This is a genomic window from Streptomyces sp. WM6386, assembly GCF_000972385.1.
Taxonomy (GTDB): domain Bacteria; phylum Actinomycetota; class Actinomycetes; order Streptomycetales; family Streptomycetaceae; genus Streptomyces.
Window position 1 is genome coordinate 1 of sequence record NZ_JXTE01000003.1, and the last position, 56,804, is coordinate 56,804.

Genomic DNA, 56,804 nt, shown 5'->3' on the forward strand with positions numbered 1-56,804 from the left:
AATCACGGGGTAGTCGGCCGCCAGGCCGCGCTGGTTGAGCTCCTCCAGGTTCTCCTTCATGATCACCGTGGACTTCACCAACAGCCCGGACATGCCGATGACGTCGGCGCGGTGCTCCGTGGCGGCTTCCAGGATGGCGGAGACCGGCTGCTTGATGCCCAGGTTGACCACGTTGTAGCCGTTGTTGGACAGAATGATGTCGACGAGGTTCTTGCCGATGTCGTGCACGTCGCCGCGGACGGTGGCCAGCACGATCGTGCCCTTGCCGTCGTCGTCCGTCTTCTCCATGTGCGGTTCGAGATAGGCGACGGCGGTCTTCATGACCTCGGCGGACTGAAGGACGAACGGCAGCTGCATCTGGCCCGAGCCGAACAGCTCACCGACGACCTTCATGCCGTCCAGGAGAATCTCGTTGACGATGTCCAGGGCCGGACGGGACTGGAGGGCCTCGTCGAGGTCGGCCTCCAGGCCGTTCTTCTCGCCGTCGATGATGCGGCGCTTGAGGCGCTCCTCCAGCGGGAGGGCCGCCAGTTCCTCGGCCTTGCCCGCCTTCAACGACTTCGCGTCGGCCTTGCCCGCCTTCAACGACTTCGCGGTGGCACCCTCGAACAGGGCCATCAGCTTCTGCAGCGGGTCATAACCCTCGGCACGCCGGTCGTAGACGAGGTCGAGGGCGGTCTGCACCTCTTCCTCGCTGAACCGGGCGATCGGCAGAATCTTCGAGGCGTGCACGATCGCCGAGTCCAGGCCGGCCTTCGTGCACTCGTCCAGGAAGACCGAGTTGAGCAGGATCCGGGCGGCGGGGTTGAGACCGAAGGAGATGTTCGACAGACCGAGAGTGGTCTGCACATCCGGATGGCGGCGCTTGAGCTCGCGGATCGCCTCGATGGTGGCGATGCCGTCCTTACGGGACTCCTCCTGACCGGTGCAGATGGTGAAGGTCAGGGTGTCGATGAGGATGTCCGACTCGTGGATCCCCCAGTTCCCGGTCAGATCGTCGATGAGCCGCTCGGCGATGGCGACCTTGTGCTCCGGGGTGCGGGCCTGCCCCTCCTCGTCGATGGTCAGCGCGATCAACGCGGCACCGTGCTCCTGCGCCAGCTTGGTGACCTTCGCGAACCGGGACTCGGGACCGTCACCGTCCTCGTAGTTGACCGAGTTGATGACCGCACGCCCGCCGATCTTCTCCAGGCCGGCCTTGATGACGGGGACTTCGGTGGAGTCCAGCACGATCGGCAGGGTGGACGCGGTCGCGAACCGGCCGGCCAGCTCCTCCATGTCGGCGACGCCGTCGCGGCCGACATAGTCCACGCACAGGTCCAGCATGTGCGCGCCCTCGCGGATCTGGTCCCGGGCCATCTCCACACAGTCGTCCCAGCGGCCCTCCAGCATGGCCTCACGGAACTTCTTCGACCCGTTCGCGTTCGTGCGCTCACCGATCGCCATGTACGACGTGTCCTGCCGGAACGGCACCGTCTGATACAGGGACGCGGCGCCCGGCTCGGGGCGCGGGTTGCGCTCGGTGGGCGCGAGGTCGCGCACCCGCTCGACGACCTGGCGCAGATGCTCGGGAGTGGTGCCGCAGCAGCCGCCGATGAGGGACAGGCCGTAGTCGCGGACGAAGTTCTCCTGCGCGTCGGCCAGTTCGGGCGCGGTGAGGGGGTAGTGGGCGCCGTCCTTCGTGAGGACCGGGAGGCCGGCGTTCGGCATACAGGACAGCTGGATGCGGGAGTGGCGGGCCAGATAGCGCAGGTGCTCGCTCATCTCGGCGGGCCCGGTCGCACAGTTCAGGCCGATCATGTCGATGCCGAGCGGCTCCAGCGCGGTCAGCGCGGCACCGATCTCCGAACCGAGCAGCATCGTGCCGGTCGTCTCCACCGTCACCGACACGATCAGGGGGACGTCGTATCCGGCCGTCTCCATGGCCCGGCGGGCGGCGATGACGGAGGCCTTGGTCTGGAGGAGGTCCTGGGTGGTCTCCACCAGGAGCGCGTCGGCGCCGCCGGCGAGCAGGCCCTCGGCGTTCTGCTGGTACGCGTCACGGATGGCGCCGAAGGTGGTGTGGCCGAGGGTGGGCAGCTTGGTGCCGGGGCCGACCGAGCCGAGGACCCAGCGCCGGCGGCCGTCGCGGGCGGCGTACTCGTCGGCCGTCTCGCGGGCGATCCGGGCGCCGGCCTCGGACAGTTCGTGGACGCGTTCGGGGATGTCGTACTCGCCGAGAGCGGTCAGGTTGGCGCCGAAGGTGTTGGTCTCGACGCAGTCGACGCCCGCGTCGAAGTACTCGGCGTGCACCGAGCGCACGATGTCGGGGCGGGTGACGTTGAGGACTGGAGCATGGTGCCCATCGCCCCGTCGGCGACCACCACACGGGTGGCGAGCGCCTCGCGGAGCGCGGACGCACGGGTCCGGCTGTCGGCGGAAGGGGTCGGTGGCAACGAGGCCATGAAGGGGCTCCCTGTGGGTGCGACGGCTGTCGGCTTTGCGTCCTGCCGCGGGGCTTCCCACAGCGGGCGCACGCCGTCAGGGTAGCCGGGACCCGACCCGAACGGTCAGAGCGTCCACGGGACGGACGAGGATGACGGGCTGGTCATTCCCGGGATACGAGTGACGCGAGCGTGCATCACGAGTGACCTAAAGGTGTCGTACGACCATTGGCGGTTGGTCGGCATGGACTAGTAGTGTTCGACATTGCCGAACAGCGGCAGCGACGTCGCGGGTCGACGGCGAAGGGGACGGAGGCAGAACGGCGATGGCACGGAACATCCAGTCGCTCGAACGGGCGGCCGCGATGCTGCGCCTGCTCGCGGGCGGCGAGCGGCGGCTCGGCCTCTCGGACATCGCCTCGGCCCTGGGCCTCGCCAAGGGCACCGCGCACGGCATCCTGCGCACCCTCCAGCTGGAGGGGTTCGTCGAGCAGGACGAGGCGTCCGGGCGGTACCAGCTGGGCGCCGAGCTGCTGCGCCTGGGCACCACCTATCTCGACGTGCACGAGCTGCGGGCGCGCGCCCTGGTGTGGACCGACGATCTGGCCCGCTCCAGCGGCGAGAGCGTCTATCTGGGCGTCCTGCACCAGCAGGGCGTGCTGATCGTGCACCACGTCTTCCGGCCCGACGACAGCCGGCAGGTGCTGGAGATCGGGGCCATGCAGCCGCTGCACTCCACGGCGCTGGGCAAGGTGCTGTCGGCGTACGACCCGGTGGCGCACAGCGAGGCCATCGAGGCGGACCGCAAGGCGTTCACCGATCGCACGGTGTCCGAGCTGGACGCCTTCGAGAACATCCTCGACATCACACGCGCGCGTGGCTACTCCGCGGACGTGGAGGAGACCTGGGAGGGCGTGGCCGGTGTGGCCGCCCCCATCCACGACCGGCGGCGGATGCCGGTGGGTGCGGTCGGCATCACGGGGGCCGTGGAGCGGCTGTGCCGGGACGGTGAGCTGCGTACCGAGCTGATCGCGGCGGTACGGGACTGCGCCCGCGCGGTGTCGCGGGACCTGGGCGCCGGGCGCTTCTAGAAGTCGGTAAGAGCACACCGGGACGCCCTGACGGCGTTCCGGTCTTCGCCGTACCCTGAAGCGGACATATCGGGCGAGGCCCTATAGCAGCCTCATATGAAGATCGATAGCTCACAGCAATCAATAACGATCGTGCTTTCGATAACAGAACCCTTGACGCACATGTAACGCCGGAGCGAGACTCCCGTCCATCGGTCGGCATTGTCGAACACCTACCGGCAATACGCGCTAGAGTGTGACAACGCCAAGGGCCGGCACAGCTCTCACCCGAGAGCAGCTCGAACCTCCGGAGGGACCCGGGGTTCGGTCCCCTGGACGAAGGACAAAGGAGTCGCGGGTGTCCAGCTCCGACATCTTCATCGGCGAGACCATCGGTACCGCCATACTCATCCTGCTCGGCGGCGGCGTCTGTGCGGCCGTCACGCTGAAGGCCTCCAAGGCCCGCAACGCCGGCTGGCTCGCCATCACCTTCGGGTGGGGTTTCGCCGTGCTGACAGCCGTCTACACCTCCGCACCGCTCTCCGGCGCGCACCTGAACCCGGCCGTGACCCTGGCGCTCGCGCTCAAGAAGAACGGCATCTCCTGGAGTGACGTCCCGATCTACTGGGGTGGACAGCTGCTCGGCGCCATGATCGGCGCGGCCCTGGTCTGGATCGCCTACTACGGCCAGTTCCTCGCGCACCTGACCGACAAGGAGATCGTCGGCGGTCCGGGCGCGCAGGCCACCAAGACCAAGGCCGTCGAGGCCCAGGAGGCGGCCGCCGGCCCGGTTCTGGGCATCTTCTCCACCGGTCCGGAGATCCGGGTCGCCTGGCAGAACGTCGCCACGGAGGTCATCGGCACCATCGTGCTGGTGCTCGCCATCCTCACGCAGGGTCTCAACGACGGTGGTAACGGCCTGGGCACCCTGGGCGCACTCATCACCGCACTGGTCGTCGTCTCCATCGGTCTGTCGCTCGGTGGCCCGACCGGTTACGCGGTCAACCCGTTCCGTGACCTCGGTCCGCGTATCGTGCACGCCCTCCTGCCCCTGCCCAACAAGGGTGGCTCCGACTGGGGCTACGCCTGGGTCCCGGTCGTCGGTCCCCTGATCGGCGCCGCGATCGCTGCGGGCATCTACAACGTCGCTTTCGCTTAGAAGCAGCCGTAGCAAGCAGTCGTAGACAGTCCCCCTTACTTACGGAACCAGGAGCACACCGTGACCGACGCGCACACCGCCGGCCCCTTCATCGCCGCCATCGACCAGGGCACCACCTCCAGCCGCTGCATCGTCTTCGACCGCGACGGACGTATCGTCTCCGTCGACCAGAAGGAGCACGAGCAGATCTTCCCGAAGCCGGGCTGGGTCGAGCACAACGCCAACGAGATCTGGACCAACGTCCAGGAGGTCGTCGCCGGGGCCATCCAGAAGGCCGGCATCACCCGCGACGACATCAAGGCCATCGGCATCACCAACCAGCGTGAGACCACGCTGCTCTGGGACAAGAACACCGGTGAGCCCGTCCACAACGCCATCGTCTGGCAGGACACCCGCACCGACGCGCTCTGCAAGGAGCTCGGCCGCAACGTCGGCCAGGACCGCTTCCGCCGCGAGACGGGCCTCCCCCTCGCCTCGTACTTCGCCGGCCCGAAGGCCCGCTGGCTCCTCGACAACGTCGAGGGTCTGCGCGAGCGCGCCGAAGCCGGAGACATCCTCTTCGGCACCATGGACAGCTGGGTCATCTGGAACCTGACCGGTGGTGTCAACGGCGGCAAGCACTACACCGACGTCACCAACGCCTCCCGCACCATGCTGATGAACCTCCACACGCTGGAGTGGGACGAGAAGATCGCCGAGTCCATCGGCGTGCCGCTGTCGATCCTCCCGGAGATCCGCTCCTCCGCCGAGGTCTACGGCGAGGTCACCGGCGGCAAGCTGGGCGAGCTGCTCGGCGGCATCCCGGTCGCCTCGGCGCTCGGTGACCAGCAGGCGGCCCTGTTCGGCCAGACCTGTTTCGCCGAGGGCGAGGCCAAGTCGACGTACGGCACCGGCACCTTCCTGCTGATGAACACCGGCGACAAGCCGGTCAACTCGTACAACGGCCTGCTCACCACGGTCGGCTACCGGATCGGCGACCAGAAGGCGGTCTACGCCCTCGAGGGCTCGATCGCCGTCACCGGTTCGCTGGTGCAGTGGATGCGCGACCAGATGGGCCTGATCTCCACCGCCGCCGAGATCGAGACGCTCGCGCTCTCGGTCGAGGACAACGGCGGCGCCTACTTCGTGCCGGCCTTCTCCGGTCTGTTCGCCCCGTACTGGCGCTCCGACGCCCGCGGTGTGATCGCCGGCCTGACCCGGTACGTCACCAAGGCGCACCTCGCGCGCGCCGTCCTGGAGGCCACGGCCTGGCAGACCCGTGAGATCACCGACGCCATGACCAAGGACTCCGGTGTCGAGCTCGCGGCCGTCAAGGTCGACGGCGGTATGACCTCCAACAACCTGCTGATGCAGACCCTCGCCGACTTCGTGGACGCCCCCGTGGTCCGCCCGATGGTCGCCGAGACCACCTGCCTCGGCGCCGCCTACGCCGCCGGTCTCGCCGTCGGCTTCTGGACCAGCACCGACGACCTGCGCGCCAACTGGCGCCGGGCCGCCGAGTGGACCCCCAACATGGCCGCAGAGAAGCGCGACCGTGAGTACAAGAGCTGGCTCAAGGCCGTCGAGCGGACGATGGGCTGGCTTGAGGACGAAGAGAGCTGACGAGAGCCACTCGTAGGCTCAGCACGCTCTGATGAGGAGTAAGAACCCGAAATGACCAGTCAGACCACCCTGCAGTCCGTGCCTGCCCTCGGTACGCGCCCGGCCTCCGGCTCCAACCCGAGCCGCGCCGAGACCCGGGAGCAGCTCTCCAAGGCGTCGTACGACCTTCTCGTGATCGGCGGCGGCATCCTGGGCATCTCCACTGCCTGGCACGCCGCGCAGTCCGGCCTGCGGGTGGCCCTGGTCGACGCCGGCGACTTCGCCGGTGCCACCTCTTCCGCCTCCTCCAAGCTTCTCCACGGCGGTCTGCGCTACCTGCAGACCGGCGCGGTGAAGCTGGTTGCGGAGAACCACTTCGAGCGCCGTGCGGTCTCCCGTCAGGTGGCTCCCCACCTGGCGAACCCGCTCACGTTCTACCTCCCGGTGTACAAGGGCGGGCCGCACGGCGCCGCGAAGCTCGGGGCGGGCGTCTTCGCCTACTCCGCGCTCTCCGCGTTCGGTGACGGCGTCGGCCACCTCCTCTCGCCGGCCAAGGCGGCGCAGGACGTGCCCGAGCTGCGCACCGACAACCTCAAGGCCGTGGCCGTGTACGGCGACGACCAGATGAACGACGCGCGCATGGCGCTGATGACGGTCCGCGCGGCCGTCGAGGCGGGCGCGGTCGTGCTCAACCACGCCGAGGTGACCGGCCTGAGGTTCACCAAGGGCCGGGTCACGGGCGCCGAGCTGCGCGACCGCCAGTCCGGCGACGAGTTCGGCGTCAGCGCCCGGCTCGTCCTCAACGCGACCGGCCCGTGGGTCGACCACCTGCGCAAGCTGGAGGACCCGAACGCGGCCCCGTCGATCCGTCTGTCGAAGGGCGCGCACCTGGTCCTGAAGCGGACGGCGCCGTGGAAGGCCGCGCTGGCCACCCCGATCGACAAGTACCGCATCACCTTCGCCCTCCCCTGGGAGGACATGCTGCTGCTCGGCACCACGGACGAGGAGTTCGAGGGCGACCCGGCGGACGTCTCGGTCACCGAGAAGGACACGGCCCAGATACTCGACGAGGCCGCGTTCTCCATCCGGGACCAGCAGCTCGACCGTGACCTGATCACGTACGCCTTCGCGGGTCTGCGGGTGCTGCCCGGTGGCCCCGGCAGCACGGCGAAGGCCAAGCGGGAGACCGTGGTGACCGAGGGCAAGGGCGGCATGCTGTCCGTCGCGGGCGGCAAGTGGACGACCTTCCGGCACATCGGCCGTACGGTCATGCAGAAGCTGGAGGCGCTGCCGGGTCACCCGCTGGGCGACGACTTCGAGCCGATCTCCTCGCTGCCGAAGAAGCTGCCGCTGCCGGGTGTCGCCAACCCGCGGGCGGTCGCGCACCGGCTGCTGGTCGACAACCCGGCCCCGGGTCCGCGCATGGCGGCGGACACGGCGAAGCACCTGGCCACGCACTACGGTTCGCTGGCCTTCGACATCGCCCGGCTGGCGAACGACAACCCGGAGCTGGCGCAGCGTGTCCACCCGGACGCCCCGGAGATCTGGGCGCAGGTCGTCTACGCCCGGGACAACGAGTGGGCCGAGACGACGGACGACGTCCTGCGCCGCCGTACGACGCTGACGATCCGCGGCCTGGCCACGGACGACGTCCGCGCCAGGGTCCAGGACCTGCTCGACAAGAAGTAGCCCTCGGGCCGGCCCCTCCCCGACCTGGCCGGCACCACCGAGAAACGGCCCCTCTCCCCTATGGGGGCCGGCACGCGAAAGGGGCGGCTCCGCGCCGACGGAGCCGCCCCTTTCGTGTGCCCGCGTTGTCAGTGGCGGGTGTTCTCATGGAGGCATGAACATGGATCAGGCCGCACCTGAGGATCTCGACGCGCTCCGGAAGGCGTTCGGCGTGGACGACGAGGGTGCGTCGGCGCTCGGGTGGGAGGCGGTGTACGCCTTCGAGGCGGAGCACGGGATCGTCCTGCCGGAGCCGTACCGGACGTTCGTGGCGGAAATATCGGACGGGTCGTTCCAGGGGCCGCCGGAGTACGGGCTGGTGGGGCTTGCCGAGCTGCCGTCCGACTGGGGCGGCGACGGGGCGGAGCGGAGCCTGGCCGAGCCGTTTCCGCTGACGGAGCCGTGGCTCTGGGAGGAGGACGAGGGGCCCTACGAGGACCCGGAAGCCGTCACCGATCAGGTCTTCAACCACGGTTCTGTCGTGCTCGGGACGGACGGGTGCGCGATGAACTGGCACCTTGTCGTCACCGGCCCGCACCGAGGGCACATCTGGCACGTCACGGACGTCGGCGCCATGCCCTTCGGCGCGGAGTTCGGCTTCACGACCTCCGCGCCCGGCTTCGCGGGCTGGGTGGGGCACTGGGCTGCCGGCAAGGAGTGGTTCGACGCCGAGTCAGCCGAGTGAGGTCACGACGTCGCGCACGGCCTGCGGTGACGTCAGCTCCTCGCGCCGCACGACGAGTTCGCGGCCAAGGAGCAGTGCCCGGCGGGACGCCGGTACCGGGTCCGCGAGAGTCGTCAGGTCGGTCAGGTGGGCGAAGCCGATGATGCGTCGGATGATCTCCGTGCCGGCATAGCCCACGGAGTCGGTCCAGACCCGGCGCAGGAAGCGGTCCAGATAGGCGTCGTCGAAGAAGGTGTCGACGCGGGTCGGCCACAGCCGGCGGAACTCCGTCTCGAACGCCTGCCAGGACAGGCGGAGTTGGTCGGGGTGGTCCGACAGCGTGCCCAGCGCGCGGGCGCGTTCCTCCGACACCAGCGCGTTGGCCCAGTACAGGCCGAGGTCGTAGCCGATCGGGCCGACGAAGGAGAACTCGGGGTCGAAGACCCGCACGACGGGGCCGCCTTCGCGTTCTCCGACCATGATGCTGCCGGTGTGCAGGTCGCCGTGGAGCAGGGCCTGGGCGCTGGTCATGAAGGTGTGGCGGAGGTCGGCGACCTCCGTGCGCAGCCCGGTGTCGGCGCGGAACTGCCTCGCCAGGTCGTCCAGGCCCTCGTGCCAGTGGTTGTGCTCGTGCTCGATGTACGGCTCCGACAGGACCACGTCTTCCGTGATCTTGCAGAGCTCGGGGCTGACCGAGGCCGCGATCAGCGCCTTGCGGTCGGCCGACGCCATGCCGAAGTCACTGGTCGCGAAGGAGAACTGGGCGACGAACTCGCCGGTCCTCGCCGAGGTGTGCGGACCGTAGGAGGCGCCCTCGTTCAGCAGGGTCCGCAGCACCTCCAGGTCCGACATGTCCTCCATGACGAGGGCGTAGTTCTCGGGGTCGTAGCCGTGGACCGCCGGGATCTTGTCCGGGGCGACGCGCGCGACCTGCTCGTAGGCCCGTGCCTCGGCGTCGGCGCGGTCCGGGTTCATCGGCCAGGAGGGGCCGGCGACACGGACCCAGGGCAGGGCCTGCTTGAGGGCGAGGCTGCGGGTGCCGTCGGCGTTCGACGCCAGGAACACCCTGTTCATGTTGCCGTCCGAGACCTCGCGGACCTGCGGATCGGCCGCCTCGTCCCAGTGGCCCCGCTCGCGCAGGTACGCGGGGATGTCGTCGGTCTCCAGGATGCGGTAGCCCATGGTCGGTGAACTCCCCTATGCGGTGCGGCGCTTGGACAGGGTGAAGCTGAAGACGAGGGCGAGGATGAGGACCGCGCCCTCGACGACGTCCTGCGTGTAGTACGGCAGACCCTTGATGGTCAGGCCGGTCGTGATGATGCCGATCAGCACCGCGCCGAGGGCCGTGCCCCAGACGTTCGGGCGGCCGCGGCCGAGGACCGAGGTGCCGACCAGTGCGACCGCCACCGCCTCCAGCAGCTGGGACGTTCCGGCGCTCACATCGCCCTGGCCGATGCGGGACGCCAGGATCAGGCCGCCGATGGAGGCGAGGACGCCGGAGATGACGTAGGCGAGGGAGCGGTACGCGCCGACGCGGATGCCGGCCAGGCGGGAGGCCTCGGGGTTGGCGCCGATGGCGTACAGGACGCGGCCCCAGCGGGTGCGGGCGAGGAAGACCCAGGCGGCGATCGTCAGGCCGCCGAAGACGAGGACCGAGATGGGGATGCCGAGGACCGTGCCCCGGTCGATCTTCAGGAAGCCGTCCGTGAACTTGCCGGGTGCCGTGGAGCCGTCGTCCAGGGTCATGCCCGGGGTGATCGACTGGCCGTCGACCAGGATGAGCTTGGTGCCCTGGATGACGAACATCGTGCCGAGCGTGGCCAGCATGTCGGGGATCTTCAGCACCACGATGAGGAGCGCGTTCAGCAGGCCGGCCACCGCGCCCGCCGCGATCACCGCGATGATCGCGACCGTGCCGACCTGGTTGTGGACGACCATCGTCTGCGCGGCGACGGAGACGCCCAGTCCGGCGACCGCGCCGACGGACATGTCCATTCCGCCGACGGCCATGGTGAGGGTGACGCCGAGGCCGAGGATGGCGGCGACGGAGACGTACCGCAGGGTGTCGAGGAGGGTGGCCGACTCGCGGAAGGAACCCTCGCTCAGCGCGAAGTACAGGAAGAGCGCGACCGTCACGAAGATGAAGCCGTACTTGATGACGGCGTTCTGGACGCGCACGGCGGTGGTGGTGGCGGGCGGGATCGCCGCCTTCACCGGGACCTCGGTGCTCTGCTGGGTGGTCATGGGGGGACTGCTTCCTTCGGCGGCCGGTGTCAGCAACGGCTAGACGGACACGGCGATGGTCTGGATCACGCGGTCGCGTTCCGCGTCTTCGCCGTACGCGTCGAGATGGATCTCGCCGGACGCGAGTACGACGACCCGGTCGGCGATCTCGAGGATCTCGTCGACGTCGGCGGACAGGACGAGGACGGCGGCGCCCTCGGCGGCGAGGGAGCGGGCGCGGCGGCCGATGTCGCGCCGGGCGCCGATGTCCACGCCTCGGAACGGCTCGTCCAGGATGAGGACACGGGGCGTGTGTGCCAGCCAGCGGCCGACGACGACCTTCTGCTGGTTGCCGCCGGACAGCTCCTCGACGGTGCTGTGTTCGTCGCGGGCGACGACGCCGAGGGCCTCGATGGTGGCGCGGCCCAGGGCGTCCTCCTTCCCGCGCTGGACGAGCCCCGCCCTCGACAGGGACTTAAGGAACGGCAGCGAGACGTTCTGCGCCAGCGACCAGCCGGGCACGAGGGCGTCGGCGTGCCGGTCCTCGGGGACCAGGTGGAGGCCGGCCCGGATCGCGTCGGCGGGCCGGCGGGGCGCGAAGTTCTTGCCGTCGAGCTCGACGGAGCCGGCGGCGAAGGGTTCGGCGCCGAACAGACCGCGGGCCAGCTCGGTCTTGCCCGCGCCCAGCAGGCCCACGACACCGGTGACTTCGCCGGCGCGGATGTCCAGATCGAGGGGCGTGCGGCCCGCGAAGAGCCGTACCCCCCGAAGGGACAGTACGGCATCGCCGGACGCCCCCTCCCGCACCGGGCGGGCCGTGGTCGTCTCCTGGGCCTGGGCGAGCATCGCCCGCAGGGCCGCGTCCCAGTCGAAGGGCTTGACCTGGTCCTCGGTGAGATGTCCGTCCCGCAGGACGACCAGTCGGTCGGCCAGCGCGTCGATCTCGCCCAGGCGGTGGGAGACGTAGAGCACCGCGATGCCGTCGTCGCGCATCTTCTCGACCAGTGCGAACAGGCGCTCCGCCTCGGCGGCGGACAGGGCGGAGGTCGGCTCGTCGAGGATGAGCAGGCGGGGGCGGGTGGCCAGGGCGCGGGCGAGGATGAGCAACTGGCGGTCGGAGATGCCGAGTTCGGTGACGTCCCGCTTGAGAAGGCTGTCGCTCCAGTCCAGGCCGAGGCCGGCCTGGATCTCGCGGGCGCGGGCGAGCAGCCTGCCCCCGTTCAGGAACGGGTTGCCCCGGCTCTGTGCCAGCTCCTCGAAGACCAGGTTCTCGGCGACCGTGAGGCCGGGCACGATGCCCTCGCTGATGCGCTGGTGCACGGTCTGGATGCCCAACTGGCGTGCGGCCAGCGGCGACTGGAGAGCTACGGATTCCCCTGCGACCCGCACCTCGCCGCCGTGGTCGGTGTGCACGCCGGACAGGATCTTGATCAGCGTGGACTTGCCGGCGCCGTTCGCACCGAGCAGCGCGACCACGCTGCCCGGTGCGATGTCCAGTGAGACGGAGGCAAGGACGGTCTTGCCTCCGAAGGCCATGCTGACGTCGGTGAGGCTGACCGCGGGCGTCTCAGTCGTCTCAGTGGGCGACATTCGAGATCCAGTCCGCGGTCGAGACCTGGGACAGGTTCAGCGCGGGCAGCGCGGTGCGCAGCTGGTCCATGTTCTCGATCTTGTTCTTGTTCAGGAAGTCCTGGGTGATGGCGACGGCCGGGAACTCGACGGAGGCCTTGTTCAGCTGGCCGGCCAGTTCCAGGGCGGTGGTACGGACGACGGCGGCGCCCACCGCGGACGGGTCGGTGCCCGCCGTGGCGACCCACGGGCTGTCGGCGGCGGTCATCTGCTGGATGTCGGCGTTGGAGACGTCCGCGCCGAAGACCTTCACCTTGTCCTGGAGCTTCTTGTTCTGGACGGCGAGGACGGTGCCCTTGGCCAGCTCGTCGTAGGGGGCGAAGACGCCCGCCACGTCCGAGTGCTGGGTGAGCGCGGCGGAGACCAGGGGAACGTTGTCGGTGGCCGTGGAGTCGGTCACCTTGCCGACCTTGAACTCCTGCTTCCAGCCCTGTGCGGCGAGTTCCTTGGTCCAGACGGTGTTCCGCTTGTCGAGGGCGGCGTAGCCGGCGACGTTGACGTAGCCGACCTTGGCGTCCTTGCCGACCTCCTTGGCCATCACGTCGAGGACGGCCTGGGCCATGCTCGCGTCGTCCTGCTTGGTGGAGACGACACCCTTCGTGGCCGTCTCGACGTCGTAGACGACGACCTTGATGCCCTTCTTCACGGCCTTGTCGATCTCCGGCTGGATGGTCGCCGGGAAGCCGTGGTCGATGATGATCGCCTTGGCGCCCGAGTTGATCGCCGAGGAGAGGTCGGTGGCCTGCTTGGCGTTGTCGGCCTGCGCGTCGTACACCGTCAGGTCGATGCCGAGGGCCTTGGCCTGGGCCTTGGCTCCGTTGCCCCACTGCTCGAAGTAGTCGCCGGCGCCGCTCTGCCGGACCAGGGCGACCTTGACCGCGCCGTCGCTGAAGGGGGCGGGCTTCTTGCCCGTGGCGGCCGACGCGGAGGCGGCGGTGCTGCCGGTGTCCTTCGAGGCGTCCGTGGACTGCGAGCAGCCGGCGAGCAGGAGCGCGGAGACGGAGGCCAGCGAGAGCGCGGCGAGGGGGAGGCGGACACGGGACATGAGGGGCTCCAGGTGCGGGGTGGTGCAAAGGGGGGTGAAGCGGAGGGGAGCGCGCGACCCGGAGCGAGGGAAAGGAATGCGCCACCTCAAGCAGGGGCGGCGGCCCGCGGCGACAAGGGCGTACGGGGCTCCGGGTGGGGTCAGCGACAGCTGGCCGTGGCCGTCCGGAGCAGATCCACGTGCAGCCGCCGCACGAGCAGCAGCGTCTTCATGCACAGATCATGGGAACGATTCCGGCCATTCGTCAAAGCAATGAACACGCTTTCTCACTGCTTGAGACAACAACTTCGTCACACCGGGTTGACCTGCCGGGTCGAGTTACCATCACGGAACCGGCACCCCACCCCGGACCAGTGAGGCCCTGATGACGACCCCACGCGCGACAGCGCTGCGCATGCCCCGCTGCTGTCCCGGCGCCGCGTGTCGCGGCTGACCGGCTGTCCGTCGCCGCCCTCTTCCTGCCCCGCCCGTCCGGTGCTTGTCTCGGTATCCGGACATCCCTTCCAGACGCCTGGAGTTGTTCCCATGACCCTGCTGACGACCTGGTCCGAGTCCGGCCCCGAGACGCTGGTCCGCCGTACTTCGGACCCCACCGAGATCGCCGAGGCCCTCAAGCCGCTCGGTGTGCGCTACGAGCAGTGGCCCGTCCGGGAGGACGTCCCGTTCGACGCCGACAGCGACACGGTGTTCGCCGCGTACGGCCCGGAGATCGACAAGCTGAACGCCGAGGAGGGCTTCACCACCGTCGACGTCCTCGGCCTGCACCCGAGCGACGACCCGGAGTTCCCGGCGAAGGCCGCGGCCGCGCGCGCGAAGTTCCTCCAGGAGCACACGCACGACGACGATGACGAGGTCCGCTTCTTCGTCTCCGGCTCCGGCATCTTCTATCTGCACGTCAACGGCGAGGTCCACGCGGTCTTCTGCGAGAAGGGCGACCTGCTGGGCGTGCCGCGCGGCACCACCCACTGGTTCGACATGGGCACCAGCCCGTCGTTCACGGCGATCCGCTTCTTCCACGAGGAGGACGGCTGGATCGGCAACTTCACCGGCTCGACGATCGCCTCCCGCTTCCCGGACTACGACACGATCGCGGCGGGCTACGAGGCCGACAAGGGCGCGGCGTGACGCAGCAGGGCCTGACGTACGACGTGGACGCCGTGGTGCTCGACATCGAGGGCACCACGAGCGCCACGGGCTTCGTCGTCGACGTGCTGTACCCGTACTCGCGCGCGCGTTTCGGCGCGCTGCTGAACGAGCGGGCCGACGATCCGGACGTGGCGCGGGCCGTCGCGCAGGTGCGTGCGGAGCTCGGCGATCCGCAGGCCGACGCGGCCGCCGTCGAGAAGGCCCTGGGCGCCTGGCTCGACGAGGACCGCAAGGCCACGCCGCTGAAGACCCTCCAGGGGATCATCTGGTCCGAGGGCTTCGCACGCGGCGACCTCGTCTCGCACTTCTACGACGACGTCGTGCCGCGGCTGCGTGTCTGGCACGCGGCGGGGGCGAGGCTGTACGTCTACTCGTCCGGCTCGGTGGCCGCCCAGCGGGCGTGGTTCACGAACAGCCCGGAGGGCGACCTCACCTCGCTCGTCTCCGGTCTCCACGACACCGAGAACGCGGGACCCAAGCAGGAGCCGGAGTCGTACCGCCGTATCGCGGCGTCGACCGGCATCGAGCCCTCGCGGCTCCTCTTCCTCTCCGACCGCCCCGGCGAGCTGGACGCGGCCCGCGCGGCCGGCTGGCACGCGGTGGGCATCCGGCGGCCCGGGGAGCCGTACTACGAGCAGGGCGTCGGCGACCACGCCGAGGCGGGGGCGTTCGACGAGATCACCATCAGCACCACCGGGAGCACCGTATGACCGCCGAGATCACCGAACTGGACCTGGAGGAGGCGGGGGCGGTCCTCGCCGCCGAGTCCGCGCGCTTCGCGGGCTTCGGCTGGATGCGGGGCACCTCCGGCAACCTGTCCGTCGTGCTCACCCGTGAGCCGCTGCGGCTGGCGGTGACGGCCAGCGGCCACGACAAGGGCGAACTGACGCCCGCGGACGTGGTGTTGGTGGACGGCCAGGGCGCCGCGGTGCGGGGCGGCAAGCCGTCCGCGGAGGCCGAACTGCACGCGCGGGTCGCCGCGCTGACGGGGGCCGGGGCCGTGGTGCACGTCCACACGGTCGCCTCCGTGGCCATGGGCCGGCGGGAGCCGGGCGGGATCGTCTTCAGGGACGTGGAGATGCTCAAGGGTGTCGGCCAGCCCGCGCACGACGTCGAGGTGACGCTGCCGGTCATCGCCAACAGCCAGGACATGAAGGTGCTCGGGGACCGCCTGGAGGCGGCACGCGACCCGCGGATGCCGGCCGTGGTGGTCGCGGGGCACGGCCTGTACGTGTGGGGCGCCGATCCCCGTCAGGCGCGGCACCACACCGAAGTCGTGGAGTGGCTGCTGGAGTTGGAGCTGTCGCAGCGCTGAGCTGCACCGGGAAGAAGAAGGGGACCTCCGGGCTCGGGGGTCCCCTTCTTCGTGCCGCGGGTTCTACTGCAGGTGGTCACCGGGCAGTTGGCCGGACGCCACCTCCAGCACGCCTCGCTCCGTCACCAGTCCCGTCACCAGCCGTCCCGGCGTCACATCGAAGGCGGGGTTGTGGCCGCGCGACCCGGCGGGAGCCGTCCGTATCCCGCCCCACTCCAACACCTCGTCCTCGCCGCGGAGTTCGATGTGGATGTCGTCGCCGGTCTTGGTCGACAGGTCCACGGTCGTCGTCGGCGCCGCCACCAGGAACGGGATCCCGGCGTCCGCGCACGCGAGCGCCACCCCCACCGTGCCGACCTTGTTCGCGGTGTCGCCGTTGGCGGCGATGCGGTCCGCGCCGACGATCGCCGCGTCGACCTGGCCGCGCAGGATGGTGCCGGCGGCGGCCCCGTCCGCCTGGACGTAGTGCGGTATGCCCTCCTGGACCAACTCCCAGGCGGTGAGGCGCGATCCCTGGAGCAGGGGGCGCGTCTCGTCGGCGTAGACCACCTCAAGGCGTCCGCGCGCGTGGAGTTCGCGGATGACGCCGAGTGCCGTACCCCATCCGGCCGTCGCCAGCGCGCCCGTGTTGCAGTGGGTCAGGATGCGCAACGGCCGGTCGGCGCCGACCATTTCGAGCAGCCAGTCGGCACCGTGGGCGCCCATCGCCCGGTTCGCCTCGACTTCCTCGCGCTGGACGGCGACGGCCTCCTCAAGGACGGCGTCGAGGCCCTCGTCGAAGCGGGTCATCACGCGGTCCACGCACACCATCAGGTTGACGGCGGTCGGCCGGGCCTCCCGGATGCGCGCGACGGCGGCCCGCACCTCGTCCACCGACCAGCCCTCGCGCTCGCCCTGCACCAGCGCGAGCGCGACGCCGTACGCGCCGGCCGCACCGATCGCGGGTGCGCCGCGCACCACGAGGCGCTGGATCGCGTCGACCAGAGTGTCCACATCGTGGACAGCCATCGTCTCGTTGCGGTGCGGGAGCAGCGTCTGGTCGATGAGTGCGAGGCCGTCTCCGGTCCAGTCGACGGCACGCAATTCCTGGGACATATCGGGACACTCCTGATGTTCCGGTGGTGTCCGGCCACGGTACATGACCTGGTAGAACCATAGTTCGAGACAGTCGGGCAGGTGTCCGGAAACGGATGCTACTGTCCGGCAATCAGTCCGCAGACCGAGACGAGGGAGGAAGCCCGTGCTGCTGATCAAGCGCCGTTTCCTCGACTTCGGCCGGTGTGCCGGTGACGGCTGTCGACGCTGACCCGTCCCCGTTCCAGCGTCCCCTCTCCCCTCATCGCCGCCGCCGCTCCCGCCCGAGCGTGCCTCGCCGTACTCGGAAGGTCCCCCGATGTCCCGTAGACACCATCGTTCCCTGCAGATCGCCGCCGCCACCGCCCTCATGGTCACCGCGGCCACCGCCTGCAACGCCGCCGCGAAGAGCGACGCCTCCGACAGCGCGAGCGGCGGCAGCGGCAAGACCTTCACCCTCGTCACGCCCGACGCGGTCGGTCAGAACGAGTTCCTGAAGCTCGCCGTCAGCGGCGTCAAGAACGCGGCGAAGCAGCACGACGGCTCGCAGAAGGTCTACGAGTCCACGGACACCGCCTCCCAGCAGCAGAACGTCCAGGCCGCGGTGGACGCCAAGCCGGACGTCATCGTGCTGGTCGGCTTCGAGTTCGCCGACCTCGTCGCGCAGCAGGCCCAGAAGAACCCGAAGCAGCAGTTCCTGATCATCGACGCCTGCACGACCAAGACCTTCAAGAACGTCGGCTGCGCGGTCTTCCGTGAGCACGAGGGCGTCTACCTCGCGGGCGCCGAGGCCGGTCTGCTCAGCAAGTCGGGCAAGGTCGGCGCGGTCGACGTCCTCGACACTCCCCAGTTCCGCCGCTACAGCGACCCGTTCGCGGCCGGCGCCAAGAAGGTCGCCGCCAAGACCGAGACGTCGACGCGCTTCGTCGGCGGCCAGTCCCCCTTCGACGACTCGGCACGTGCCAAGGAGCAGGCGAACACCCTGCTCTCCAAGGACTACGACCAGATCATGGCGGCCGCCGCGGCCGGCAACTACGGCGTCTTCGAGGCGGCGAAGGCCAAGGGCGCCTACGCGTACGGCGTCGACGTCAACCAGTGCGTCTCGGCGCCGGGCACGGTCGTCGACAACGTGATCAAGCGCACGGACATCGCCGTGGAGAAGGGCATCGAGTCGGTCCTGGCCGGTAAGACGGGCACCGTCTCCTACGGCCTCAAGGAGGGCGGCATCAGCCTGACCGGCCTGGAGGACGGCGTCGACTCGTCGAAGTGCGTGATCGCCGACCACAAGGACGTCCTGGCGAAGGTCGAGGGGCTGCGCGACCAGATCGTCTCCGGAGAGCTGAAGGTCGATGACCCCGCCGCGAGCTGACGCCGAGGGCCTGGCTGTCGAGCTCCGGGGAATCACCAAGCGGTTCCCCGGCACGCTCGCCAACGACTCCGTCGACCTGACCGTCCGCCACGGCGAGATCCACGCCCTGATGGGCGAGAACGGCGCGGGCAAGTCCACGCTCATGTCGATCCTGTACGGCATGGAGCGCGCCGACGCGGGCTCGATCCGCGTCGACGGCCGTGCCGCGCACTTCGCCAGCCCGAGCGACGCGATGGCCGCCGGGCTCGGCATGGTCCACCAGAGCTTCAAGCTGTTCGACTCGCTGACGGTCGCCGAGAACGTCGTCTACGCCGCCGAGCCGCGCCGCTTCGGCCTGGTGGACCGCGCCGCGGCCCGCCGCCGGGTGCGCGAGCTCGCCGAGGAGCACGGCCTCGCCGTGGACCCGGACGCGCGCGTCGGTGATCTGCCCGTGGGTCTGCGCCAGCGCGTGGAGATCCTCAAGCTGGTGCACCGCGGTGCCCGCACGCTGATCCTCGACGAGCCGACGGCGGTGCTCACACCGGCCGAGGCGGACGCCCTGTTCGCGGTGCTCAAGTCGCTGGCCGCGCAGGGCCGTACGGTGATCCTCGTCACGCACAAGCTCCGCGAGGTGCTGGAGGGCAGCGACCACGTGACCGTCCTGCGGGACGGCAGGGTGGTCGCCCGCCTGGTCACCGCGGAGACCTCCGCCGACGAGATCGCGGCAGCCATGACCGGCCGCGCGGTCGAACTCGACCGCATCCACGCCGAGGGCACATCCGGTGACGCCGTACTGGAGGTGACCGGTCTCGCCACCGACGGGGTGCACGGCGCCGGACTCACCGTCCGCGCCGGCGAGATCGTCGGCATCGCGGGCGTCGCGGGCAACGGCCAGAGCGAGCTGGTCGAGGCGCTGGCCGGTCTGCGGCCGACCACCGCCGGGCGGGTGACCCTCAAGAACGAGGACATCACCCATGCCTCCGCCACCGAGCGCCGTCTCAAGGGCCTGGCGTACGTCCCCGAGGATCGTCACGCGGTCGGTACGGCGCCCGCGGCGTCCGTCGCCGACAACCTCGCGATGGGCCACCACCGTACGTCCCTGTCCTCCCGCGGCCTGCTGCCGCCGCATGCCGTACGGGCGCACGCGCAGCGGCTGATCGAGCGGTTCGGCGTCAAGGCGTCGAGCCCCGAGGTCCCCGCCTCCGCGCTGTCCGGCGGCAATCTCCAGAAGCTGCTGATCGGCCGCGAACTCGCCCATGACGCCCCGTTGTTGCTCGTCGAGCAGCCCACGCGCGGTGTCGACATCGGCGCCATCCAGAACATCCACGACCAGATCGTCGCCTACCGCGACGCCGGCCACGCCGTCCTCCTCGTCTCGGCCGAACTGAGCGAGATCCGGGGCCTGGCGGACCGGGTGCTGGTGATGTACGAGGGCCGGATCACGGCGTCGTACGACAAGAACGAGGCGGACGAACGGACACTGGGCCTCGCGATGGCAGGCGCCCAGGTCACGGTGGAGGCCGTCGACTGACATGACCAACCGGATATCCGGAGCCCTGCGCTCCCCCATCACCTTCTCCGTGCTCGCCGGCGTCCTCATCGGCGCGCTCTTCCTGGTCGGCACCGGAGCGGACCCGATAGCGGCGTACGAGGCGGTCCTCACCGGCTCGCTCGGCGCCGACGGCATCGGCTCCACGCTCACCACCGTCACCAGCGTGCTCGGCATGGCCCTGGCGCTGGCGATCCCGCTGCGCGCCGGGCTCATCAACCTCGGCGGCGACGGCCAGATGGTCCTCGGCGGCATCACCGCGGCCGTGACCGGCCTGTACTCCCCGCTGCCGGCGCCCCTCACCGTCGTACTCGCGCTGCTCGCGGGCATGGCGGCGGGCGCCGCCTACGCCACGCTGGCCGCCCTGTGCGAGAACCACCTCGGCGTGCCGCTCCTGGTCAGCAGCCTGCTGCTGAGCTACCCGGCGGTCTCGCTCGCCTCCTACCTGGCGCGCTACCCGCTCAAGGAGCCCGGCTCCAGCCTGCCGCAGACACGGGCGATGCCCGACGGCGTGGCACTGCCCGCCTTCGGTGACTCCACGGTCACCTTCGGTCTGGTTCTGGTCGTTCTCGCGGCGGGCGCGTACTGGTTCACGGACAAGCGAACCGCGTTCGGGTACGAGATACGCATGACCGGTCTCAACGCGCGCTTCTCCGCGTACGCGGGTGTCGAACGCCGGGGCCTGACCCTGAAGTTGATGTCCGTGTCGGGAGCGATCGCCGGACTCGTGGGCGCCATCGGGGTGTTGAGCTTCCCGTACCGCTTCGTCGACGGCTCGCTCACCGCCCCCGGCTACACCTGGACGGGACTTACGGCCGCCCTGCTGGCCACGGCGGCTCCGCTCGGTACGGTGATCGCGTCGTTCTTCTTCGCCGTCCTCTCGGTCGGCGGTCTCGCGATGGAGCGGACGACCGAGGTGCCGCGTGAGCTGACACAGGTGCTCCAGGCGATCGTGATCGTGTTCCTGGCGGCCCGGCTGACCTTCCCGCGCTTCACCCGCCGCAAGGCCAAGACAGACGTCAACGTCAAGGAGGCCGTGTGATGTTCTTCGACTCCGACCTCCTCATGTCGGCGCTGCGCGCGCTGACGCCGATCCTGCTGGCCGCGCTCGGCGGAGCCGTCTGCGAGCGTGCGGGCGTCTTCAACATCGGCCTCGAAGGCATGATGCTGATGGGCTGCTTCACCGCCGTGGCCACGAGCTGGTTCACCGGCAGCCCCTGGCTGGGAGTGCTCGCGGCGGCGCTGGCCGCGGCGGCGTACTCGCTGATCCTCGCGGTCGGGACGGTCACGCTGCGCGGCGACGCGGTGGTTCTCGGTATCGCGATGAATCTGCTGGCCGTGGGGCTGACGAGCTTCCTGCTCCGTACGGTCTTCGGCGTGCAGGGCACCTTCGACGACCCGTCCCTTCTCGGCCTGCCCCTGATCGGCGGCCTCAGCCCGCTCGCCTATCTGGCGTGGGCGGCGGTCGCGGTGGCCGCGGTGATGCTGTCCCGGCATGTGTGGGGACTGCGCCTGCGCGGGGTCGGCGAGGCACCGGACGCGGCGGCCACGCTCGGGGTGAGCCCGGCGAAGTACAAGTACGCGGCCGTGCTGGTCTCGGGTGTCCTGTGCGGTCTCGCCGGGGCCCAACTCGCCCTCGGCAACGTCACGTTGTTCACCGAGAACATGACCGCGGGCCGCGGCTGGATCGCCGTCGTCGCCGTGATGCTCGGTCGCGCCCTGCCCCTCGGTGTGCTGCTGGCCGCGCTGCTCTTCGGCCTCGCCGAGGCGGCCGGCTTCCGTCTCCAGGGCCTCGGTCTGCCGCAGCAGGCGACCGACGCCGCGCCGTACGTCGTCACGCTGGGCGCCCTCTTCCTCACCACGGCACGCCGTCGCCGTACCCGTCCGTCCACCGGAGCCGCCGCATGACGCAGGACCTGCTGCCCATCACCCGCATACCCCGCACCGGTCTGCCGCCGCACGCGGTCGTCGTCGGCGACCCGGCGCGCGCCGCGGCCGTCGCCGCGCTGCTCGACGGGGCCGTGGAGGTCTCGTACCACCGCGAATACCGTACGTTCAGCGGCAGTTGGAAGGGCCTGCCGGTCGTCGTCGCCTCGCACGGGGTGGGCGGTCCGGGCGCGATCCTGCTGTTCCAGGAGCTCGCGGACGCGGGGATCCACACCATCCTGCGGTTCGGCACGGCGGGCGCGATGAAGCCCGGGATCGGCGACGGCGACCTCGTCATCGCGGAGGCGGCCGTCCGCGACGACGGTGTCACCCACCAGCTGCTCCCGCCGGAGTACCCCGCGGTCTCCTCCCCCGAGGCGGTCATCGCGCTCCAGCGTGCGGCCCGCGAGGCGAACGCCCCGCACCACCGCGGCATCGTCTGGACCCGGGCGGCCTTCCAGCCCGGCCTCCTCCCGCTCTTCTCCTACGACGGTGCCGGCCTCGCCGCCATCGAGATGGAGCTCTCCGCACTGCTGGTCACGGCGTCGCTGCGCGGGCTGGTCGCGGGCGGCGTCCTCGTCATCGACGGGGCGAACGCGGACGAGCTGGTGAACGAGGAGGGCGCCAGCGCATACGACCCGCACCGCGATGTCGTCGCGGCGGGCGTCGAGCGGGGTGCGCTGGTGTCGCTGGAGGCGCTGCGGCTGCTGGCGGAGGAGTACCGGGCGTGAGCATCGACCTGCTGATCCACGGCGGCGACGTCCTGACCGTGGACGACGAGGGAACTGTCGTACGGGACGGGGCTGTTGCCGTCCATGAGGGCGAGATCGTCGCCGTGGGTTCCGCCGAGGAGCTGGGTACGCGCTTCACGGCCGCCGAATCCATCGACGCCACGGGCTGTCTCGTCCTTCCAGGGCTGGTCAACACCCACACCCACCTCGCGATGACCCTGCTGCGCGGCCGCGCCGACGACGTCACCCTCCAGGGCTTCCTGGAGCGGGTGCTGAAGTGGGAGGCCGAGCTGCTGACGCCGGCGAACGTGGCGGCGGCGGTGCGGCTGGCGGTCGCCGAGAGCGTACGGGCGGGGGTGACCTCGGCGCTCGACATGTACTGGTTCCACGAGGCGGCCGAGCAGGCGGCACGTGAGGCGGGCTGGCGGCTGCACACCGGGCCCACCTTCATGGACGTGCCCGGCCCGCCCGACGGCATCGCCTACGAGGACCGCCTGGACTGGGCGCGCCGGGACCTGGCGGCCCGCGGCACGGCCCGCCCCGGTACCCGCCCGGTCCTCTTCGCGCACTCCACGTACACCCTGAGCCCGGACCAGCTCACCGAGATCTTCGCCCTGGCCCGGGAGTTCGGCGCTCTGCTGCACATCCACGCCTCGGAGAACGCGACCGAGGTCGCCACCGTCGAGGTCAAGTACGGCAAGCGTCCGGTGGAGTTGCTCGACGCACTCGGTCTGCTCGGCCCGGACGTGCTGCTCGCACACGCCGTGGACCTCACCGGACCGGAGATCGCGGCGCTGGCCCGCACCGGCACGGCGGTCGCCCACTGTCCGGTGTCCAACCTGAAGCTGGGCTGCGGGATCGCGCCGGTGCCACGGCTGCTGAGCGCCGGGGTGACCGTCGGGCTCGGCACGGACGGGGCCGTCAGCTCCAACACGCTGGATGTGCTGGGGGCCGTGCGGCAGGCGGCGCTGGTGCACAAGGCGGGCGGCGACCCCACGGCGGTCGGCGCCGAACAGGCCGTACGCATGGCGACGATCGAGGGTGCGCGGGCGCTGGGGCTCGGGGAGCAGCTGGGCTCGCTGGAGGCCGGGAAGCGGGCCGACCTCATCGTGCTCGACCTGGACGCACCACACCTGCGGCCCGTGCACGATCCGTGGTCGACGCTCGCGTACGCGGCGCACTCGGCGGACGTGCGGGACACCGTCGTCGACGGTCGGGTGCTCCTGCGGGACCGGGTGCTGACGACGCTGGACGAGCGTACGGTGATCGCCGACCTGGAGGACCTTGTCTGAGCGGGGCGTTTGGCACCCCGATCGGCAGGTCGGCCCCCATAATGGCGTAAGACATCGGATGTCTTGACGGGCATGCGGGAACCACTGGGAGGCCGGCCATGGCAGTCACCGACGAGGCGATCGAGAAGATCAAGGGCATGATCGTCTCGGGCGCCCTGCGCCCCGGCGACCGGCTCCCCAAGGAGAGCGAGCTCGCCTCCGAGCTCGGGCTGTCCCGCAACTCGCTGCGGGAGGCCGTGCGGGCCCTGTCGCTGATCCGGATCCTGGACGTGCGACAGGGCGACGGCACGTATGTGACGAGCCTGGACCCTCAACTCCTCCTGGAGGCGCTGAGTTTCGTCGTCGACTTCCACCGCGACGACACCGTCCTGGAGTTCCTGGCCGTCCGCCGCATCCTGGAGCCGGCCGCGACCTCGATGGCGGCCCTGAGGATCAGCGAGCAGCAACTGAACGCCCTGTCGGCCCAGTTGGACAAACTGGGCTCCGACCCCTCCGTGGAGGAACTGGTCGCATGCGACCTCGACTTCCATCGGGGCATCGTGCAGAGCTCCGGCAACTCGGTCCTCTGCTCCCTCCTCGACGGCCTGTCGGGCCCCACGACCCGGGCGAGGATCTGGCGAGGCCTGACGCAGGAGGACGCGGTCAGCCGCACGCTGCACGAGCACCGCATGATCCTCGCCGCGCTTCGGGATCGTGATGCGGAGGCGGCGCGGTCGTGGGCGACGGTGCACATCGCGAGCGTGGAGCAGTGGCTGCGGGCCTCGCTCTGAACTGCCGTTCCGTGCCTCGCCGGGTCATCCGACGTCTACCCGGGTCACCGAGCCGCTGTGGGGGCAGGCGTGCACGGTGATCCGGCACAGATCCGAGGAATGGAGAGTGTTCCGGGGTGGCTAATGGGGCAGTGATGCGTTCACTCCCCCGTGCAAGGGGGCTGCGGACGCCCCCGTTGGACGCCGTAAGGTTGGGGCGTACGTGAGGGCACATCGGAAGGAGGCACTGGGTGATCGAGCTCGAGGGGGTACCCGAGCTGATCGACCCGGTCATGGTGGCCGCGTTCGAGGGCTGGAACGATGCCGGCGACGCCGCCTCCACCGCGGTCGCGCATCTGGACAGGGAATGGAAGGGCGAGGTGTTCGCGGCGCTGGACGCCGAGGACTACTACGACTTCCAGGTGAACCGCCCCACGGTGTGGCTGGACGGCGGTGTACGGAAGATCACATGGCCGACGACCCGCCTCTCGGTGGTCCGCGTCGGCGGCGACAAGCCGCGTGATCTCGTACTGGTCCGAGGTATCGAACCCTCCATGCGCTGGCGCTCGTTCTGCAACGAGCTCCTCGGCTTCGCCCACGAGTTGGGCGTGGAGCTGGTCGTGATCCTGGGCGCCCTGCTCGGCGACACCCCGCACACGCGTCCGGTCCCGATCAGCGGGACCACGTCCGACCCGGACCTGGCCCAGCGCATGGACCTGGAGGAGACCAAGTACGAGGGCCCCACGGGCATCGTCGGCGTCCTCCAGGAGGCCTGCACGCACGCGGGCGTACCGGCGGTCAGCCTCTGGGCGGCCGTACCGCACTACGTGTCGCAGCCGCCGAACCCGAAGGCGACGCTGGCGCTGCTGAACCGGCTCGAGGACCTGATCGACGTACGCATCCCGTTGGGCGAGCTGCCCGAGGACGCGCGCGCCTGGCAGGTGGGTGTGGACCAGCTGGCCGCCGAGGACACCGAGGTCGCCGAGTACGTGCAGACGCTGGAGGAGGCCCGGGACACCGCGGAGCTGCCGGAGGCGACGGGCGAGGCGATCGCCCGCGAGTTCGAGCGGTATCTGCGCAGACGGGACGGCGGCGGCCCGACCCCGCCGGGCGGGCACGCGACCGAGGGCGGCGACGGTACGTATCTGCGGGACAACCCCAGCGGTCGTCCGCGGCCGCCGAAGCCGCCGAAGTCGGGCGGCGGCGGCACGGACGAGGAGGAGTCGTCGGAGGAGTGAGACGGAGGTGGGCGGTTCGCACCGCCCACCTCACGGTCACACCTGCGGTACCGCCACGACGTCGTACTCGGTGTCGGGCGTCGGTTCCACGTCGAAGCGGGCGTTGGGCAGATACAGCTTCTCGCCCCAGGCCGCGACGGTCGTCGGGATACGGAAGCGGGAGTCGGTGATCCTGACGATCGCCGTGCCCTTCGTGCCGGCGGCGTTCAGCCGGAACACATCGATCGCGTTCTGCTGCTGCTGGACGACGTAGAGGGTCCTGCCGAGCAGCAACAGGCCGTCCCCGTTGGGGATTTTGGCCCCGCCGAGGTCGACGGCGCGGGCGACTCCGGTGCGCGGGTCGACCCGTTCGAGGGTGCCGCCGTCGGCGAAGCCGTTCACCACGAGCAGGGCGCGACCGTCGGGGGTGCGCTCGATGCCGTTGGCCGTGAAGTCGTCGCCCTGGACCCAGTCGCCGGTCAGCGGGACGGTCTCGACGCCCTTGGGCTCGTCGTGCTTGCCGAGGTTCAGCCTGTAGAGCTGTGGCTTGAAGGAGTCGGTGAACCAGGCGGCGCCCGGGGTGAGGATCACATCGTTCACAAAGGTGCCGCCGGTGGCGTAGACCTTCTCGATCTCCCCGGAGCGGGCGTCCACCGTGCGGATCTCGCCGCTGCCGCCGCCGGCGAGGAAGAGCCGCCGGCCATGGCAGTCGATCTTCAGGCCCACGGTCTGGTGCCCGTCGCCGAGGCCCTTGCTGATCACCGAGCCCCGGCCGGTGGCGAGGCTCGCCCGGTAGATGTCGCCGTTGAGGAGCGAACCGAAGTAGCCGAAGGGCTTGTTGCCGATGGCGATGCCCTCGGGCTGGAAGCCGTCCGGCAGGGGGAACTGGTCGGGCCAGGCGGCCTTGTGTGTCTCGGCCGCGTGGGCCGTGCCGCCGAGCAGCGCTGCTCCCGTCAGCGCCGCGGTCGCGGTGAGGAGTCTTCGACGTGCGAAGGAACGGTCCGTGGGTGCCACTGTGCGTCCTTCTGCCAAGGGCCGACGGGATGGCCGGCCGAACGGTCAACAGACGCTCCCACCCCATCACATGACCGTCACCTCCGCAGTCTTTGGCCGGATTGCCACGTGACATCTGTTTCAGGACGGATTGCACACGTTACCCAATTCAACTTGTTTCCAAACCGAGTTGGCGAACACGGGGTGGACGGGGCGCCGTCGGAGTGCTTGGTTGTCCCACGGAGGCCCACCACCCGCAACCAGGCACCCGCAAGGACCGAAGGGAGCGGAACCCGATGACCGACCAGGTACAGCCGGCGCAGGGCCCGGGAACGTCCGGGCCGGGGCCCGACGGAGCGGGATTCAGCTATCGAGGAGCCGAACAGGAACTGATCGTCGTCGCCCGTCCCGAGGCCCGGCTGCGTGCCCAGGCCGACGGTGTTCGGTCGGCGGCGGGCGCCGACGTCTCGGCCCTCAACATGTTCCTCAGCGACGAACAACTCGCTCTTGAACCGCTGTTCGGAAGCGAAGAAAGGTTGCAGCAGTCGGCCGTCCCGGACTCCGGGAACGTGCCCGACCTGGCGCTGTTCTACCAGGTGCGCGGCGACCGCAGCCGCGCCGAGGAACTGCGCTCGCGGATCGCCGCGCTGCCGGGTATCGACACCGCGTACGTGAAGCCGGGCGCCGTACCGGCGGCCCTCAAGCAGGTCGGCGAGGAGAGCGGGCGACTGAAGGAAGGCGCCCCGGTCACACCGGACTTCAGCAGTCGGCAGGGCTATCTGCGGCCGACCCCCGAGGGGATCGACGCGCACTGGGCCTGGCAGCGGCCCGGCGGGACCGGTCACGGCGTGACCGTGATCGACGTCGAGGGCTCCTGGCAGCTGGGCCATGAGGACCTGGCCGCCAAGCTGGCCGGTGTCGTCGTCGGCACCCCGCTGACCGACATCGCCTGGCGCAACCACGGCACCGCCGTGATCGGCGTGATCGGCGGCGACCAGGGCGAACACGGCGTCACCGGCATCGTGCCGGAGGCGACCACCGCTGCCGCGTCCTTCCAGGGCATCGGCACCGCGGCCGCGATCCACGCGGCGGCGGACCGGCTCGGCCCCGGTGACATCGTCCTCGTCGAACTCCACCGGCCCGGACCGCGGTCGGAGTTCGCCGAGCGCGACGACCAGCGCGGCTACGTCGCCCTGGAGTGGTGGCCGGACGACTTCGCGGCCGTCCGCTACGCCACCGCCAAGGGCGTCCTCGTCGTGGCGGCCGCCGGCAACGGCGGCGAGTCCCTCGACGACGCGGTCTACGAGCGCCGCCCCGACGAGTTCCCGGCGTGGTGGCGCAACCCGTTCAACCCGTCCAACCAGTCCTCCGGTGCCGTCCTGGTCGGCGCGGGCGCCCCGCCGCCCGGCACCCACGGCCGGGACCACGGACCGGACCGGTCACGGCTCGCGTTCTCCAACTACGGTGCCCGCGTGGACGCCCAGGGCTGGGGACGCGAGGTCACGACCACCGGCGGCTTCTGGGACAAGCCCGGTGACCTGCAGGGCGGGCCCGAGGAGATCGCCTGGTACACGGACACGTTCTCCGGGACCTCCTCGGCCTCCCCGATGGTGGTCGGCGCTCTGGCCGCGCTGCAGGGCATGCTCAGGGCGGCCGCCCAGGCACCGATGTCCCCGGAGCGGGCCCGCGCGGTGCTGCGGGCGACCGGGGCCCCGCAGCAGGACGCGCCGGGCCGGCCCGCCTCCCAGCGGATCGGCAGCCGGCCCGACATCAAGGCGGCGGTGACCCATCTGCTGCCGCACGCGGTCGGCTCCGGCCAGGCCGAGCGGTACTGGGACGAACTGGTGCCGTATCCACGCGAACTCCCGCCCAGGCTCCGGCTGTTCGTGGCCGGCGGCTGGCGGAACCTGAACCACCCGTCCCCCGAGATCCGCCAGGCGGTGCACTCCGCCTTCGCGGGGGGACGCCCCGACGTCCGCGTCTGGTACGCGGACGACGAGATCGTCGGGCTGGTCGTCACCGGCTGACGGCCGGCACATCCCCACCATCACAAGGGAAGGTGGCACCCGCATGAGCACCACCCCGCAGATGAGCCAACTGGGACAACAGCAGGGACAGCAGTTCCCGAGCACCTCGCCGTACCAGCAGCAGCCGTTCGGCCAGCAGCAACAGCCGTTCGGGCAGCAGGGCTTCGGTCAGCAAGGCCAGCAGGGCTACGGCCAACAGGGCCAGCAGCAGCCGTTCGGCATGGGGGGCGGCTCGTTGGAGCAGCTCCAGCAGCTCGGCCAGCAGCAGCCCTTCCAGCAGCTGCTCCAGCAGCTCGGTCAGCAGCAGAGCCAACAGGGGCAGCAACAGGGCCAGCAGAGCCAGCAGCAGGACCAGCAGGCGCAGCAGATCGAGCAGCAGGTGCAGCAGCATCTCCAGCAGATCGTGCAGCAAGTGGTCCAGCAGGTCGCTCAGCAGGTCCAGGCACAGCCTCTGGCGGCCGGTGTGGCCAACGGCTTCATCGACATCATCCAGCCGCTCCAGGGCCAGCCGCGGCAGATCTTCCTGCGCATCAACAACCAGTTCCGGGTCCTCAACAACCCGATCCCGCAGATCCAGCAGCAGATCCAGGAGGCCTTCGCCTTCGGCCACCAGGTGATCGGCGTCTGGGACACCCAGTCCCCGAACGTGCTGCGCAGTGTCAGGATCCAGCGGCTCTGAACCGCGTCTGACATGACAGAGGGCGCTTCCTCACGTGGAGGAAGCGCCCTCGCCTATGTTCCGGTCAGAGCGCTACGCCCAGCAGCGCGTCCACAGTCCGCGACACGAGGCCGGGCGCACCCTCCTCCGTACCACCCTGTTCCTGCTGCAGTGCCGCCCAGCGGTCCACGGCGGCCAGCGCGGTGGGGGCGTCGAGGTCGCCCGCGAGGGCCTCGCGGATCTCCTCGACGAGGGCGTCGGCGGACGGGCCGTCGGGCCGGGAGACGGCGGCACGCCACCGGCCGAGCCGGGCGACGGCGTCTTCGAGCACCTGGTCGGTCCACTCCCAGTCGGAGCGGTAGTGGTGGGCCAGCAGGGCGAGCCGGATCGCGACCGGGTCGACGCCGTCGTAGCGCAGCTTCGAGACGAAGACGAGGTTGCCCTTGGACTTGGACATCTTCTCGCCGTGCAGGGCGACCATGCCGGCGTGGACGTACGCCTTGGCCATGGGGAACTCGCCGGTCAGCACCTGGGCGTGCGAGGCGCCCATCTCGTGGTGCGGGAAGGCGAGGTCGGAGCCGCCGCCCTGGACGTCGAAGCCCATGCCCAGGTGGTCGAGGGCGATGGCGACGCACTCGATGTGCCAGCCGGGCCGGCCGCGGCCCAGCGAGCCGCCGTCCCAGCTCGGCTCGCCCTCACGGGCGGCCAGCCACAGCATCGGGTCGAGCGGGTTCTTCTTGCCCGGACGGTCCGGGTCGCCGCCGCGCTCGGCGGACAGCAGCCGCATGGCGGCGGCGTCGAGGTTCGAGACCTTGCCGAAGTCCGGGTCGGACTCGACGGAGAAGTAGACGTCCCCTTCGAGCTCGTACGCGGCACCCGCGTCCCGCAGCCGTTCGACGAGCGGGACGATCCCGGGTATCGCCTCGACCGCGCCGATGTAGTGCTTCGGAGGCAGCATCCGCAGGGCGGTCATGTCCTCGCGGAAGAGGGTCGTCTCCTTCTCGGCGAGGGCGGCCCAGTCGACGCTGTCCCGCTCGGCGCGCTCCAGGAGCGGGTCGTCGATGTCGGTGACGTTCTGGACGTAGTGAACCTGCCGCTTGGTGTCGAGCCACACGCGCTGAACGAGGTCGAACGCGTTGTAGGTCGCCGCGTGTCCCATGTGGGTCGCGTCGTACGGCGTGATGCCGCAGACGTAGAGACGGGCGACAGGACCGGGGACAAGGGAGACCAAGCCACCGGTCGCGGTGTCGTGGATCCTCAGGTCGCGGCCCTGACCAGGCAGGGCGGGGACCTCGGAAGCGGGCCAGGCATGCATGTCATGAGCCTAACCGGACGGATGTTCCGTATACGAACCGGACCGGGCCGGATGGCCGGTAAGGCGGTCTTGCGCGAAACGCTCCGCAGGGGTAACCGTGGCAAAACTGCCGGCCGGTGGGGGCTGGTCGCGCAGTTCCCCGCGCCCCTTCGGGGCGCGATGCCACCGGTCTGCTCCTATACCGGCGGCCAGGGAATGGCCGGCCACTCCCCGCTCGGCTCCGGGTGCATTCCGGACGTCAGGAGGGCGTCGACACGCGCGCGTGTGGCGTCGAGTTCGGCCGGGGTGATCAGTGCGGCCAGCCGGGTGGCCAGCTCCCCCGTCAGGGCTTCCCTGAGGCCTTTGAGTACGTCGACGGCCTCGCCCGGCAGTGGCTCGCCCGCCCAGCCCCACAGCAGGGTGCGCAGTTTGTTCTCGGTGTTGAAGGTCACGCCGTGGTCGATGGCGTACAGGCGGTCCCCGGCCGGCAGCAGATGGCCGCCCTTGCGGTCCGCGTTGTTGATGACGGCGTCGAGCACGGCCAGCCGGCGCAGCCGCTCGTCGTCGGCGTGCACCAGCAACGCGGTCTTCCCGTCGCCGACCTCGGCGAACCCGATCGCCTTCCAGCCCGGCCCGGGCTCCTCCGTGTCGACGAGCGACAGCAGCTCGGGGCCCGGCTCGGCCTCGATCCACAGCTGGACCATGCCCTCGCCGTAGGGCCCGTCCCGCAGCACGGTGGGCGGTACGAGCCCCCAGCCGGTCGCCTCGCAGACCTCGTACGCGGCGACCTCGCGCTGGGCGAGGGTGCCGTCGGGGAAGTCCCACAGGGGGCGCTCACCGCGTACGGGCTTGTAGACGCACGTGGCCTCCTGCCCCTCGTAGGAGACGGCGCAGTACAGCACCGCGTTGGAGGCCTCGCGGATCTGTCCACGCACCGTCAGCTCACCTCGGGTGAGCAGCTCTGCCGTGGTCACGCTCCGCGGCGGTATCCGTTCTGGCGCGGACATACGTGTCCTTCCGGGTCGAGCGGGAGACTGCACAGCGGACACGGCGGCCGCCCGGCGTTGACGACGTCCAGGGCACGCTTGGCGAAGGCTCTCGCCTGCGCGCCGGTGAGCCGGACCCGCAGCATCGGGGGGCCGTTCTCCTCGTCCTGGAGGAGCCGCTCCTCGGCCTCGGCGAGGTCCTCCTCGGAGTCGGCGTCGAGCTCCACGAGGGCCTGCGCCTCGACGATCATGCGCTGCTCCTCGCCGTCCCAGGCGAGCGCCATGGTGCCGACGCGGAACTCCTCCTCGACGGGGGTGTCCAGCGGGGCGGCGTCGGACACCTCGGTGGGTGCCATGGCCGGAACGGAGGCGCTGCCGCCGCTGCGGCGCACGACCTCGTCCAGCAGCTCGTCCATCCGTTCGGCGAGCGCGGCGACCTGGGTCTTCTCCAGGGCCACGCTGGTCACCCGGGGGCCGGCGGAGGCCTGGAGGAAGAACGTACGGCGCCCGGGCAGTCCGACCGTGCCGGCCACGAAACGCTCCGGTGGGTCATAGAGGAACACCTGACGGGACACGTCCTATCTCCATTGGAATCGTGAGTACGGCGCTGCTTCGACCGCTTCACCCTACTGCGCCCGACGATCACGGTGCGCCCGCACCACCACCGACCGTGGCATCGCCGGCGGGAGGCTCCTCGCGGGGTGCGAGCGAGGCGAAATCACCGGTGTCGCCGAGGCGCACGAGAAACGGCCGCAGACGGGTGTAACGGATCGCCGTGATGGAACACGGTTCTACGGAGATCCGCTGGAAGAGGTCGAGATGGAGTCCGAGCGCGTCCGCGACGAGCGACTTGATGATGTCGCCGTGCGAGCACATGAGATAGGCGGCGTCGTCGCCGTGGTCGCGCTCCACGCGCGCGTTCCACTCGCGTACGGCCTCGGCGGCGCGGGTCTGCATCGCGCGCATCGACTCGCCGCCGGGGAACGCGGCCGCCGACGGGTGGGCCTGCACGACCTGCATCAGCGGCTCGTCCATGAGTTCGGCGAGTTTGCGGCCGGACCAGTCGCCGTAGTGGCACTCGCCGATCCGCTCGTCGGTGTGCGGGTTCAGCTCGGGACGGGCGTCGAGGAGCGGCTGAATCGTTTCCTGGCAGCGCTGCAGCGGGCTGCTGACGACCTCGGAGATCGGCAGCCCGGCGAGCCGTCCGGGCAGCGCGGCGGCCTGCGCGGCCCCGCGCTCGTCCAGGGCGACCCCGGGCGTCCAGCCGGCGAGCAGTCCCTCGGTGTTGGCGGTGGATCGTCCGTGGCGGACGAGGATCAACGTGGGCATGCGGCCCAGCGTAGGCGTACGCGCGCGTGCGGCGGATTGCGAGCGACGGGAGAATACGCAGCGTGATCGTCGACTGTGCCATCTACCGGGACGGGCACCGCAGCGAGGGCCCCGAGGACCTGTCCGACGCCCTGGACGAGGCGCGGGCCGCGGGCGGGTTCGTCTGGATCGGGCTGCACGAGCCCTCGGAGCGGGAGTTCGACCTCGTCACCCAGGAGTTCGGGCTGCACCCGCTGGCGGTCGAGGACGCCCTCAAGGCCCACCAGCGGCCCAAGCTGGAGGTCTACGACGACTCGCTCTTCCTCGTCCTCAAGCCCGTCGTGTACGAGCCGGAGAGCGACAGGGTCTCCACCGGCGAGGTCATGCTCTTCATCGGCGACGCCTTCGTGGTGACCGTCCGGCATGGCGAGGGCTCGCCGCTCAAGGCGGTGCGACAGCGCCTGGAGCAGGAGCCGAAGCTGCTCGGCAAGGGCCCCACGGCCGTGCTGTACGCGGTCTCGGACGCCGTCGTCGACCACTACCTGGACGTGGCGACGGAGCTCCAGACCGACCTGGAGGAGTTGGAGGCGGAGGTCTTCTCGCCGGACGGCGGCGGTTCGCGCCACACGGCGTCGCGGATCTACACCTTCAAGCGGCAGATCCTGGAGTTCCGCCGGGCGACCGGCCCGCTGGCGCTGCCGCTGACCCGGCTGGCCGCCGTCGGCCAGTTCGGCTCGGGCGTGCCGTTCGTCAACGAGAAGGCGCGGCCCTTCTTCCGGGACGTCAACGACCACCTCACGCGCGTGAACGAGTCCGTGGAGGGCCTTGACCGGCTGGTGTCGGACATCCTCTCCGCGCATCTCGCACAGATGAGCGTCCGTCAGAACGACGACATGCGGAAGATCTCCGCTTGGGCGGCCATGGCCGCGGTCCCCACGATGATCGCGGGGATCTACGGCATGAACTTCGAGCACATGCCGGAGCTCCACTGGGTGTGGTCGTATCCGGCGGTGATCGCGCTCATGGCCGCCCTGGAGGTGCTGCTGTACCGGCTGTTCAAGAGCAGGGGCTGGCTGTAGCGCCGCGGCTCAGGCGACCTCGGGGGCCGGGGTCGCCGGTCCGCCGAGGGCGTCGCGCCGCTCCGGCATCCGCAAGGAGACCATCCGGCGCCAGCCCGCGACGCGTTCGTACGCGTACACGGCGTGGATGCCCGCCGCGAGGACGGCCGACTTCGCCGTCGGCCAGCCCAGGATGCGGCCCATGTGGGCCATGACCGCGAGGCTGACGTCCCGGTAGACGCGGATCTCGGCGAGCGCGCACTCCCGAAGGGTCCGCTGGATGTCCCGGCCGTGCCCCGCGGAGGCGAAGCGCAGCAACTCCTCGTGGCAGTAGGCGAGGTGGTTGTCCTCGTCGTTGGAGATCATCTTCACGGCGCGGCCGAGGTCGGGATGGTCGGCGAAGTGCTTGCGCAGCAGTTCCATCTGCTCGGAGGCACGCTGCTCGGTGACGCGGCTGTGGGCGAGGTAGGTCACGATGTCCTGCACGGTCAGTGTCCGGTCGGCCCTGAGCTTCTCGTGGGCGAGACCGATGCCACTGTGCTCCAGGAGCATGGTGTAGTCGGTGTCGGGCGGTACGGGAACAGGCTCGAGGCCGCGCTTCTTCATCAGGGCGTCGAAGATCCGCCCGTGCTTGTCCTCGTCCGCGCCGTGCCGGGCGATCTTGGGGGCGAGGGCGCGCTCGCCGTCCGGGACGAGCGCGGCGATGCGGGCGTTCTCCCAGCCGCCCTGCGACTCTCCGCCGGCCGCGATGGAGCAGAACAAGCGGAAGGACTCGTCGTTGTCGATGATCTCCTGGAACAGACTCTTGGCCGAAAGCATCGTGGGCACCTCTCTGCGGGACTCCGCGGCATTCCGCAAAGAACGAGTCAAATGCGGCGCGAGAGGTGCTGCAACAGCTGTGTCGGACAACTCCGCCAAAAGGAGGACCCCGGGAGTCACGACAGGGGCGTAACCACACGGGCGCCGGCGCGTTGTTCTGCGTGACGGCCGTGGCGGGGAAGACCCCCGAGCCCCCACCACGGCCGCAGAAACCTCCGGCGGTTGCGGCGCGTGTTTACGCGAGTCCGGCCCGCTCCAGTGCCTCGGACCCGGCCCGCAGCCCGGCGATCCGCTCGTCGAGCGTGAAGCCCGCGGGGGCGAGGCTCAGCGTGGTGACGCCCGCCGCCGCGTACTCCTTCATCCGGTCCGCGATGCGGTCCACGGAGCCGAGCAGCGCCGTCTTGTCGATCAGGTCGTGCGGGATGGCTGCCGCTGCGCCCTGCTTGTCGCCGGACAGGTACTTCTCCTGGACCTCGGCGGCCGCCGCCTCGTAGCCCATGCGCTGGGCGAGCTGGTTGTAGAAGTTCTGCTTGGCGCTGCCCATGCCACCGACGTACAGCGCGGTGTAGGGGCGGAAGGTGTCGGCGAGGGTGGCCACGTCCTTGTCCTCGCCGAGGGCGAGCGGGAGCGTCGGGTGGACGTCGAACCCGTCGAGGGTCTTGCCCGCCTTCGCGCGTCCCGCGCGCAGGTGCTTGAGCGTCGTCTCGTCGAGGTGCTCGGCGGACGGGAAGATGAGGAGCGCGCCGTCGGCGATCTCGCCGGTCTGCTCCAGGTTCTTGGGTCCGATCGCGGCGATGTACAGCGGGATGTGCTCGCGCTCCGGGTGCACGGTCAGCTTGAGCGGCTTGCCGGGGCCGCCGGGCAGCGGCAGCGTCCAGTGCTCGCCCTCGAACGACAGGCGCTCGCGCGTCATCGCCTTGCGGACGATCTCGACGTACTCACGCGTGCGTGCCAGCGGCTTGTCGAACTTGACGCCGTACCAGCCCTCGGAGACCTGCGGCCCGGAGACGCCGAGGCCGAGGCGGAAGCGGCCGCCGGAGAGCGAGTCGAGGGTGGCGGCGGTCATCGCGGTCATCGCCGGCTGGCGGGCCGGGATCTGGAAGATGGCCGAGCCGATGTCTATGCGCTCGGTCTTCGCCGCGACCCAGCTGAGCACGGTGGCCGCGTCGGAGCCGTAGGCCTCGGCGGCCCAGCACACGGCGTACCCGAGTCGGTCGGCCTCCTGGGCGACGGCGAGATTGTCCGCGTCCATTCCGGCGCCCCAGTAACCGAGGTTGATGCCGAGCTGCATGGCCGATTCCCCTTACCCATCAGTAACGTCCTGGTTTCCCGACCTTAGCGTGGGGTGTGCGGATCGGGGCAGCCGACAGTCGTGTTCTTCCGCCCACATGAACGCGTGTGTCGCTGACGGAAACTGGTTGTCCACAGGCCCCCACACCACTGGTTCCGGCCAGTAATGTCGCCGTTCATGGAGCAGAGGCATCTCGGCCGCACCGGCCTGCGTGTGTCCCGTATCGGACTCGGAACCCTCACGTGGGGCAGGGACACCGACGAGCACGACGCCGCGGACCTCTTGAAGACGTTCTGGGAAGCGGGCGGCAGCCTCGTCGACACCGCGGACGTGTACGGCGACGGGGAGTCCGAGTATCTGCTCGGACGCCTCATAGAAGGGCTGATCCCGCGCCGGGATCTGGTCATCTCCACCAAGGCGGGCAGCGTGCCCGACCCGGACCGGCGGTTCGACGGCTCGCGCGGCCACCTGCTCTCCGCGCTGGACGCCTCGCTGGCCCGGCTCGGCACGGACTACGTCGACGTGTGGCAGGTCCACGCCTACGACCCGGACACCCCGCTGGAGGAGACCCTCCAGGCGCTCGACCTCGCGGTCAGCAGCGGCCGCGCGCGGTACGCCGGGGTCTCCAACTTCTGCGGCTGGCAGCTCGCCAAGGCCGCGACCTGGCAGCTGGCGGCCCCGGGCACCCGGACCCGGCTGGCCGCGACACAGCTGGAGTACTCGCTGCTCCAGCGGGGCATCGAGCGCGAGGTGCTGCCCGCCGCGCTTGACCTGGGCATCGGCCTGCTCCCGTCGTCCCCGCTGGGCCGCGGGGTACTGACGGGCAAGTACCGGGACGCCACGCCGGCCGACTCGCGGGGCGCCTCGGACCACCTCGCCCCCTTCGTCGCGCCGTACCTCGACGACACGGCCGGGCACATCGTGGACGCCGTGCAGACCGCCGCCGACGGGCTCGCGGTCACCCCGCTACAGGTGGCCCTCGCCTGGGTCCGCGACCGGCCCGGCGTGACCGCGCCGATCGTCGGCGCGCGCAACGCGCAGCAGCTCACGGCGGCATTGTCAGTGGAGGCCCTTAGTCTTCCTGACGAGATCTGCCGGGCGCTCGACGATGTGTCGGCGCCCGTGCACCGCTATCCCGATCACGACTGGAGCACGCTGTGAGCACGGAGCCGGAGCCCACGCAGGAGACCGAGCCGCAATCGCCGGACACCGCGCAGGACGCGGTCGCCGGCGACGCCGAGGCGGGGGCGGCGGTCGCAGGCGACGGGGCCGAGACGCCCGCGGTCGCCGAGGGCGACTCGGACGAGGTGTCCGGCGAGGCTTCCGCGGCCGACGGCGAACAGGGCGAGGCCGCGGCGAAGCTGTCCGAGGCCGCTGCCGAGCTCGCTGCGCAGAAGCTCGAGCGGGAGCGGATCGCCCGGCGGAAGGCCGAGAAGCAGGGTCCCGTCGAGGCCGGGACCAAGCTCAGCGGAAAGGCCGCCGATCTACTGGCCGCCGTGCGGGCCGTGGAGAGCGGTGACAAGCCGGCGGCGACCGTCTTCGCCGAGCCCGAGCCGCCGCGCCGGCCCGCGCCGGAGCCCGTACAGCGCCCTCGGCCGGTGACGGCCGGCGCGCCCCCGGCTCCCGCGGCGCAGACCGTCGAGTCCGTACGGCGGGTACTGGCCGACGGCGGTGCGCCGGAGGCCCTCGTCCCGCAGGTCGCCGCCGCGCTCGGCGAGGGCGCCGCCGAGCAACTGCGCGAGGACCCCTGGCAGTTGCTGCGGGTCGCCGGGGTGCGGCCCGAGCAGGCCGACGGCTTCGCGCGGGCGCTGCTCGGTGCGGAGTGCGGTCCGGACGACGAGCGGCGGGGCCGGGCGGTGACCGTCTGGCTGCTGGAACAGGCGGCCGTGGCCGGGCACACGGCTCTCGAACTTCCCACGCTCACGGTGGCATTGGGCAAGCAGGGGGTGCCGGATGCCGAGGCGGCCGTCCAGAGCACCCTCGCGGAGGCCGAGGCGCTGGTCTTCCAGGACGCCCTCGACCCGCGGGCCCCTGAACCGGAGGAGGGCGAGGAGCGCCCGGTCCGCGTCCTGGTCGGACTGGAGCGGTACGCGATGGCGGAGGAGAGCCTCGCCGACGGACTGGCCCGGCTGATCAACTCCGTGCCGAAGCAGGACGGTTCGGCCGAGGACTGGGAGCGCGCCGCCGACTCGGCCAAGGGCTCCGCCGGTGAACTGATCCGCGCGGTCGCGGGCAGCGGCCTGGTCCTCCACACCGGCGGCGAGGCATCCCTGGCCGAACCCGCGGCTCTGCTCCACGCGGCCCGTGAACTCGGCCTGCGTGCCTGGGCGGCAGCCCACGGCCCCCTTGGACGGGACCGCTTCGCGGCCCTGGCCTCCGACGACACCGCCACCACCGTCAGCGGTCTCCTCACCGGGACCGAAGGCCCCGGCCGCGATGCCGACGGTGCGCTCGATCTCGACCTCCTCGTGGTTCTCGACGCGCCCCAGCTGGACGTGGAGAGTGCGGCGCTGCTGTCGGAGTCGTTGCCGGACGGGGCGCGGCTGGTGCTGGCCGGGGACCCGGCGGTGCTGTGGTCGGCGGGGCCGGGGCGGGTGTTCGGTGATCTGCTGGCCGCGCGCGTCTGCCCCCAGATCGCCTCCCGGCGGCCGGACCCGGGCCCCCTCGGCGAGCTGGTCTCCGGTATCGGCATCGGCGAGCTGAACCAGGTCGAGGCCCCCGGCAAGGAGGTCGTGATCGTGCCGGCGCGGGACGCGGGCGAGGCCGTGCACCGAACCGTGCAGCTGGTCGCCGACTCGGTACCGCGGGCCATCGGTGTCCCGCCCGAGGAGACCCAGGTGATCACGCCGGGCCACGGCGGCGCGGCGGGCACACGAGCTCTGAACGTGGCCCTCAAGGAGCGTCTCAACCCCGGCCCGGGCCGTTTCGGCGGCTTCGACCCCGGCGACCGCATCGCCTACTCGCCCACGCCGGGCCGCACCCTGCCGGGCCACGTGGTGAAGGCCGACGCGGAGGGCCTCCACCTCTCCTGCGCGGGTGAGGCCGTCGTCGTACCGAAGGAGCGTGTGGAGGAGTCCGTACGCCACGGCTGGGCCCTGACCGCCCACCAGGCGGCCGGCGGCCGCTGGCCGGCGGTGGTCGTGGTCCTGCCGGGAGACGCGACCCAGTCGCTGACCCGACCGTGGGTCTACACGGCGTTCAGCCGAGCGGAGCGCCACCTTTCCGTGGTCCAGGGCGCGGACCAGGCTCTGCCGAGGGCCGTGGCCGAGATCCAGGCCAAGCCCCGCACGACCCGCCTCCCGGTCCTGCTGGGGACGCAGGTACCCACGTCCAGCTGACTCACCTCAGGGGCGCGGGGAACTTCGCGATAAGCCCCCGACCACTCGCAGTCGCCCACCGTCCGCAAGACCAACGGCGCGCCGCATCGACCACGCCCCGCACACGCCGACGGCGGCGGCCACGGAACCCCTCCGCGACCGCCGCCGCCCAAGTCCAGCGCAGCGTTACGCGTGTTGCTCCAGATCCTCGTCCTCGTCCAGCTCCGCGTCGAGATCGTCCAGCTCGTCCTCGCCGTCATCGATCTCGTCGTCGAACACCGCGCTGACGTCGAACCGGCACACCACCCGCTGCGGGTCGATCTGCTCGAACGGCCCCGCCAGCCACTCACCGGGATCCGACTGCTCGTCCGCCGCGGTCACCCACAGCGTGGAGTCGCCCTCCTCCAGGCCGAACTCCTTGTGCCGGGAGGCGATCTCGTCCGGTTCGAACTCTCCGAACAGGATGCCCAACGCTCCGTGCACCGTGCCGGCGGCCTCCGCACCGGCCTCGTAGTCCGCCGCCTCGATCCGCTGCGCCTGCGCGAGCAGCCGCTGCGGCTCCTCCACCGCGTAGTCACGGCGGATCAGCACGCTCACCGCATGCGGCTCCTCGGGGCCGGTGTACGGCGGGAGAGCGTCCTCCGTGCCGGGGATCTCGAAGGGGGTGACCTCGTCATAGCGGTCGTAGAGCAGCTCGTCGTACACCTCGGCGGCCGCGGCGAGCTCGTTGAACGCCTCGTACACGGCCGGGTCGTCCTCCCCCGACCGGCGTTCGACCGCGGCCAGGTGGCGGTCGAGCGCGGTCTTGACCGCCTCGGCGGCGGCACGTACCTCGGCAGCGGTGGGCTGCACAGCATCAGACATAGTGCAGACGCTATCCGTACCGGGCCCCAGCCCGCACAATAGATGCGATGCCGGAATACGAATTTGTCGACGTGTACGTGCCGCGCGGGGTCTCCCGCAAGGACGCCACTCGACTGCTGACGGACCATGCCGAGTACGGACACTGGGAGTTGGACCGCCTGAGCCTGCTGCGTGACGGAAGCCGCAGGGTGCGGCTGCGCCGCAGGATCATCCGCCAGGTTCGTGCCACCTGGTGAGATGACGCGACGAAAACGGAGCGGGCCCCGCCGATGCGGGGCCCGCTCCGTCATGCGCCGTGCCCGTTATGCGGCTGCCCGTGCCTTGCGGTAGAGCACCGCGCCCGCCAGCAGGGCGCCCGCCCCGACCGGCAGGGTGAGCCCCAGCGGGAGGTCGCTGCCCGTGTGGGCGAGCTGCGCTTCTCCGTGCGGCTGGGTGACCGTCTGCGCCCCGGGGTGGTTGCCGCCCGGCGAGCCCGGCGTCTCCTCACCCGAGGACGGCGGTGTGCCCGGGGATCCGGGGTTGCCCGGCTCCACGGGGTTGCCCGGGTTGTTCGGCTGCCCGGGGTTGCCGGGCTGGTCCGGGCCTCCGGGCGGTGTCTGGCCGCCGCCGGGAGGTGTGCCGGGGTGGCCGCCGCCGGAGCCGTCGTTCGCGCAGTCGTTGCCCGTGGTGGGGTTGCCGATCCCGATGATGTCGACGCTGTTGCCGCAGACGTTCACCGGGACATCCACCGGGGCCTCGACGTGGTTGCCGGAGCCGACGCCCGGCGAGCCGCTCGCGTGACCGTCGGACGACGAACCGCTGCCGCCGGAGCCACCCCCGTACCCACCGTCGTCGCCGTACCCGCCGGACGATCCGCTCTGGTTGGCGCACTTGTTGCCCATGGCCGGGTTGAGCACCCCGACCACGTCGACGGTGTTGCCGCAGACGTTCACCGGCGCGTGCACCGGCGCGTGCACCGTGTTGCCCGACAGTACGCCGGGCGAGTTCGAGCTCGATCCGTTCGCGGCCGAGTCGGCGTGGGCGGCACCGCCCGCGGCGGCGATCACGCCGGTCGCGGCCGCCACGGTCATCAGGCCTTTGCGGGTGACCTGTCGCATTCCTGAATTCCCCCTGCCTTTTCGATTCCGACCTGCAATTCTCGTGAAAAGACCGGTCGGCCCCGGAGCGCATGGCGCGCGCTCCGGGGCCGACGGGTGTCAAACGACCCTCAGCGGATCGACGTCACTTGTTGATGCAGGTGTTGCCGAAGGCGGGGTTCAGCAGACCGATCACGGAGACCGTGTTGCCGCAGACGTTCACCGGGATGTGAACGGGCACCTGAACGACGTTGCCGGACAGAACACCCGGGGAGTGCACGGCGGCACCCTGGGCACCCGAGTCGGCGACGGCCAGGCCCGCACCCGCGAGAACCAGGCCACCAGTGGCAGCCGCAGCGGCGACGACCTTCTTGATCATTATTCCTCCTTGTTGGCAAAAGCGATCTCGTGTTGCCGATCGCATCACCTGTAACGAGGAGGGAGTAATGAAGCTACGAGCCTATGAGTCCATTCACCCTTCTCATTCGTTTCCGCACAGGCTGTCGAATATCGACGTCAATTCTCGGCTTACCGCCGTCAGGACGCGTCGATGAACCGGTCGAGCACCCGCACACCGAACTTGAGCCCCTCCACCGGCACCCGCTCGTCGATGCCGTGGAACATCCCGGCGAAGTCGAGCTCCGGCGGCAGCTGGAGCGGCGCGAAGCCGAAGCAGCGGATGCCGAGGTCGTCGAAGGACTTGGCGTCGGTGCCGCCGGAGAGCATGTAGGGCACGGCGCGCGCGATCGGGTCCTCGGCGCTCAGGGCGACCTGCATGGCATCGACGAGCTTGCCGTCGAAGTCGGTCTCCAGGGCCTTGTCGCCGTGCACGTCCTCGCGGCGCACGCGCGGACCGAGGATGCGGTCGAGGTCGGCGAGGAACTCCTCCTCGTAGCCGGGCAGGAAGCGCCCGTCGACGTGGGCGGTGGCCTGGCCGGGGATGACGTTGACCTTGTAGCCGGCCCCGAGCATGGTGGGCGCCGCCGAGTTGCGCAGGGTCGCGCCGACCATCTTGGCGATGCCGCCGAGCTTGGCGAGGGTCTCGTCCATGTTCTCGGGGTCGAGCTCGGTGCCGAGCGCGTCGGAGAGCTCGTCGAGGAAGGACCGCACGGTCTTGGTGACCCGCACCGGCCACTTGTGCCGCCCGAGCCGGCCGACGGCCTCGCACAGCTCGGTGATCGCGTTGTCGTTGTTGGTCATCGAACCGTGGCCCGCGGTGCCGTCCACGGTGAGCCGCATCCAGTGCATGCCCTTCTGGGCGGTCTCGACCAGGTAGAGCCGCAGGTTCTCGTTGACGGTGAAGGAGAACCCGCCGACCTCGCCGATCGCCTCGGTGACGCCCTCGAAGAGATCGGGGTGCTTGTCGACGAGGTACCGGGCGCCGTACATGCCGCCCGCCTCCTCGTCGGCGAGGAACGCGAGGACGATGTCGCGCGGGGGCTTGCGCCCGCTGCGCAGCCGGTCGCGGACGACCGCGAGGGTCATCGCGTCCATGTCCTTCATGTCGACGGCGCCCCGTCCCCACACGCACCCGTCGGCGACCTCGCCGGAGAAGGGGTGGTGGGTCCAGTCCGCCGCGTTGGCCGGTACGACGTCGGTGTGCCCGTGGATGAGCAGCGCCGGCTTGGAGGGGTCCTCGCCCTCGATGCGGGCGACCGTGGAGGCGCGCCCCTGGTGGGATTCGAAGATCTGCGGTTCGAGGCCCACCTCGGCGAGCTTCTCGGCGATGTACTCGGCCGCCCTGCGCTCGCCCGGGCCCGAGTGGTCGCCGTAGTTGCTGGTGTCGATCTGGATCAGCTCACGGCAGAGGTCCACGACCTCGTCCTCGCCGGTGACGTGCCTGGTCGTGTCCGTCCCGCTCACGCTGGTTCCTCCCGCTGTCACTGCTGGTCGTTCCCCTCATCCTCCCCCTCCGACCGGCCGCGCCCAAGAGCGGACCCGGCCCGTCACACGCCGTTCACGCCGGGACGAGGGGGTGATCGGGGCGCCTCGAAAGCCTGGTAATGTTTCCTCTGTCGCCGCGAGGGGAACCCCGCGCGACAGACACCTTGTCCGGGTGGCGGAATGGCAGACGCGCTAGCTTGAGGTGCTAGTGCCCTTTATCGGGCGTGGGGGTTCAAGTCCCCCCTCGGACACCAGCTGAAACCCCTGTTGATCAGGGGTTTTTTGCTTTTTCCGCACATCTCACCTTCGTGATCACCAGCGCGAACGGCACACCACAAACAGCTGAATTCGAGACGTACGCCGAGTAAACAAAAGCACCAACTCGGCCTGTTCCCGTTGCTCTTGGGTGATGTGGGGCATGTCTCGTCCAGAGCCAGGAGCCGCAGGTCAGACCATGTGCGGCCCGTTCGGGCACCCACCCGGACGGGCCCCCGCGGTGGCCGCTCCCAGGGCACGGACCTAGCGTCGTACTAAAATTTCCGGCTTGTTACGGAGCTGGACCCGGACAACCCCAGGCAGACCTGCGGGCCCGCCAGCACCCCGGGGCTTCCGGGATCGAGACGCGAGGACCGATGGCAGCCATACACGAGAGCAGTGCTCTCGGCCTGCTCGAGGAAGAGATCCGCGAGCGGTTCGGCGATACGGCACGTTTCTCCGGGGGCCCCGCGGCCTCTCCGCGCACGCTCGTCGACGTCTTCGACGCGTCGGTGCGGTCCTACCCGGACGAGCCCGCGCTGGACGACGGGACGACCTGCCTGACCTACCGTGCGCTCGCCGTGGAGGTCGAGCGGCTGCGCCGCGGGCTCACGGACGCCGGGGTCGGGCTCGGCGACCGGGTGGGTGTCCGCGTTCCGTCCGGGACCAACGACCTCTACATCGCGATTCTCGCGGTGCTCGCCGCCGGCGCCGCCTACGTCCCCGTGGACGCCGAGGACCCGGACGAGCGGGCCGAGCTGGTGTTCGGCGAGGCGGACGTACGGGCCGTCGTCGGGGCCGGTCACGAACTGACCGTCACCGGACGCAGCGAGGTCCCCGCCGCGCGGCCCGGCATCGAGCACGACGCGTGGATCATCTTCACCTCCGGATCGACCGGAAAGCCCAAGGGCGTCGCCGTCAGCCACCGCAGTGCCGCCGCGTTCGTGGACGCCGAGGCCGCGCTGTTCCTCACCGACGACCCCATCGGTCCGGCTGACAGGGTCATGGCGGGGCTGTCAGTCGCGTTCGACGCGTCCTGCGAGGAGATGTGGCTGGCGTGGCGGTACGGGGCCTGTCTGGTGCCGGTGCCACGTGCGCAGGTCAGGAGCGGTGCCGATCTGGGGCCGTGGCTGGTGGAGCAGGAGATCACCGTCGTGTCGACGGTGCCGACGCTGGCCGCGCTCTGGGAGCCGGAGACCCTCAATGACGTACGGCTGCTGATCTTCGGCGGTGAGGCCTGCCCGCCCGAGCTGGTGCAGCGGCTGGTGACCGAGGGGCGCGAGGTCTGGAACACGTACGGGCCGACCGAGGCGACCGTCGTGGCCTGTGCCTCGCTGATGAGCGGCGAGGAGCCGATCCGGATCGGGCTGCCGCTGGACGGCTGGGAGCTGGCCGTCGTCGACGAGGCCGGGACGCCCGTACCGATGGGCGCCAGTGGACAGTTGGTGATCGGCGGGGTCGGGCTCGCCCGGTACCTGGACGCCGAGAAGGACGCGGAGAAGTACGCGCCGCTGCAGTCGCTGGGCTGGGAACGGGCGTACCGCAGCGGTGACCTCGTCAAGGCGGAGCCGGAGGGGGTGGTCTTCCTCGGGCGGGCCGACGAGCAGATCAAGCTCGGCGGGCGTCGTATCGAGCTCGGTGAGGTCGACGCCGCTCTTCAGGCGTTGCCGGGAGTCGCGGGAGCGGCTGCCGCCGTGCGCACCGCCCGCAGCGGCAACCAGCTCCTTGTCGGCTACGTCGTCACGCAGGACGGCTGGGACCAGGCGACAGCGGTCGAGAAGCTGCGGGCCGAACTGCCCGCGGCCCTGGTGCCGTTGCTGGCACCGGTCGACGAACTGCCGACCCGGACGTCGGGCAAGGTGGACCGCGCCGCCCTGCCGTGGCCGCTGGAGAACCTCGAGACCAGCGGTCCCGCCGAGCAGCTCTACGGCACCGAGGCGTGGCTCGCCGAGCAGTGGAGCGAGGTGCTCGGCATCCCCGTGTCGAGTGCGCGTGACGACTTCTTCGCGATCGGCGGCAGCAGTCTCGCCGCCGCCCAGCTCACCACACGGCTGCGCACCCGCTATCCGAGCGCGGCCGTTCTCGACATCTACCAGCGGCCCGTGCTGCGGAAGTTGGCGCGGCACCTGGAGGAGTCCTCGCAGGACGACGGGGCCGCGCGGATCGTCGCCCCGGTCCCGGTGCGCGCCCAGGCGATCCAACTCCTCGCCATGATCCCCCTGTTCACCCTGCTCGGACTGCGCTGGACCGTGGTCCTGACCGCGCTGGGCAACGTACTGCCCTACACGTGGCTGCCGACCGCCTCCTGGTGGCTGGTCGGGGCGGCGGCGCTCGTGCTGTTCAGCCCGCCCGGCCGGCTCGCGATCGCCGCGGGCGGGGCGCGGCTGCTGCTGCGGGGTGTGCAGCCGGGACGGTACGCGCGCGGTGGCGGTGTGCATCTGCGGCTGTGGGCGGCCGAGCGGCTGGCGGAGTTCTCCGGGGCGACCTCGCTGACCGGATCGTGGCTGGAGCGGTACGCGCGGGCGCTGGGCGCCAAGATCGGCCCTGATGTCGACCTTCACTCGCTGCCGCCGGTGACCGGCATGCTCAAGCTGGGCCGGGGCGCTGCCGTCGAGTCCGAGGTGGACCTGTCCGGGTGGTGGCTGGACGGCGACCGGCTGGAGATCGGCCCGGTCAGGGTGGGCGCGCACGCGGTCGTCGGGACGCGCAGCATCCTCTTCCCGGGCGCGCGGGTCGGCAAGCGGGCCGAGGTGGCGCCGGGTTCGGCGGTCACCGGGCAGATCCCCACGGGTCAGCGCTGGGCGGGCGCGCCCGCGGTCAAGCTGGGCAAGGCCAAGCGGAACTGGCCCAAGGAACGGCCGCGCAAGGGCACGTACTGGCGTGCGATGTACGGCGTGACGGGCTTCGCGCTCACCGCGCTTCCGGTGCTGGCGGGGCTGGCCGCGTTCCTGGTCGGTCGCGTGTTCTTCACGCCGGACGCGCCCCTGACGGGCGCCGCCGCGGCCCTCGTACCGGCGACGCTCGCCTTCGGGCTGGCGTACGCGCTGCTGATCCTGGTCGCCGTACGACTGCTCAGCCTGAGGCTGCGCGAGGGCACGCATCCGACCCACAGCCGGATCGGGTGGCAGGCCTGGACCGTCACGCAGCTGATGGACCGCTCGCGCGAGACCCTCTTCCCGCTGTACGCCGGGCTGGTCACGCCGGTGTGGCTGCGGCTGCTCGGGATGCGGATCGGGCGGGGTGCCGAGGTGTCGACCGTGCTGGCGCTGCCGAGCCTGACGACGGTCGGCGAGGGCGCGTTCCTGGCCGACGACACGCTGACCGCGCCGTACGAGCTCGGTGGCGGCTGGATGCGGATCGGGCGGGCGGAGATCGGGCGCCGGGCCTTCCTCGGGAACTCGGGGATGACCGCGCCGGGCCGGTCCGTGCCGGACGGCGGGCTCGTCGGGGTGCTGTCGGCGACGCCGAAGAAGGCGAAGAAGGGCAGCTCGTATCTGGGGCTGCCGCCGGTGAAGCTGCCGCGGGCCGCCGCCGGCGGTGACCAGAGCCGGACGTACGACCCGCCGGCGCGGCTGCTGTGGGCGCGCGGTCTGGTCGAGCTGTGCCGGATCGTGCCGGTGTTCTGCTCGGCGGCGATCGGCGTGCTGACGGTGGCGGCGCTGTGTGCGCTGGGTGTGTGGGCGTGGGCGCTGGCGGGGCTTGTGCTGCTCGCGGCGGGTGCCGTGGCCGGGCTGGTGTCCGTCGTCGCGAAGTGGCTGCTCGTGGGGCGGCACCGCGGTGGGGAGCATCCGCTGTGGAGCGGCTTCGTGTGGCGCAACGAGCTCGCGGACACGTTCGTCGAGGTCGTGGCGGTGCCGTGGCTGGCCGGTTCCGTGCCCGGTACGCCGCTGATGACGGCGTGGCTGCGGGGGCTCGGTGCGCACGTCGGCAAGGGCGTCTGGGTGGAGAGCTACTGGCTGCCGGAGACGGATCTGGTGACGCTGGGAGACGCGGCGACGGTGAACCGTGGCTGTGTGCTCCAGACGCACCTCTTCCACGACCGGATCTTGCGGACGGATACTGTGGTCCTCCGTGAGGGCGCGACGCTGGGTCCTGGCGGGATCGTGCTGCCCGGCAGCACGATCGGGGCCCGGACGACCTTGGGCCCCGCGTCGCTCGTCATGGCAGCGGAGTCCGTCCCCGACGACACCCGTTGGCTCGGCAACCCGATCGAGGCATGGCGTCCCTGAACGCCGGCCACTCGGCACGGGAGAGCGGTGCACCCGAGCGGAGTGGTGGCATGGCACAGGGAGTAGACACAGCGGTGGCGGTTCAGCAGGCGGCGGGTTCGGACCCGTATTTCCCGGAGAACGGTGACGCGCGGTACCGGGTGCACCGGTACGAGCTCGCGCTGGACTACCGCCCGGGCCCGAACCGGCTGTCCGGCACGGCCCGGATCAACGCCATAGCGGGACGGTCGCCGCTGGGCGAGTTCTTCCTGAACCTGGCCGACTTCAAGGTCGGCCGGGTGCGGGTGGACGGCCGGCAGCCGCACTACACGCATCGCGGCGGCAAGCTGCGGATCCGGCCCGCGAAGCCGGTCCGGCCGGGGGCCGCGTTCACGGTCGAGGTGCACTGGGCGGGCAACCCCAAGCCGGTGAACAGCCCGTGGGGCGGCCTGGGCTGGGAGGAGCTGGAGGACGGGGCGCTGGTGGCGAGCCAGCCGATCGGGGCGCCGTCCTGGTACCCGTGCAACGACCGGCCGGCGGACAAGGCGTCGTACCAGATCTCGATCACGACACCGTCGGCGTACTCGGTGGTGGCGGGCGGGCGGCTGCTGACCCGTACCACGAAGGCCTCCACGACTACCTGGGTGTACGAGCAGTCGGCGCCGACGTCCAGCTATCTGGTGGGGCTGTCGATCGGCAAGTACCAGACGGTGCTGCTGGGCGACCCCGGCCTCGGCGGGGTGCCGCAGCACGGGCACATCCCGTCGCATCTGCTCCCCAGGTTCTCCAGGGACTTCGCGCGTCAGCCGCAGATGATGGACCTGTTCCAGGAGCTCTTCGGCCCCTACCCCTTCGACGAGTACGCGGTCGTGGTGACGGAGGAGGAGCTCGATGTCCCCGTCGAGGCACAGGGGTTGTCGCTGTTCGGCGCCAACCACGTGGACGGGGCGCGGGGTTCGGAGCGGCTGGTCGCGCACGAGCTGGCCCATCAGTGGTTCGGCAACAGTGTGTCCATCGCGGACTGGCGGCACATCTGGCTGAACGAGGGGTTCGCGAAGTACGCCGAGTGGCTGTGGTCGGAGCGCTCCGGCGGGCGGACGGCCCAGCAACTCGCCGCCGTCGCACATCGGTTGCTGTCGGGACTCCCGCAGGATCTGAAGCTGGCCGATCCGGGCCGCAAGTCGATGTTCGACGACCGGCTCTACGAACGGGGCGGGCTGACCGTGCACGCGGTGCGGTGCGCGATGGGCGACGTGGCCTTCTTCCGCATGCTGCGCGGCTGGGCGGGGCTGCACCGGAGCGGCGCGGTGACCACGACGACGTTCACCGCGCATGCCTCGCGCTTCTCGCCCGAGCCGCTGGACGAGGTGTTCCAGGCGTGGGTGTACGGGACGGCGCTGCCGCCGGTGCCATTGCCCGAGACGCGGGCGGCCGGCTAGTTCCGGGAGAATGACGGCCATGAGCACGCGTTCCTGCCCCTGCGGCCTGCCCGAGCCCTACGACAAGTGCTGCGGCCGCTATCACGTCGGCGCCGCCGCGGCACCGACCGCCGAGGCGCTCATGCGGTCGCGGTACTGCGCCTTCGTCAAGCAGGACGCCGCCTATCTGCTGCGGACCTGGCATCCTCGGACCCGGCCCGCGAGCCTCGACTTCGACGCTGGCATGCGGTGGACCGGTCTGGAGATCCTCGGCACGGGGGACGGGTCGGCGTTCCACTCGGTCGGGACGGTGACCTTCCGGGCCTCGTTCCGGGGCGGGTCGCTGCACGAGCGGAGCCGGTTCGAGCGGGTGGACGGGGCGTGGGTCTATGTGGACGGGGACTTCCTGGAGTGACCGTCCTGGCGGGCACTCGGTGCCGTCGGAGTGGGAGACCTCTTCAGCGGATCGATGACCCGCTCGATGTCCGTGCGTCGGTCTCCCCCGGTCCCGGTGCGAGGATGTCCAGCTCCTGCAACGCGCCCACCGTGATCTCCCGGGTCAGCGTCTCCGCGCGGACCGCGTCGCCGGCGCGAACCGCCTCGGCGACCTGGACGTGCAACGTCACCGCGGCGGGGTCGGGGTCCTCGAACATGACCTCGTGGTGGGTGCGGCCGGCGAGGACCTCGGCGACGACGTCTCCGAGGCGGGCGAACATCTCGTTGCCGGAGGCGTTGAGGATCACGCGGTGGAAGGCCATGTCGTGGATCAGATAGCCCTCCAGCTGGTGGCCCCGTGAGTGGGCGACCATGCCCAGTGCGCACTCGGTGAGTTCCGCGCACTGCTCCGCCGTGGCGTTCTTCGCCGCCAGGCCCGCCGCGACCGGTTCGAGCGCGGAGCGCAGGACCGTCAGTGACCGCAGCTGCCCGGGGCGGTCGGCGCCGGCCAGGCGCCAGCGGATGACCTGCGGGTCGTAGACGTTCCACTGCGCCTTCGGACGGACCGTCACGCCCACGCGGCGGCGGGACTCGACCAGGTGCATGGACTCCAGGACGCGGACCGCCTCCCGCATCACCGAGCGGGACACATCGAACTGCTGGGCCAGTTCGTCCGTGCGCAGAACGCTGCCCGGCGGGTACTCGCCCGCGGTGATCGCGGGGCCGAGGGATTCCAGTACTTGGCCGTGCAGCCCCCGGCCCGATGTGCTCATGCACTCAGCGTACGCGTCAGGTCACGGACTCAAAAAGTCAGACTTATTCATCACAGACTCTTGAATTTGTCGTACCTAATGGGTTTCAGTTGCGTCGACGCCCCGAGGGCGTCCACGTGTCGATGAAGACAGCAGACAGTGAGAGCACCATGCAGCAGCTGCACACCCCCCATGTCGTCGTGGTGATGGGCGTCGCGGGCACCGGCAAGACCACCATCGGTCCGCTGCTCGCCGCCCGTCTCGGCGTCCCGTACGCCGAGGGCGACGACTTCCACCCGCCGGCCAACATCGCCAAGATGTCGGCCGGCACCCCGCTCACCGACGAGGACCGGTGGCCCTGGCTGGACGCCATCGGCGACTGGGCGGACGGACGGGCGGGGCTCGGCGGGGTGGTCAGCTGCTCGGCGCTGAAGCGCTCGTACCGTGACCGGCTGCGCGCCGCCGCTCCCGGGCTCGTCTTCGTGCACCTCGCGGGCGATCGCGCCCTGATCGAGGACCGCATGTCCCATCGGCAGGGGCACTTCATGCCGACCGCACTGCTCGACTCCCAGTTCGCGACCCTCCAGCCGCTTCAGGAGGACGAGGCGGGAGTGGTGGTGGACGTCACCGGCAGCCCCGAGGAGATCACCGGCCGGGCCGCGAAGGCCCTGACCGAACTCCCGTAACCCCCCGCGCAAGACCCCCTCCCCCATCCCCGTACCTGCAAGGGAACCCCCGTGACCAGACTCAGCGTCGAGTTGCTGGCAGCGGATCCGGTCGAGCCCATCACCTCGGCCGGTCACGCTCAGCTGGGCATCGCAGTCCTGGCGGGCATCGCCGTCATCGTCCTGCTCATCACCAAGTTCAAGCTCCACGCGTTCCTGTCGCTGACCATCGGATCGCTGGCGCTGGGCGCGTTCGCCGGAGCGCCGCTCGACAAGGTCATCACCAGCTTCACCGGCGGCCTCGGCACCACCGTCGCCGGCGTGGGCGTGCTGATCGCGCTCGGCGCGATCCTCGGCAAGATGCTCGCCGACTCCGGCGGCGCCGACCAGATCGTCGACACCATCCTCGCCAGGGCGGGCGGCCGCTCGATGCCGTGGGCGATGGTGCTGATCGCCTCCGTGATCGGTCTGCCGCTGTTCTTCGAGGTCGGCGTCGTGCTGCTGATCCCGGTCGTGCTGATGGTCGCCAAGCGCGGCAACTACTCGCTGATGCGGATCGGCATCCCGGCGCTGGCCGGTCTGTCCGTGATGCACGGCCTGGTCCCGCCGCACCCCGGCCCGCTGGTCGCGATCGACGCGATCGGGGCCGACCTGGGTGTCACCCTGGCGCTCGGCGTGCTCGTCGCCATCCCGACGGTGATCATCGCCGGTCCGCTGTTCTCCCGGTACGCGGCCCGCTGGGTGGACGTCCCGGCGCCGGACAGGATGATCCCGCAGCGCCCGTCCGAGGACCTGGAGAAGCGTCCCGGCTTCGGTGCCACGCTGATCACCATCCTGCTGCCGGTCATCCTGATGCTCTCCAAGGCGCTCGTCGACATCGTCATCGACGACCCCGAGAACACCACGCAGCGGGTCTTCGACGTCATCGGTTCGCCGCTGATCGCCCTGCTCGCCTCGGTGCTCCTCGGCATCTTCACGCTGCTGCGGCCCGCCGGGTTCGGCAGGGAGCGCCTCACGCCGCTGGTCGAGAAGGGCCTCGCGCCCATCGCCGGCATCCTCCTGATCGTCGGCGCGGGCGGCGGCTTCAAGCAGACGCTGATCGACACCGGCGTGGGCGCCATGATCCTGGACATCTCCGAGGACTGGTCGATCCCGGCGCTGCTGCTGGCCTGGCTGATCGCGGTGGCCATCCGGCTCGCGACGGGCTCGGCGACGGTGGCGACCGTGTCGGCCGCGGGGCTCGTGGCTCCGCTGGCCGCCGACATGTCGACGACCCACGCGGCCCTGCTGGTCCTCGCCATCGGCGCCGGCTCGCTCTTCTTCAGCCATGTCAATGACGCCGGGTTCTGGCTGGTCAAGGAGTACTTCGGCCTGAGCGTCGGCCAGACCCTCAAGACCTGGTCCGTCATGGAGACGATCATCTCGGTGGTCGCCGGTGGCCTGGTCCTGCTGCTCTCGCTGATCATCTAGGGATACGAGGAGTACGACGATGAGTCACCCTCTGTTCGACATCAGCGGCAGGACCGCCCTGGTCACAGGCTCCAGCCGGGGCATCGGACTCGCCCTGGCCCGGGGTCTCGCGGAGGCCGGCTGCACGGTGGTCCTCAACGGGCGGGACGCCGAGCGGCTCACCAAGGCCGCCGCCGAACTGCCCGGCGACCGCATCCACACGGCCGTGTTCGACGTGACCGACGGCGCCTCGGTGGCCGCCGGGATCGCGGACGTCGAGGACCGGGTCGGCCCGCTCGACATCCTGGTCAACAACGCGGGCATGCAACTGCGCGCCCCGCTCCTGGAGTTCACCGACTCCGACTGGCACCGCATCCTGGACACCAACCTGACCAGCGCGTTCCTGGTCGGCCGGGAAGCGGCCCGGCGGATGACGGAACGCGGCCACGGAAAGATCGTCAACATCTGCTCGCTGCAGAGCGAGGTGGCCCGTCCCGGCATCGCGCCGTACGCCGCCACCAAGGGCGCGCTGAAGATGCTCACCAAGGGCATGTGCGCCGACTGGGGCCCGCAGGGCGTCCAGGTCAACGGTCTCGGCCCCGGCTACATCGAGACCGAGCTGACCCAAGCCCTCGTCGAGGACGAGGAGTTCAGCTCCTGGGTGCGTCGCCGCACCCCGGCCGGCCGCTGGGGCCGTACGCAGGACCTGGTGGGCGGGGTGCTCTTCCTCGCCTCGCCCGCCGCGGACTTCGTCAGCGGGCAGATCCTGTACGTCGACGGCGGAATGACGAGCGTGCTGTGATGACCCTCGGTTGTGTGATCCATGGGCAGGGCGACCTGCGGGTCGAGGAGTTGGCGGCGCCGTCGCCCGGTCCGGGGCAGGCCCTGGTCGCGGTCCGCTACGGCGGGGTCTGCGGCTCCGATCTGCACTACTGGCGGCACGGCGGGGTCGGGGACTTCCGGCTGAGGGAGCCGATGCTGCTCGGGCACGAGGTGGTCGGGACGGTCCTCTCCTACGGTGCCGGTGCGTCAGGTCCTGTTCCCGGTACGGCTGTTGCGGTGCACCCGGCCACTCCCTGCGGGGTGTGCCCGGAGTGCGCCGACGGTCGGCGCAACGTCTGCCGGGACACCCGCTACCTCGGCAGCGCGGCGCGCTTTCCGCACGTCCAGGGCGGGTTCGCGGCCCAAGTGGTGGTGCCCGCCGAGCAGTTGAGGCGGCTCCCGGACGGACTTGACCTTCGCCGGGCGGCTCTCGCGGAGCCCCTGTCCGTCGCATTGCACGCGGTGCGGCGGGCCGGGGAGGTCGCGGGCAAGCATGTGCTCGTCACCGGGGCCGGGCCCATCGGCTGTCTGGTGGTCGCGGCGGCGAAGGCGGCCGGTGCGGCCCGGGTGACGGTGACGGACCTGCTGCCCGCGGCCCTGCGGTACGCGGGGACCGCCGGCGCCGACACCGTCGTACGGGCCGACGATCCGGATGATGCCGGGTGGCCGTCCGAGGTGGACGTGGCCGTCGAGGCGTCCGGGGTCGCGGCCGGGCTGGACACCTGTCTGCGGCTGGTGCGGCGCGGGGGTGTGGTGGTGCAGCTCGGGATGTTGCCGCCGGGGCAGTCGCCGTTCGCCGGTAATCTGGTCGTGAGCCGGGAGATCGAGCTGCGGGGGGCGTTCCGTTTCGACGGGGAGTTCGAGGCGGCGCTGGAACTGCTCGCGGCCGAGCCGTCGTTCGACGGGCTGGTCAGCGCGGTGGTCCCGGTGCGGGAGGCGGAGTCGGCGTTCGCGCTGGCCGCGGACCGGAACGTGTCCTGCAAGGTCCTGCTGGACTTCGGGGGCTGAGCCGGCCGCCGGCGCCGGCGGCCGGACCGGGCCTTCGCCGCCCTGCAAGATCCTGCTGGGCGTCGGGGGTTGACTGCGGCTTCCGCTTCGCAGAAGTGGAAGCCGCAGGCCCGCCGGCTTGCAGGATCCTGCTCGACTTCGGGATTTGAATCGGCTTCCGTCCCGACGCGGTCGGCCCGATGATGGGAGACCCCTGGGAACGGCATCCCAGGGGCGACCGTGTCGGGGGGCGTCATGGCGGTTTCCCTCGGGAGGCGCATCTCGGGGCTGCTCGTCGTCGGAGCGGTGGCGGTGGCCGCCGCGGCCTTCACCGGTGACGGGAGTGATACGTCGGACAGAGGCGACGGCGGGGGCACGATCGTCACGGTCGGTCCCTCGGGCCGTGCGCCGGCGGGGCGTACCGGCTCCCCCTCCCCCTTGGTCCCGGCGCAGCCCAGGCCCGACGGGCAGGTGATCAGCCCCGCCGCGCCTCCCGTGCCGCTGCGGAGCCCGGACGCCTCGCCCGCCCCCGCCCCCGCCCCCTCTCCTTCCGCGAGCAAGAGCCCCCTCGACATCCCCGTCTGGCTGCCGCCGGGGCCGGATTCGCCTGACGCCGACGGCATACCGGACCCGTCCGGCGTCTACGACGGTCTCCGCGCCCCCACCGAGTGCCGGACCGCCCTCGAGGCCATCCCCGGGAAGCCGGCGGACGACGAGTGGCGGTTGCTGCGCGGGCTCGCCTCCGCCTGTCTCGCCGTGCAGGGCAAGGGCGGCAGCTGGGAGACGGCGTCGCGGGACTTCGCCGCGCTCGTGGGGAAGTCCGACACCTGCAAGGGGCGGGCCGGGTACACCGTGCTGGGCGGGCTGCTCGACTTCCACCGGCGGCACCCCACCGCCACCGTGCGGCTCCAGGCCGCCTCCGGCGGCACGCCCGCGTGCGCGTACGCGATCGCCGGAGTCGACTCGGGCGACGACGGTCAGGCGCGGCCCGGGGAGACGGTCGGCGTCGAGTTGGCCGGAACGTACTTCGACCATGCCGAACTGCTGCGGAACGGGCGGGTGTTCATCGACGGCCAACAGCTGGAGGGGCCGCCGGTCCTCGCCTCGGAGGCGGGTGACCATCTGGTGCTGAACGTGGTGGTGCCGGTGGTGGAGGGTCTGCCGAGGGCCGTCGACGTGGCCGTCCGGTTCGGGGGCGTCGAGGTGCGGGCGCAGGAGGCGTTCACCGTCGTGGCGCCCGCACCCACGGTGTCCGAGCCGGAGACGCCCACCGCGTCAGTGGCGCCACAGGGAGTGTTCCCGCTTCGCCCACTCCCGGCTCACCGTCCCCGTCCGCAGGCCGCGCCGCGCCTCCGGGTCCCCTAGCGCCATGCCGATGTGGCCGGCGAGGACGATACCGACGGTCAGGGCCAGCCAGTCGTGGACGAAGGTCGCGCTGGTACGCCACTGGATCGGGGTGAGGTGGGTGAACCACATCAGCAGACCGGTGCCGAGCATCACCAGCGTGGCGCCGGCGATCCAGGAGGCGTAGATCTTCTGGCCGGCGTTGAATTTGCCCGCCGGACGCGCCGAGGGCCGCTTGTCGCGGCGCAGGGCGGCACGCACCCAGAGCCGGTCGTGCGGGCCGAAGCGGTTCAGGAAGCGCAGGTCGGTGCGGAAGTGGCGGGAGGCGAGGCCGGCCAGGACGGGGACCGGCAGGGCGAGGCCGGACCACTCGTGGATGCGGACGACCAGCTCACGGCGGCCGACGAGCTCGGCGAGCTGGGGGATGTAGAGACAGGCGGCGGTGAGCACGCAGACGCCCATCAGGGCGGCGGTCGTGCGGTGCACCCAGCGCTGGGAACGGCCGAAGCGGCGTACGCGCGGCTCCGGCGGGGCTTCAGCTCGTAGGGTCATCGTCCCGTCCGTTCGACTTGCCGACCCAGGCGTCGACGTCGTAGCCGCGCTCCTCCCAGTAGCCGGGTTCCACGTCCTCGGTGACGGTGATGCCGGAGAGCCACTTGGCGGACTTGTAGAAGTACATGGGTGCGACGTAGAGGCGGACCGGACCGCCGTGGCTGTGGCCGAGGTCCTTGTCCTGCATGCGCAGGGCGACCAGGACGTCCGCGCGGCGGGCCTGGTCGAGGGTGAGGCTCTCGGTGTAGGTGCCGTCGAAGCAGGTGAAGCGGATCGCGGTGGCCTTGGCCCGTACTCCGGCGGCGTCGAGCAGCCGGGAGAGGCGTACGCCCTCGAAGGGGGTGCCCGGGACCCGCCAGCCGGTGACGCACTGGACGTCCTTGACCATCCGGGTCTGGGGCATCGCCCGCAGGTCGTTCAGGGTGTAGGTGGCCGGGCGGTCGACGAGGCCGTCGATCTTCAGGCGGTAGTTC

At 70.9% G+C, this 56,804-nt stretch carries 50 protein-coding genes, 1 tRNA gene and 1 pseudogene (1 of these 52 running past the window's edge); 31 read left to right on the top strand and 21 right to left on the bottom strand.

Annotated elements, in window-relative coordinates; translation table 11 throughout:
• Window positions 1-2,444 (bottom strand): annotated as a pseudogene (metH, locus tag TN53_RS02305) (methionine synthase); the annotation flags it as partial.
• A gap of 305 nt (window positions 2,445-2,749) precedes the next feature.
• Between metH and TN53_RS02310 the strand changes: the two are divergent.
• The 5 genes from TN53_RS02310 (at window position 2,750) to TN53_RS02330 (ending at window position 8,646) form a co-directional block, all read left to right on the top strand.
• Window positions 2,750-3,514, top strand: a complete 765-nt coding sequence (locus TN53_RS02310; RefSeq protein ID WP_046256598.1) for an IclR family transcriptional regulator — start codon at window positions 2,750-2,752, stop codon at window positions 3,512-3,514.
• Between the two features lie 337 nt (window positions 3,515-3,851).
• Entirely contained in the window at window positions 3,852-4,652 is an 801-nt protein-coding gene (locus tag TN53_RS02315; protein WP_046256599.1) for an MIP/aquaporin family protein, read from the top strand.
• Between the two features lie 60 nt (window positions 4,653-4,712).
• Entirely contained in the window at window positions 4,713-6,254 is a 1,542-nt protein-coding gene (glpK, locus tag TN53_RS02320; RefSeq protein WP_046256600.1) for a glycerol kinase GlpK, read from the top strand.
• A gap of 51 nt (window positions 6,255-6,305) precedes the next feature.
• Entirely contained in the window at window positions 6,306-7,922 is a 1,617-nt protein-coding gene (locus TN53_RS02325) for a glycerol-3-phosphate dehydrogenase/oxidase (protein WP_046256601.1), read from the top strand.
• A 154-nt stretch (window positions 7,923-8,076) separates the two neighbouring features.
• Window positions 8,077-8,646, top strand: a complete 570-nt coding sequence (locus tag TN53_RS02330; protein WP_046256602.1) for an SMI1/KNR4 family protein — start codon at window positions 8,077-8,079, stop codon at window positions 8,644-8,646.
• On the opposite strand, the gene mtnK is transcribed toward TN53_RS02330, so the two are convergent.
• Genes mtnK through TN53_RS02350 form a run of 4 tightly spaced genes read right to left on the bottom strand, consistent with a single transcriptional unit; the run spans window position 8,635 to window position 13,522 of the window.
• Complete coding sequence (gene mtnK, locus TN53_RS02335; protein WP_046256603.1) at window positions 8,635-9,807, bottom strand: S-methyl-5-thioribose kinase; 1,173 nt, start codon at window positions 9,805-9,807, stop codon at window positions 8,635-8,637. The genes TN53_RS02330 and mtnK overlap by 12 nt on opposite strands.
• A gap of 15 nt (window positions 9,808-9,822) precedes the next feature.
• Window positions 9,823-10,869: an ABC transporter permease gene (locus TN53_RS02340; RefSeq protein ID WP_046256604.1), complete on the bottom strand. Its 1,047-nt coding sequence runs from the start codon at window positions 10,867-10,869 to the stop codon at window positions 9,823-9,825.
• Between the two features lie 39 nt (window positions 10,870-10,908).
• Window positions 10,909-12,438 carry a sugar ABC transporter ATP-binding protein gene (locus tag TN53_RS02345; RefSeq protein WP_046256605.1) on the bottom strand — a complete coding sequence of 510 codons (1,530 nt, stop codon included), beginning with the start codon at window positions 12,436-12,438 and terminating at the stop codon, window positions 10,909-10,911.
• A complete protein-coding gene (locus tag TN53_RS02350; RefSeq protein ID WP_046256606.1) occupies window positions 12,425-13,522 on the bottom strand; it encodes a substrate-binding domain-containing protein in 1,098 nt (365 codons plus the stop codon). Before TN53_RS02350 ends, TN53_RS02345 begins: the two co-directional genes overlap by 14 nt.
• Before the next feature lie 525 nt (window positions 13,523-14,047).
• Here TN53_RS02350 and TN53_RS02355 point away from each other — a divergent pair.
• Genes TN53_RS02355 through mtnB form a run of 3 tightly spaced genes read left to right on the top strand, consistent with a single transcriptional unit; the run spans window position 14,048 to window position 15,983 of the window.
• Window positions 14,048-14,647 carry a 1,2-dihydroxy-3-keto-5-methylthiopentene dioxygenase gene (locus tag TN53_RS02355; RefSeq protein ID WP_046256607.1) on the top strand — a complete coding sequence of 200 codons (600 nt, stop codon included), beginning with the start codon at window positions 14,048-14,050 and terminating at the stop codon, window positions 14,645-14,647.
• Entirely contained in the window at window positions 14,644-15,378 is a 735-nt protein-coding gene (gene mtnC / locus TN53_RS02360; protein ID WP_046256608.1) for an acireductone synthase, read from the top strand. Before TN53_RS02355 ends, mtnC begins: the two co-directional genes overlap by 4 nt.
• The gene (gene mtnB / locus TN53_RS02365) at window positions 15,375-15,983 is read left to right on the top strand and encodes a methylthioribulose 1-phosphate dehydratase (RefSeq protein WP_046256609.1); all 609 of its coding nucleotides are present in this window, start codon (window positions 15,375-15,377) and stop codon (window positions 15,981-15,983) included. The genes mtnC and mtnB overlap by 4 nt, the downstream gene beginning before the upstream one ends.
• A gap of 63 nt (window positions 15,984-16,046) precedes the next feature.
• Here the strand turns inward: mtnB and mtnA are convergent, their stop codons facing one another.
• Window positions 16,047-17,078 (bottom strand): S-methyl-5-thioribose-1-phosphate isomerase, encoded by a 1,032-nt coding sequence (gene mtnA / locus TN53_RS02370; protein WP_046256610.1) that lies wholly within the window; start codon window positions 17,076-17,078, stop codon window positions 16,047-16,049.
• Window positions 17,079-17,376: 298 nt separating this feature from the next.
• Here mtnA and TN53_RS02375 point away from each other — a divergent pair, with 298 nt between their 5' ends.
• The 8 genes from TN53_RS02375 to TN53_RS02410 all read left to right on the top strand — a co-directional run bounded on the left by TN53_RS02375 (window position 17,377) and on the right by TN53_RS02410 (window position 25,890).
• Entirely contained in the window at window positions 17,377-18,426 is a 1,050-nt protein-coding gene (locus TN53_RS02375) for a BMP family ABC transporter substrate-binding protein (protein WP_046256611.1), read from the top strand.
• Window positions 18,407-19,936 carry an ABC transporter ATP-binding protein gene (locus TN53_RS02380; RefSeq protein WP_046256612.1) on the top strand — a complete coding sequence of 510 codons (1,530 nt, stop codon included), beginning with the start codon at window positions 18,407-18,409 and terminating at the stop codon, window positions 19,934-19,936. The genes TN53_RS02375 and TN53_RS02380 overlap by 20 nt, the downstream gene beginning before the upstream one ends.
• Before the next feature lies 1 nt (window position 19,937).
• Complete coding sequence (locus tag TN53_RS02385) at window positions 19,938-20,996, top strand: ABC transporter permease (RefSeq protein ID WP_046256613.1); 1,059 nt, start codon at window positions 19,938-19,940, stop codon at window positions 20,994-20,996.
• Window positions 20,996-21,862 (top strand): ABC transporter permease, encoded by an 867-nt coding sequence (locus TN53_RS02390; RefSeq protein ID WP_046256614.1) that lies wholly within the window; start codon window positions 20,996-20,998, stop codon window positions 21,860-21,862. Before TN53_RS02385 ends, TN53_RS02390 begins: the two co-directional genes overlap by 1 nt.
• Complete coding sequence (locus TN53_RS02395) at window positions 21,859-22,611, top strand: nucleoside phosphorylase (protein ID WP_046256615.1); 753 nt, start codon at window positions 21,859-21,861, stop codon at window positions 22,609-22,611. The genes TN53_RS02390 and TN53_RS02395 overlap by 4 nt, the downstream gene beginning before the upstream one ends.
• Window positions 22,608-23,903 carry an amidohydrolase gene (locus TN53_RS02400; RefSeq protein ID WP_046256616.1) on the top strand — a complete coding sequence of 432 codons (1,296 nt, stop codon included), beginning with the start codon at window positions 22,608-22,610 and terminating at the stop codon, window positions 23,901-23,903. The genes TN53_RS02395 and TN53_RS02400 overlap by 4 nt, the downstream gene beginning before the upstream one ends.
• A gap of 98 nt (window positions 23,904-24,001) precedes the next feature.
• Window positions 24,002-24,673: a FadR/GntR family transcriptional regulator gene (locus TN53_RS02405; RefSeq protein WP_046256617.1), complete on the top strand. Its 672-nt coding sequence runs from the start codon at window positions 24,002-24,004 to the stop codon at window positions 24,671-24,673.
• A gap of 230 nt (window positions 24,674-24,903) precedes the next feature.
• Window positions 24,904-25,890 (top strand): PAC2 family protein, encoded by a 987-nt coding sequence (locus TN53_RS02410; RefSeq protein ID WP_046256618.1) that lies wholly within the window; start codon window positions 24,904-24,906, stop codon window positions 25,888-25,890.
• A 36-nt stretch (window positions 25,891-25,926) separates the two neighbouring features.
• Here TN53_RS02410 and TN53_RS02415 read toward each other — a convergent pair whose 3' ends face one another.
• Window positions 25,927-26,883 (bottom strand): hypothetical protein, encoded by a 957-nt coding sequence (locus TN53_RS02415; RefSeq protein WP_046256619.1) that lies wholly within the window; start codon window positions 26,881-26,883, stop codon window positions 25,927-25,929.
• Between the two features lie 275 nt (window positions 26,884-27,158).
• On the opposite strand from TN53_RS02415, the gene TN53_RS02420 reads away from it, so the two are divergent.
• Window positions 27,159-28,889 carry a S8 family peptidase gene (locus tag TN53_RS02420; protein WP_046256620.1) on the top strand — a complete coding sequence of 577 codons (1,731 nt, stop codon included), beginning with the start codon at window positions 27,159-27,161 and terminating at the stop codon, window positions 28,887-28,889.
• Here TN53_RS02420 and TN53_RS48105 read toward each other — a convergent pair.
• Window positions 28,879-29,301 carry a hypothetical protein gene (locus TN53_RS48105; RefSeq protein ID WP_234441496.1) on the bottom strand — a complete coding sequence of 141 codons (423 nt, stop codon included), beginning with the start codon at window positions 29,299-29,301 and terminating at the stop codon, window positions 28,879-28,881. The genes TN53_RS02420 and TN53_RS48105 overlap by 11 nt on opposite strands.
• On the opposite strand from TN53_RS48105, the gene TN53_RS48110 reads away from it, so the two are divergent.
• Entirely contained in the window at window positions 29,302-29,568 is a 267-nt protein-coding gene (locus TN53_RS48110) for a hypothetical protein (RefSeq protein WP_234441497.1), read from the top strand.
• A gap of 64 nt (window positions 29,569-29,632) precedes the next feature.
• Here the strand turns inward: TN53_RS48110 and mshC are convergent, their stop codons facing one another.
• From mshC to TN53_RS02445, 4 genes are all read right to left on the bottom strand, one after another.
• Window positions 29,633-30,862, bottom strand: coding sequence for a cysteine--1-D-myo-inosityl 2-amino-2-deoxy-alpha-D-glucopyranoside ligase (gene mshC / locus TN53_RS02430; RefSeq protein ID WP_046256622.1), 1,230 nt, complete (start codon window positions 30,860-30,862; stop codon window positions 29,633-29,635).
• A 176-nt stretch (window positions 30,863-31,038) separates the two neighbouring features.
• Window positions 31,039-31,848, bottom strand: coding sequence for an SCO1664 family protein (locus TN53_RS02435; RefSeq protein ID WP_199924497.1), 810 nt, complete (start codon window positions 31,846-31,848; stop codon window positions 31,039-31,041).
• Complete coding sequence (locus tag TN53_RS02440; protein WP_046256624.1) at window positions 31,812-32,402, bottom strand: DUF3090 domain-containing protein; 591 nt, start codon at window positions 32,400-32,402, stop codon at window positions 31,812-31,814. Before TN53_RS02440 ends, TN53_RS02435 begins: the two co-directional genes overlap by 37 nt.
• A gap of 67 nt (window positions 32,403-32,469) precedes the next feature.
• Entirely contained in the window at window positions 32,470-33,156 is a 687-nt protein-coding gene (locus TN53_RS02445; protein WP_046256625.1) for a histidine phosphatase family protein, read from the bottom strand.
• A gap of 62 nt (window positions 33,157-33,218) precedes the next feature.
• Here TN53_RS02445 and corA point away from each other — a divergent pair, with 62 nt between their 5' ends.
• Complete coding sequence (corA, locus tag TN53_RS02450) at window positions 33,219-34,214, top strand: magnesium/cobalt transporter CorA (protein WP_046256626.1); 996 nt, start codon at window positions 33,219-33,221, stop codon at window positions 34,212-34,214.
• Window positions 34,215-34,223: 9 nt separating this feature from the next.
• On the opposite strand, the gene TN53_RS02455 is transcribed toward corA, so the two are convergent.
• Both TN53_RS02455 and TN53_RS02460 read right to left on the bottom strand, forming a co-directional pair.
• Window positions 34,224-35,012, bottom strand: coding sequence for a ferritin-like domain-containing protein (locus TN53_RS02455; RefSeq protein ID WP_046256627.1), 789 nt, complete (start codon window positions 35,010-35,012; stop codon window positions 34,224-34,226).
• 235 nt (window positions 35,013-35,247) lie between these two features.
• Window positions 35,248-36,303: an LLM class F420-dependent oxidoreductase gene (locus TN53_RS02460; RefSeq protein ID WP_046256628.1), complete on the bottom strand. Its 1,056-nt coding sequence runs from the start codon at window positions 36,301-36,303 to the stop codon at window positions 35,248-35,250.
• Between the two features lie 177 nt (window positions 36,304-36,480).
• Between TN53_RS02460 and TN53_RS02465 the strand changes: the two genes are divergently transcribed.
• Both TN53_RS02465 and TN53_RS43960 read left to right on the top strand, forming a co-directional pair.
• Complete coding sequence (locus TN53_RS02465; RefSeq protein WP_046256770.1) at window positions 36,481-37,464, top strand: aldo/keto reductase; 984 nt, start codon at window positions 36,481-36,483, stop codon at window positions 37,462-37,464.
• The gene (locus TN53_RS43960; protein WP_052745132.1) at window positions 37,461-39,641 is read left to right on the top strand and encodes a helix-hairpin-helix domain-containing protein; all 2,181 of its coding nucleotides are present in this window, start codon (window positions 37,461-37,463) and stop codon (window positions 39,639-39,641) included. The genes TN53_RS02465 and TN53_RS43960 overlap by 4 nt, the downstream gene beginning before the upstream one ends.
• A gap of 165 nt (window positions 39,642-39,806) precedes the next feature.
• Here TN53_RS43960 and TN53_RS02475 read toward each other — a convergent pair whose 3' ends face one another.
• Window positions 39,807-40,484 (bottom strand): hypothetical protein, encoded by a 678-nt coding sequence (locus tag TN53_RS02475; protein ID WP_046256629.1) that lies wholly within the window; start codon window positions 40,482-40,484, stop codon window positions 39,807-39,809.
• Window positions 40,485-40,531: 47 nt separating this feature from the next.
• Between TN53_RS02475 and TN53_RS02480 the strand changes: the two genes are divergently transcribed.
• Window positions 40,532-40,720: a DUF5703 family protein gene (locus TN53_RS02480; protein ID WP_005485166.1), complete on the top strand. Its 189-nt coding sequence runs from the start codon at window positions 40,532-40,534 to the stop codon at window positions 40,718-40,720.
• Between the two features lie 66 nt (window positions 40,721-40,786).
• Here TN53_RS02480 and TN53_RS02485 read toward each other — a convergent pair whose 3' ends face one another.
• The 3 genes from TN53_RS02485 to TN53_RS02495 form a co-directional block, all read right to left on the bottom strand.
• The gene (locus TN53_RS02485; protein ID WP_046256630.1) at window positions 40,787-41,581 is read right to left on the bottom strand and encodes a chaplin; all 795 of its coding nucleotides are present in this window, start codon (window positions 41,579-41,581) and stop codon (window positions 40,787-40,789) included.
• Between the two features lie 124 nt (window positions 41,582-41,705).
• Complete coding sequence (chpH, locus tag TN53_RS02490) at window positions 41,706-41,939, bottom strand: chaplin ChpH (protein ID WP_046256631.1); 234 nt, start codon at window positions 41,937-41,939, stop codon at window positions 41,706-41,708.
• 158 nt (window positions 41,940-42,097) lie between these two features.
• Window positions 42,098-43,423: a M20/M25/M40 family metallo-hydrolase gene (locus tag TN53_RS02495; RefSeq protein WP_046256632.1), complete on the bottom strand. Its 1,326-nt coding sequence runs from the start codon at window positions 43,421-43,423 to the stop codon at window positions 42,098-42,100.
• A 187-nt stretch (window positions 43,424-43,610) separates the two neighbouring features.
• Here TN53_RS02495 and TN53_RS02500 point away from each other — a divergent pair.
• The 4 genes from TN53_RS02500 (at window position 43,611) to TN53_RS02515 (ending at window position 49,740) form a co-directional block, all read left to right on the top strand.
• Window positions 43,611-43,698, top strand: a tRNA-Leu gene (locus tag TN53_RS02500).
• A gap of 378 nt (window positions 43,699-44,076) precedes the next feature.
• Complete coding sequence (locus TN53_RS02505) at window positions 44,077-47,928, top strand: Pls/PosA family non-ribosomal peptide synthetase (protein ID WP_046256633.1); 3,852 nt, start codon at window positions 44,077-44,079, stop codon at window positions 47,926-47,928.
• Window positions 47,929-48,002: 74 nt separating this feature from the next.
• Complete coding sequence (locus TN53_RS02510; protein WP_046256634.1) at window positions 48,003-49,346, top strand: M1 family metallopeptidase; 1,344 nt, start codon at window positions 48,003-48,005, stop codon at window positions 49,344-49,346.
• Window positions 49,347-49,356: 10 nt separating this feature from the next.
• Window positions 49,357-49,740, top strand: coding sequence for a YchJ family protein (locus TN53_RS02515; RefSeq protein WP_046256635.1), 384 nt, complete (start codon window positions 49,357-49,359; stop codon window positions 49,738-49,740).
• Window positions 49,741-49,783: 43 nt separating this feature from the next.
• On the opposite strand, the gene TN53_RS02520 is transcribed toward TN53_RS02515, so the two are convergent.
• Complete coding sequence (locus TN53_RS02520) at window positions 49,784-50,533, bottom strand: FadR/GntR family transcriptional regulator (RefSeq protein WP_046256636.1); 750 nt, start codon at window positions 50,531-50,533, stop codon at window positions 49,784-49,786.
• Window positions 50,534-50,682: 149 nt separating this feature from the next.
• Between TN53_RS02520 and TN53_RS02525 the strand changes: the two genes are divergently transcribed.
• The 5 genes from TN53_RS02525 to TN53_RS02545 all read left to right on the top strand — a co-directional run bounded on the left by TN53_RS02525 (window position 50,683) and on the right by TN53_RS02545 (window position 55,800).
• Window positions 50,683-51,198: a gluconokinase gene (locus TN53_RS02525; protein ID WP_046256637.1), complete on the top strand. Its 516-nt coding sequence runs from the start codon at window positions 50,683-50,685 to the stop codon at window positions 51,196-51,198.
• 51 nt (window positions 51,199-51,249) lie between these two features.
• The gene (locus TN53_RS02530) at window positions 51,250-52,647 is read left to right on the top strand and encodes a GntP family permease (RefSeq protein WP_046256638.1); all 1,398 of its coding nucleotides are present in this window, start codon (window positions 51,250-51,252) and stop codon (window positions 52,645-52,647) included.
• Between the two features lie 19 nt (window positions 52,648-52,666).
• The gene (locus tag TN53_RS02535; RefSeq protein ID WP_046256639.1) at window positions 52,667-53,428 is read left to right on the top strand and encodes a glucose 1-dehydrogenase; all 762 of its coding nucleotides are present in this window, start codon (window positions 52,667-52,669) and stop codon (window positions 53,426-53,428) included.
• Window positions 53,428-54,456, top strand: a complete 1,029-nt coding sequence (locus tag TN53_RS02540; RefSeq protein ID WP_046256640.1) for an L-idonate 5-dehydrogenase — start codon at window positions 53,428-53,430, stop codon at window positions 54,454-54,456. The genes TN53_RS02535 and TN53_RS02540 overlap by 1 nt, the downstream gene beginning before the upstream one ends.
• A 234-nt stretch (window positions 54,457-54,690) precedes the next feature.
• Window positions 54,691-55,800: a hypothetical protein gene (locus tag TN53_RS02545; RefSeq protein WP_046256641.1), complete on the top strand. Its 1,110-nt coding sequence runs from the start codon at window positions 54,691-54,693 to the stop codon at window positions 55,798-55,800.
• On the opposite strand, the gene TN53_RS02550 is transcribed toward TN53_RS02545, so the two are convergent.
• On the bottom strand, window positions 55,711-56,331 hold the full coding sequence (locus tag TN53_RS02550) for a cytochrome b/b6 domain-containing protein (RefSeq protein ID WP_046256642.1): 621 nt from the start codon (window positions 56,329-56,331) through the stop codon (window positions 55,711-55,713). The two genes, TN53_RS02545 and TN53_RS02550, sit on opposite strands and share 90 nt — an antisense overlap.
• Window positions 56,315-56,804: the 3' portion of a molybdopterin-dependent oxidoreductase gene (locus TN53_RS02555; protein WP_046256643.1), read on the bottom strand. Its footprint extends 236 nt past the window's final position; 490 of the gene's 726 nt are visible here — the last part of the coding sequence; its start codon lies beyond the right edge, outside the window — the gene reads right to left on this strand; it ends in the stop codon at window positions 56,315-56,317. The genes TN53_RS02550 and TN53_RS02555 overlap by 17 nt, the downstream gene beginning before the upstream one ends.

Bases quoted from the DNA above. Each gene is read 5' to 3' on its own strand.
- TN53_RS02515 (WP_046256635.1), top strand. From the start codon at position 49,357: ATGACGGCCATGAGCACGCGTTCCTGCCCCTGCGGCCTGCCCGAGCCC.
- TN53_RS02325 (WP_046256601.1), top strand. From the start codon at position 6,306: ATGACCAGTCAGACCACCCTGCAGTCCGTGCCTGCCCTCGGTACGCGC.
- TN53_RS02355 (WP_046256607.1), top strand. From the start codon at position 14,048: ATGACCCTGCTGACGACCTGGTCCGAGTCCGGCCCCGAGACGCTGGTC.
- TN53_RS02435 (WP_199924497.1), bottom strand. From the start codon at position 31,848: ATGTCCGCGCCAGAACGGATACCGCCGCGGAGCGTGACCACGGCAGAG.
- TN53_RS02390 (WP_046256614.1), top strand. From the start codon at position 20,996: ATGTTCTTCGACTCCGACCTCCTCATGTCGGCGCTGCGCGCGCTGACG.
- TN53_RS02345 (WP_046256605.1), bottom strand. From the start codon at position 12,438: ATGTCGCCCACTGAGACGACTGAGACGCCCGCGGTCAGCCTCACCGAC.
- TN53_RS02475 (WP_046256629.1), bottom strand. From the start codon at position 40,484: ATGTCTGATGCTGTGCAGCCCACCGCTGCCGAGGTACGTGCCGCCGCC.
- TN53_RS02385 (WP_046256613.1), top strand. From the start codon at position 19,938: ATGACCAACCGGATATCCGGAGCCCTGCGCTCCCCCATCACCTTCTCC.
- TN53_RS02505 (WP_046256633.1), top strand. From the start codon at position 44,077: ATGGCAGCCATACACGAGAGCAGTGCTCTCGGCCTGCTCGAGGAAGAG.
- TN53_RS02380 (WP_046256612.1), top strand. From the start codon at position 18,407: ATGACCCCGCCGCGAGCTGACGCCGAGGGCCTGGCTGTCGAGCTCCGG.
- mtnA (WP_046256610.1), bottom strand. From the start codon at position 17,078: ATGTCCCAGGAATTGCGTGCCGTCGACTGGACCGGAGACGGCCTCGCA.
- TN53_RS02340 (WP_046256604.1), bottom strand. From the start codon at position 10,869: ATGACCACCCAGCAGAGCACCGAGGTCCCGGTGAAGGCGGCGATCCCG.
- TN53_RS02330 (WP_046256602.1), top strand. From the start codon at position 8,077: ATGAACATGGATCAGGCCGCACCTGAGGATCTCGACGCGCTCCGGAAG.
- mtnK (WP_046256603.1), bottom strand. From the start codon at position 9,807: ATGGGCTACCGCATCCTGGAGACCGACGACATCCCCGCGTACCTGCGC.
- TN53_RS02485 (WP_046256630.1), bottom strand. From the start codon at position 41,581: ATGCGACAGGTCACCCGCAAAGGCCTGATGACCGTGGCGGCCGCGACC.
- mtnB (WP_046256609.1), top strand. From the start codon at position 15,375: ATGACCGCCGAGATCACCGAACTGGACCTGGAGGAGGCGGGGGCGGTC.
- TN53_RS02310 (WP_046256598.1), top strand. From the start codon at position 2,750: ATGGCACGGAACATCCAGTCGCTCGAACGGGCGGCCGCGATGCTGCGC.
- TN53_RS02460 (WP_046256628.1), bottom strand. From the start codon at position 36,303: ATGCAGCTCGGCATCAACCTCGGTTACTGGGGCGCCGGAATGGACGCG.
- TN53_RS02520 (WP_046256636.1), bottom strand. From the start codon at position 50,533: ATGAGCACATCGGGCCGGGGGCTGCACGGCCAAGTACTGGAATCCCTC.
- TN53_RS02525 (WP_046256637.1), top strand. From the start codon at position 50,683: ATGCAGCAGCTGCACACCCCCCATGTCGTCGTGGTGATGGGCGTCGCG.
- TN53_RS02405 (WP_046256617.1), top strand. From the start codon at position 24,002: ATGGCAGTCACCGACGAGGCGATCGAGAAGATCAAGGGCATGATCGTC.
- TN53_RS02445 (WP_046256625.1), bottom strand. From the start codon at position 33,156: ATGCCCACGTTGATCCTCGTCCGCCACGGACGATCCACCGCCAACACC.
- TN53_RS02465 (WP_046256770.1), top strand. From the start codon at position 36,481: ATGGAGCAGAGGCATCTCGGCCGCACCGGCCTGCGTGTGTCCCGTATC.
- TN53_RS02350 (WP_046256606.1), bottom strand. From the start codon at position 13,522: ATGTCCCGTGTCCGCCTCCCCCTCGCCGCGCTCTCGCTGGCCTCCGTC.
- chpH (WP_046256631.1), bottom strand. From the start codon at position 41,939: ATGATCAAGAAGGTCGTCGCCGCTGCGGCTGCCACTGGTGGCCTGGTT.
- TN53_RS02535 (WP_046256639.1), top strand. From the start codon at position 52,667: ATGAGTCACCCTCTGTTCGACATCAGCGGCAGGACCGCCCTGGTCACA.
- TN53_RS02480 (WP_005485166.1), top strand. From the start codon at position 40,532: ATGCCGGAATACGAATTTGTCGACGTGTACGTGCCGCGCGGGGTCTCC.
- TN53_RS02455 (WP_046256627.1), bottom strand. From the start codon at position 35,012: ATGCTTTCGGCCAAGAGTCTGTTCCAGGAGATCATCGACAACGACGAG.
- mshC (WP_046256622.1), bottom strand. From the start codon at position 30,862: ATGCATGCCTGGCCCGCTTCCGAGGTCCCCGCCCTGCCTGGTCAGGGC.
- TN53_RS02375 (WP_046256611.1), top strand. From the start codon at position 17,377: ATGTCCCGTAGACACCATCGTTCCCTGCAGATCGCCGCCGCCACCGCC.
- TN53_RS02550 (WP_046256642.1), bottom strand. From the start codon at position 56,331: ATGACCCTACGAGCTGAAGCCCCGCCGGAGCCGCGCGTACGCCGCTTC.
- TN53_RS02395 (WP_046256615.1), top strand. From the start codon at position 21,859: ATGACGCAGGACCTGCTGCCCATCACCCGCATACCCCGCACCGGTCTG.
- TN53_RS02540 (WP_046256640.1), top strand. From the start codon at position 53,428: ATGACCCTCGGTTGTGTGATCCATGGGCAGGGCGACCTGCGGGTCGAG.
- TN53_RS02420 (WP_046256620.1), top strand. From the start codon at position 27,159: ATGACCGACCAGGTACAGCCGGCGCAGGGCCCGGGAACGTCCGGGCCG.
- TN53_RS02545 (WP_046256641.1), top strand. From the start codon at position 54,691: ATGGCGGTTTCCCTCGGGAGGCGCATCTCGGGGCTGCTCGTCGTCGGA.